The organism is Hanamia caeni, assembly GCF_003721595.1.
GTDB classification, from domain to species: Bacteria; Bacteroidota; Bacteroidia; order Chitinophagales; family Chitinophagaceae; genus Ginsengibacter; species Ginsengibacter caeni.
Genome location: NZ_RJJR01000009.1, coordinates 230,687 through 275,585 on the forward strand (window position 1 = coordinate 230,687; position 44,899 = coordinate 275,585).

Genomic DNA, 44,899 nt, shown 5'->3' on the forward strand with positions numbered 1-44,899 from the left:
TGCTAACTTGTACTGGGCCAGCACTTCAAGCGATTGGTTTAATTGTTCGAATGATAAGCTGTCTTTCATCAGCACAATAATATCCCTCATTATTTGTGGAATACCAATTTCATTAAACCACCAGTTTTTACTTTTATAACGATTGCTATTCCAGTGGTCAAGTGCAAGTGAAATAGTTCTTTTAATTTTTTCAGAATGATAAGCCGTAGAATTTTCTTTTGACCAGGCCATTGCCAAAGAACGTATTCTTCGCAGGTGATCAGCTACCTGCCAGTAGCCAGGCTGATTATTTTCGTAATTAATATCACTCCACATTCCTTCTTCATTTACAGGAGGAATATTTTCAAAATGCGTCAGCGATGTATCTGTTAAGAGTAAATAGATTTTATACCGGTTCAACATAGAATCAATATCCTGCTGGCTTTGAGCATAACCAATTATTGATATGAAAGCTAAGCTAATGCAGCATGCTAATTTTTTCATAGATTTTCCCGTTGATAAGAAATTATAAGTTTTTAATTTCGTCTATTCATTACCGTTAGCATGCAATATTTTGAGCATCACTACACCATGAGGGGCAACCTTAGCAGTAAAAGATTTTTTTAATAACCCCTGGTTGGCATGTCGCCACAGGTCTCTCATTTTTAGTTTTCCCTGCATATCCAAATCATTTTTCTTCAATTGAATTTTCAGAGATGAATTTGTTTTATTAAAAAGAATTACCGCTTTTGCTTCATCGCTCAATGGTTTCACCCAAATCTCATAATTCTTTTCTGAAACTATCCTGGTACCCTGCTTTCCTTCTTTATCCTGATTTATGGCAATCACTTCTTTATTGGTAATAATCTTTTTTATTTCCGGGGGCATATTGCGTACGTCATTTCCTAAAAATAAAGGAGCTGCCAGCAATGACCAAAAGCTAAACTGTGCCTGCTGCTCGGCTAATGTTTGTTTATTATTTCTGGCATAACCCACTATCAGGTTATCCGGGTCGTTCCAGTGTCCGGGGCCAGCATATTTTTCTTTTCCTAAAACCTGTGTTTCTAATGTTGAATACCAATTTTGATATGTTACTTCCGGATTTTTTTCAATAAACTTCACAATGTCGCCGCCGGTTCGCCATGTATTGCCGAGAGCAGCTCCCCAAAGATGTGTAGTATCACTATAAAAAATACAAAGATTAAAAATGACAGGCCTTCCTGTTGCCTTCAATGCATTGCCCATGCGGGTAAATAATTCTTTATCGGAATGTCCTTCTTTGTTGCCACAGGCGTCATATTTTAAATAATCAATACCCCATGAGGCGTAGGTTTTTGCATCAAGTTCTTCGTGGCCATAACTTCCGGGGTAGCCTGCGCAGGTGGTGGCGCCGGCAGAAGAATAGATACCTAATTTCAACCCGCGGGCGTGCAGGTAATCGGCAAGAAATTTCAGGCCATGCGGAAATCTTTTTTTATCTGCAAACTGCCTTCCGTTTTCATCACGCGTTTTGGCCATCCATCCATCATCCAATTGTAAAATAGTGTAGCCTAAATCGCGCAAGCCCGTGCTAACCATTGCATCAGCCGTCTCCATTATCTTTTTTTCATTGATGGTATCTACAAAAGGATACCAGCTTGACCACCCCATCGGCGGTGTTAATGCAAGGCCATTTTGCTGCGCTTTTATTGAGCTTGGGCTTAAAAAGAATACCAGCAATAAAAGATATTGTGCGAAATATTTTTTGTTCATGTTCAGGTTGCTTTTTTTATTTATTGGCATTTATTCTTTCAACAGGCAGTTTGCCTAAATAACGCATGGAAGCTTCAACGAAATAATAATCGGCATAACTTAAAGGAACATCTATTTCAGATTTAGCAGGAAGATTACCTACACTATGTTTTAACAGAAATCCGCCAACTTCATCGCCTTTGGATTTATAAGGTGGGGAAGATAAATTTTTCAAAATGGTAGCCGCTACATTTTTATATTCATTCTTTTCATTGCCGGATGTATAGCCTGCCAATTCTATTAACGCGCTGCTTATAATTGCTGCAGCCGAAGCATCGCGGTAAGCATTCGGAATGCCTGGTGCATTGAAATCCCAAAAAGGAATTTTATCGGACGGAAGATTAGGATGATGTAAAATAAAATCCGCTATATGCTTAGCCTGCTCAAGATATTTTTTATCCCCCGTTGTTCTGTACATCATTGTATAACCGTACAATCCCCATGCCTGTCCTCTGGCCCATGCCGATTCATCAGCGGCGCCCTGGTTGGTTATTTTTCGCTGCACCGCCCCTGTAGCTGGATTATAATCCACCACGTGATAAGAACTGTAATCAGGGCGAAAATGATTTTTCATAGTAGTATTGGCATGGGTAACAGCAATATGATAAAATGAAGAATCATGTGTTTTTTCAAAGGCATACATCAGCAATTCAAGATTCATCATGTTATCTATAATTACCAAAAAATGTGAAGGTGCTGAATTCCATGAACGAATACATCCAACTTTTGGATTGAATCGCGTGCTTAATGAACGGGCACTGTTTATCAAAATTGAATCGTATCCGGCATCTGGTGTAATGCGGACAGCATTCCCAAAACTGCAATACATCATAAATCCAAGGTCATGGGTAGTTTTGTTGAATTGTTCTTTCTCCAATAATTTCATTCGCGCAAATGCTGCATTCAATAAGGTTTTATCATTCGTGCACTGGTACAAATACAATAAGGTACCTGGAAAGAACCCGCTTACCCATCCATCGGGACTAGTGGTTTTTATTTCACCATTTTCAAAAGTCCGGGGCAAATATTCTAAAGGCGTTGCAGCCTGTAGTAATTTATACTGACGGGCCGACTGGGCCAAAACATCCTGAAGCTTTTTTACGAGCAGGGCCTTTTGGGAGGCGGCTATTTTTTTTTGTGAAGAACACCCATTTAATAAACAACAGGAAAAAATCAGGAATGCAAATACTTTTACCATAAATAATCTATTAAATTCCTTTAAACGAATTAGTCACAAATATTCATGTTTCACCCCAAACATGCTTGTATTTTTTGATGTAAAGAATGGATTATACAACTATATTTCATTTTATTATTCGAAATATTGGACTTTCAAAAATTTATTGTCAACGCTTTCTGCATTAGTGCAAACGGCAAGCACATTGTTAACGGCGCCTTTTGTAATCATGATTTGCCTGTTATTTTCTTTGATAACAATGCTTAAACGCTTGCGTTGAAAATCGTAAGGCACTTCATCAATTTTCTTAAAAGCATTTATATCTCTGTCCGAAGCTGCTTTGATGGCCTCGTCAATCGGATTATAGAATCCTGTTTGGAACGTTGCATTCAACAAGGCATACAATATAACTTTGTCGCTTTGTTTCCCGTTGCAATCAATAGCGTCTTTAAGCTTTACAATGCCTTCGGTAAGTGTGCCGGTTTTATCGCTGCATAAAATATCAATCTCACCAAGATTTTGAATAGCACTTAATTTTTTTACAATTACTTTTTTCCCTGCCATTCGTTTGGCGCCGGCGGCGAGGGTGATTGTAATGATAGCCGGCAACAACTCAGGTGCCAGTCCAACAGCCAGCGCCAGTGCGAATAAAATCGAATCAAATAAGGGTTTATGAAGCGATAGGTTAATAATTAAGATAGCTACTGAAATGACGATGGTCAAATACATGAGCAGGTAGCCAAACCTGTTTATGCCTTTCTCAAAAGCGGTGGGCGCCTGTTCTTTTTGAAGCGAATATCCAATCTTGCCGAGAATGGTTTTGTTGCCTGTGGTTACGGCAAGCACAGTTGCTGTGCCGTTGATAACACTTGTGCCTTTAAATACGGCATTGGTAACTTTTGATAAAGGCGCTCTTACAGTACAATCACCTGAAAACTTTTCTGAGGGAAAAGATTCGCCTGTAAGTACCGATTCGTTTACATGCAAATCATTTGATTGAATGATGTAACAATCCGCAGGAATAATATCACCGGCATTTAACAAGACAATATCTCCCGGAACTACTTCCTCAACCGGAATCTCCTTCTCAACATTATCTCTTTTTACAGCAGCCACGTTATGCACTAACCGGCGAAGCTTTTCAATAGCGTGGCCTGCACTTCTTTCCTGTATAAAGCCTAAAATGCCTGTTAGTAACAGTACAACAAGAATAATGATGCTCTCTGAGTATTCACCCAAAAAAGTTGAAAGAATAACAGCAAAGACGAGCAATAATATTAATGGATTTTTATATTGCGATATGAGCAGCAGTAAATCTTTTATCCATGGCTTTTTGATATTGGTTTTATCAATCCGCTGCTGTTGTTGCTGATAAGCTGCAGTTTCGGTTAAGCCTTCCATGGAAGTATTTAGCTGCTGGTATAATTCAGCTATCGTATGCGTCCAGAAAAATTCCAACGGAATGAGTATTTAGGTGAATGATAAAGGCGTTTTTATTTAGTGCACTATCCATTACTGTTTTGAACTAAAAAAAATAATAGCCCGTCATCTTCTATTCGTCATTTTCTCTTTCCACAGCAATCGTGCATTCGCCTATCAGGGCTGCCAGCGCGCCCACAGCAGCAAGTACGGGTGCGAGGATAGCGCCCACAACTCCAACAGTCAGAGGAAAGCTCATTAATTCCCTTCCTGATTTTTCCGTTACGGTTATTCGTCTTACATTCCCTTCATCAATTAATTCCTTCACTTTTTTAAGTAAATTTTCCCCGGTGGTCTTAAAAAATTCTGTTGTACCCATATCCTGTTTTTATTTTGAAAGATAAATTTAATGAAATTGCCGGTTGCTTTTTCCAAAAATACCGGCAACAGTCTATTACTGGAAAAGTGAGAGGCACCGGCTAAAATCTGATTGTCATTAATCTTTTCAATTCATCATTTCCAGGATGAAATATTGTGCGACTGATTAAAGAATATGCGCAATTTGTAAATTTTTCATTTTTTCTTTTTCCGCTTTTCTTATATTTTCAATTCCTTTTAAAATAGCATCGGGGTTAAAAGAAATACTGGTTATTTGTTCGTTTACTAAGAATTGGGCAAATTCCGGGAAGTCGCTTGGGGCCTGGCCGCACAAGCCTATTTTTCTTCCGGCTTTATGAGCTTTGGCAATCATCGTTGCAATCATTTCTTTAGGCGCTTCATTCTGTTCGCTGAACAAATCACTTATAATCGCGGAATCCCTGTCTATACCAAGAGTGAGTTGCGTAAGGTCATTTGAACCAATAGAAAAGCCATCAAATATTTTTGCAAACTTTTCTACCAGTATCACGTTGGAAGGTATTTCCGCCATCACATAAATTTCAAGACCATTCACATGCTGTTGCAGTCCGAAATTTTTCATGACTGCAATCACTTTGTTGCCTTCATCAATAGTCCGGCAAAAAGGAATCATCACTTTTACATTGGTGAATCCCATATCTTCTCTCACTTTTTTTATTGCCTCACATTCCAGCCGGAAACCTTCTCTATATCGTTCATTATAATACCTTGAAGCTCCACGGAAGCCGAGCGTCGGGTTTTCTTCCTTCGGCTCAAAGTCCTTTCCACCAATAAGGTTGGCATATTCATTGGTTTTAAAATCACTCATTCTTACAATGACGCCCTTGGGATAAAAAGCCGCAGCAATTGTTCCAATTCCCTGCGAAAGCTTATCAACAAAATATTTTCCTTTATCAGGATAATGATGCGTCAGTTCTTCAATTTGCTGCTTGGTTGCCGCATCATTCAGCTCATTAAACCTGACCAATGCCATCGGGTGAATCTTTATGGAATGCGTAATGAAAAATTCCATGCGCATCAATCCTACGCCGTCATTGGGGTAAAATGATAATTCAAATGCCTTGTCGGGATCGCCAACGATAAGCATTACTTCAGTGGTTTCAGGCTTTTTTATGGATGAAAAATCCAGGTCGGTAATTGTAAAATTTAATTTCCCTTTATACACAAAACCGGTTTTTCCTTCACTGCATGAAACCGTTATCAGTTCGCCATCCTTGATTTTATCAGTCGCATCGCCACTACCCACGATTGCAGGCACACCCATTTCCCTTGCAACAATAGATGCATGACTGGTTCTTCCACCTTTATTGGTGATGATGGCCGAGGCCTTCTGCAGCAGCGGATCCCAGTCGGGGCTGGTGGTGTCAGTAACGATGATTTCGCCCGCCTGTAATTTGCCGGCTTCATTTGGTGAATGTAGTATCCGCGCTATTCCACTGGTTATTTTGGAACCAATGGCTTCGCCCTGCACCAGCACAGTTCCTTTGTCCAGTAGTTTATATTCTTTTATCAGCAATGGATTTTTCCGGGAATGAACCGTTTCCGGCCTTGCCTGTATGATGAAGATTTCATTGGTGATGCCATCTTTTGCCCATTCAATATCCATTGGTTTTTGATAATGATTTTCTATAATCAATGCCCAGTGGGCCAGCCGGGTTATTTCTTCATTGCTCAGTACAAAAACTTCTTGCTTTTCTTTCGGCGTATCGGTATTAATAACCGATTCATTTTTATCGGAACTGTAGATCATAGTTTTCGCCTTGGTACCTAACTTCTTTTGCGTAATGACATTTTTTCCCTGGAGCAATGTCGGTTTAAAAACTAAAAATTCATCAGGCGTAACAGTGCCCTGCACAATGTTTTCGCCCAGCCCCCATACGCCGCTAATATGTACAATATCGCGGAAGCCCGATTCAGGTTCCAGCGTAAAGATGACGCCGGACGAAGCTTTATCCGAACGCACCATTTTCTGAACACCCACAGACAATGCTACTTTCTGATGCGCAAAACCATTTTCTTCCCTGTATTTGATAGCCCTGTCCGTATAAAGCGAAGCGAAGCATTTTTTTACTGCAATGAGTAAAGCTGCACAGCCACTAATATTCAGGTAACTTTCATGTTGACCGGCAAAGCTCGCCTGCGGCAAATCTTCTGCGGTAGCGCTGCTTCTCACGGCCACTTCGCAATCACCCGCACCGCATAATTCTTTATACGCCTGCAGGATGAAAGATTGAAGCTTTGGGGGAAGTTCACCAGCAAGCATCAGTTCTCTTGCTTTTGCACCGGTTTCATTAAGGTTAGCATAATTGTTTCTATCTAATTGATGCATCAGGTTATCCAACTTTGAATGTAAAGCGTTTTGCGTAAGAAATTCTTCAAAGGCATAGGCAGTCGTCGCAAACCCGTCAGGCACTGCAATGCCTTTTGAGGAAAGGTTTGAAAACATTTCGCCTAATGAAGAATTTTTACCGCCCACCTGCGCGGTATCCTGGATGCCGGTCTCGCTAAATTTTTTTATGTATTCATTCATATTCATAACATTAATTGCTTGCCGGATGCATCGTCATAACAGGCACATCGCTATGAAGAACGAGTTGTTTTGAAATGCTTCTATGAGCCAGCATTTCCAGTAATCCGCGCCTCTTTGGCAATGTGACCAATAAATCGATATTATTATCTTCAACAAAGGAAATAATGCCTTCATTCACATTTTCACCGGTTATCAAATGATATTGTGGCTTAAGAGGTGCCAGTATTTCCTGAAGCATACCGGATTCAAAAACCGTATCAGGTTGATAAGTTTCATCTTTGCCTGAATTAATTACGTGTAGCTCTGCCTGTAAATCCTCTACAAGTCGTTTTATTTCCTCAACAGGTGTGGAATTTATCACTTTAGTAAAATCGCAGGCAAGACCGATTTTTTTTATTTGTGAAAATCCGGCATGAGGTGGCACTGTGATTAACGGCCACATCAGGTGCTTCATCGCGTAAACCGTATGTCCGCCGAAAAGTAAACGTTGCGCAGCCGTGGTTCCCTGGCTGCCCATAATTACGACGTAGGGCTTTATTTCTTCACAAATATTTTTCAATTCAGGAAAGAAAACCCCGACAACGAATCTGCTTCGTATATTAAGATTGCCACCTGTCCTTACTATTAGTTGTTCTTTCAACTGCGACAAAGATTCTTCGGCATCAATCCTTGCTTGATCTGCCTCTGTAGCTACGGGGATCTCCAGATAAGCTACGGGGATTTGGTAAATATGTAACAGCAATAAATCAGCATTGGTCACCAACGCCATGTCTGCGGCATAATTAGCCGCATTGATGGATGCATCCGAAAAATCTACGGCTGTAATAATTGTTTTCATAAAAAAAATTATTCGTTAAAAATTTTTGATAAATGCTGTTTGGTCTATTCCTGTAAAAGTCTTCTTTTGCCAATTCCACATCTTCTAAAACTTTTCCATACACGTTTGTTATGAAACGATACTTTATTTTTTTAGAACATCTTTGCTTCTTACGCTTCCAATATCACTTTAAGCGCTTTTTCTTTGGCGGCGTCGCCAAAAGTTTTATAAGCCTCAATGATTTGTTCCAGCTTAAAATGATGCGTAATCAGTTTTTTGGCATCCAGCTTTCCCGACTGCACATTTTTAAAAAGCATCGGCGTAGTAACGGTATCCACAAGGCGCGTGGTAATGGAAATATTTCTTGACCATAAGGTTTCCAGGTGCAACTCAACACTTTTACCATGCACACCAATATTGGCAATGCAGCCTCCGGGTGCAATCACAAACTGGCACAACTCAAAAGTTGCCGGGATGCCTACCGCTTCAATCGCTGTATCCACGCCTTTTTCGCCTGTAAGCGCCATCACTTTTTCAATGGCATTTTCTTTACTGCTGTTGACGATACTGGTAGCGCCAAATGTTTTCGCAACCTGTAGCCTGTTGTCATCCACATCTATCATTATAATCTGGGCGGGTGTATAAAATTGTGCGGTAAGCAAGGCCGCCAGTCCAATTGGTCCGGCGCCTACTATCGCTACCGAATCACCGGGTTGTATCTTTCCGTTCAGTACACCGCATTCAAAACCGGTAGGCAGAATATCGCTTAACATTACCAGCGCTTCTTCATCGGCGCCTGCAGGTATCGGATACAGGCTGTTATCTGCATAAGGTATTCTTACATATTCAGCTTGTGTGCCATCAATCATATTGCCCAGTATCCATCCGCCCTTTTCGCAATGCGAATACATGCCCTTTTTGCAATACTCACATTTGCCGCACGAAGTGATGCAGGATATCAGCACATGATCGCCCTTTTTAAAATTGGCGACGCCGCTTCCTTTTTCTTCAATAATTCCTACACCTTCGTGGCCTAAGATTCTTCCATCAGTAACTGTTGGCACATCGCCCTTCATAATATGAAGATCTGTACCGCATATCGTGGTTTTAGTGATTTTGACGATAGCGTCTGTGGATTCCTGGATAGCAGGTAGGGGCTTTTCTTCCCATGATTGTTTGGCGGGGCCATGATAAACGAGAGCTTTCATACAACTTATTTTAATAGTAAAGAATATTGTAAAGTTGGTTTAAAGCCAACTCATAAAAGATGACAGCAGTCAGTATTAAAGATGATGCTGGTTTTGCAGACAAATTAACATGCAGATTATAAAAGAATAATTCCGGAAATTAAAATGATTATATATCCATAAATAATATAATCGAATCGTCGTAAGGCGATTTCACAATATTTGTTAGTTTACTGTAATAAAAAAAGTTGCAGAAGGGACTAGCTGGAAGGCCTTTATTGTCAAATTTTTGTTTTAATAAATTGAACCATCAAAAAGGGAAAGCATTATTGTTTGTTGGCCATAAATTGTCCCGGTTAGTATTTGCTAAAACAATCAACTTTTTGTCAATAAAAAAACTGTTCTTTGGCCAATTTCAAAGGGACAAACTGGAATCGGAGGTCAATTAAAATTGTGACAGGAGATCACTTAAGAAAGAAAGGAAATCAAATAAATCTTCAGAAACAGCTGCTTTTTTACTTTTGTTTTTGATTGTTTTTTCATCTATTTAATGGAGAGAGATACCAATATTCTGACAACAGTAACATAAGTACTTTTATTCCTCACTTTTTTTATTTTTCGGTTTGTGTTTCAACACTTTTGCCTCTGAATAAAAGATAATTTCTTCCGCCATATTTTTTGCCTGATCTCCCACTCTTTCCAGCTTTCTGATGGTTGATAAAATGTATAAAGCTGATTCAATCTTTGACGGATTGTCTTTGATAAAATCTGCAATAATACCGGCCGCATTTTTATTGATCTCGTCCAGCAGGTCATCTTTCTTAAAAACTTTTCTCGCAAGGTTTGTCTCTTCTTCTTCAAACGCGTTCATTACATCGATGACCATTTCATTGCCTTGGCGATACATTTCCAGAACACGGGTAATTTCAAATAAGCGAACATCAAAATCCTGCGGAATATCCATTACAAATTTGCCAATTCCTTCCGCGATATCACCGGTTCGTTCGAGGTTCATATTTATCTTTAAAACCGCCAGCACAAAGCGCAGATCAATAGCCACAGGCGCAAACAATGCAATGATGTCTTCACAATCACGATCAATTTTTAATTCAAATGCGTTCACTCTTTTTTCTGTAAGGACCACCTCACGTGCAAGATCGCGATCCATATTTTTTAACGCCTCCTCTGCTTTTTGCAATTGCGACAAAACCATTTCCCACATAGAAATCACTTGCCGTTTTAACTGTTGAATTTCATTATCGAGTGGGGTAAGTTTTTGATTCCATTTTAATAATGCCATAATTTATATTTTTAAATATTCTATCCAAAATGACCCCGGATATAATCCTGTGTCTTTTCATGTTTTGGATTGGTGAAAATCGTTTTCGTATTATTTGCTTCAATTAATTCACCCAGATAAAAAAAACCAGTTTTATCACTCACTCTTGCTGCCTGCTGCATATTATGTGTTACCATCAAAATCGTGTATTGCGCTTTCAATTCATGAATTAACTCTTCAATTTTGGCAGTGGAAACCGGGTCAAGCGCGGAAGTTGCTTCATCCAATAATAACATTTCCGGGTTCATCGATAATGCCCGTGCAATGCACAATCTTTGTTGCTGTCCGCCTGATAAAAAGGTTCCTCTTTTGTGAAGTGTGCTTCTCACTTCCATCCAAAGCGCAGCTCTTTTCAAAGAAGTTTCAACAATCTCATCCTTTTGTTGCTTGTTCAGTTTAATGCCATTTAAAATGTATCCGGCAATAACATTGTCATAGATACTCATCGTTGGAAATGGATTGGGACGTTGAAAAACCATACCTACTTTTCTTCTCAATAAAACGGGATTCATTTCATAAACTTCTTCACCGTTCAATTGCATGGAGCCTTCTGCTGTGGCGTTTGGCGCCAGTTCATGCATGCGATTGATACAGCGGATAAAAGTTGTTTTTCCGCAACCGGAAGGTCCCATAATTGCCCACACACTATTTTTATCAATGTCCAGGTTGATATTTTTAAGAATATGGTTTTCTCCAAAAAAAGCATCGAAATTCCTCACTTTTAAAACTGCACTTTCCATTTACGTTGAATAATTTTAGAAATAATATTTAAAATCAAAATCATCAGTATCAGCAACATCGAAGCGCCCCACGCAAGTTGATGCCAGTCTTCATAAGGACTTGTCGCATAATTGAAAATGATGAGCGGCAAGCTACTCATCGGTTTAAAAATATCAGTTGTCATAAACGGACTGCCAAAAGCAGTAAACAGCAAAGGCGCTGTTTCACCGACCACTCTTGAAATACTTAGAATAACACCGGTAAGGATTCCGCCCAAACCTGTTGGTACAATGACTTTCAACATGGTTTTATAATAAGGAACTCCAAGTGCAAGAGAAGCTTCTTTCAAAGATTCCGGTAAAAGCTTCAGCGTTTCTTCTGTCGATTTTATAATCGAAGGAAGCATCATCAAAGCAAGCGCAACACTTCCTGACAATGCTGAAAATCCGCCCATAGGCCTTACGATCCATTCGTAAATAATGATACCAATAACGATGGAAGGAATTCCCTGCAAAACATCAACAGCGAGGCGGCAATAATAAGCGAGCCTGGAATTTGTTTCTTCATTCAGATAAATCCCAATCACAATTCCAACAGGAATGGCGATGATGCAGGAAACTAATAAGATCAAAATGCTGCCAACCAATGCATTTGCAACACCGCCGCCAGTTTCACCTACAGGCTTTGGAAGATGTGTCAGAAATTGCCAGTTGATCGCAGAAATTCCCTGCCTGAAGATATAAAACAAAATAAATAATAACGGTAAAGTTGAAATGATCGTAGCCGCGATGATCACTCCTTTGAACCGTTTATTTTTCCGGTTTCTGTGAGCGATTTGTTTTTCGATTTCGCGCTTTGAATCACCCACATTTACCAAATCTGCTTTTCGCATTTCCATAAATTATTTATTCATCCACTAAAGAGTAAAGCGTTTAATAATTTGTTTACCAATAATGTTGATCACCGTGGCCACTACAAATAAAAACAAGCCCATTTCTATCAACGCTGATGTGTATAATTTTCCCGTTGCTTCAGAAAATTCATTGGCGATCACGCTTGCCATGGTGTTTCCCGGGCTAAAGATTCCTGTTGGAATTGAATGCGTATTTCCAATCAACATGGTCACTGCCATGGTTTCTCCGAGAGCTCTTCCCAAAGCCAGCAGTAAACCAGCAAATAAACCGGATTTTGTATATGGGATAATGATCTTTGTAATGACTTCAAATCTTGTTGCACCAAGTGAATAAGCTGCTTCTTTCAAATGATCAGGCACCATTGAAATTACCTGTCTTGACAATGAAACAGAAAAGGGAAGAATCATGATTGCAAGGATAATTGAAGAAGTAAAAATGCCAACTCCATAAGGCGGAACATTCAATTTCATTTCAATGATCCGGACAATTGGAACCAAAACAAACAAGCCCCAAAAGCCATAAATCACGGAAGGAATTCCTGCAAGTAGATCGATCACATTTTTAAACGTTTCTGCAACAATTCCTTTCTTGTAATATTCACCCAAAAAAATGGAAACAGCAATCGAAAAAGGCGTAGAAATTAGCAGCGCCAAAAAAGATGTTAACAGCGTTCCAACAAGAAAAGGCAAAGCACCATATTCATCCGCAACAGGGTCCCAGGCTTTATCATAAAAAAATCCCGCGCCTAATGCTTTTATCGAGGGAAACGAATTGACCAGCAGGGTAAAAAAAATGGCTATTAAAATAATGACTGCCACGATTGCCGAAATCGTCAGCGTTTTTTTAAATGCCTTTTCTTTAAAATTAATTCCGTTGTTTTTAAATGTAATTGCGGGTATCATTCTGTTTTAATTATTAACGGTATTGCGAACTTCATAAAAATGAGTTTACAATACCTTTTCTGACATTATTTAATGCTATTATTGCAAGGGTTTATTACCATAAGTCACTGATTTTAAAATCTCTTCCGCCTTCTTCACCGCTGCATCAGGCAAAGGAGCGTAACCCAGGGATTCGGCATATTTCTGTCCATCATGAATTACATAATTTACCAAATCAACCGTTGCTTTTGCAGATGCTTCGGTTCTGTTATCATACTTCTGATCTTTATACAATAACAGATAAGTAAAACTGCAAATCGGATAGCCATTCGGAGCGTCTGTGTTTGTTAAGGAAACTCTCATGTCTGCAGGAAGATCAATATTTGCTGCTGCGCTTGTGGATTGTAAACTTGCGTCTACAAAATTCCCGGCTTTGTTTTTTAATTGTGCGGCCGGCATTTTATTTTGAAGCGCATAGACCAGTTCCACATAGCCAACGCTTCCGGGCGTTTGTTTTACCAATCCGCTAACGCCTTCGTTTCCTTTGGCGCCTAATCCCACAGGCCAATCCAACGACTTTCCTTTACCTGGTTTTGTATTCCATTCCGGACTTACTTTTGATAAGTAATCAGAGAAAATATAAGTAGTGCCGCTTCCGTCAGAACGATGAACAACAGAAATAGGCAGATCAGGAAGTTTTACGCCGGGATTAATAGCAACGATATTCGGATCGTTCCATTTTTTGACTTTTCCTAAAAAAATGTTTGCCAACAATTCAGGAGTAAATTTCAAAACCGGATCGCCGGGTAAATTATACGTGATGATCACCGCGCCCAAACAAGTTGGAATATGAACGATGGGTGCAGGAGATTTGCTCAATTCTTCATCGCTCATCGGTGCATCAGAAGCTCCGAAATCAACTGTTTTATTTTGCATTTGTTTGATGCCACCGCCTGAGCCAATGGATTGATAATTGACTTTAATTCCTTTTTCCTTATTGTAAACATCAAATACTTTTGAATAAAAAGGATAAGGAAATGTAGCGCCGGCCCCGAGTATTCCATTAGTGCTTACATCTGACGTCTTATTGCCATCTTCTTTTTGAGAATTATTACCGCCGCAAGAGGCTAAAGCTAAAGCGACGATTAATAGTGGTAAAATAAGTTTTCTAAAGTTCATAATTTTAGTTTGAGTTGTTTTAATTTATTTATTGAATAAGAAATAAAGTGTGATCCTGCCTTCGAGGTCGTAGTCATTTTTTAATTTTCCTGTTGCATCCGGCATTTTGCTGTGAAACTGATCATACCACAGGTTTGGCATAATGTGAACATTTTTGTAAGGGATAAAATCGAGGCCAATAGTTGCAAAAGATTCTTTATTACTGTTGTACGAACCGAGATATTTATTATCGGAATTGAACTTCGAATCAGGATTATACATATCAAAACGGGCGAAGAAGTTCAGTTTATCTTTTGTCAATTGTTGGGTCAGAAAGAATGAAATTCCGGAAGGCTTCACATCAGAAAAAGCTGTATCAATACCGGTTAGGTAAGTAGAGTTGTTAGTTTGTACCTGCCGGAAAGCTTCTACTCCAACCGTGGTTGCAGACGACTTGTAAGCAGCAAATACTTTTATTGTAGATATATTTTTTTGAATCGGAGAAAGCGCTGCTCTGCCAACTTCATAATTTCCCTGGATCACCAGTTTTTTATCGAGAAAATAAGCATAGAGCGAAGTGTATAGCTTTTTAAAATTATTGTTTTCAACCCTGGCGCCATTATTATTTCCAACCATCAGGTCATAACCAATGTTTTCATTTTTCCCGATCTTTCCGGAGATGGCAATACCCAAATCAGTTGAACTGGAAATTCCTCTCATATCAGCAATTGTTTTTTCAATTGAACGGTATCCCCATATTCCTTCTGATAAAGTAGAAAACGTAGGCGTGGCCTGCTGTCCGGCAATGATCGTTGCACGGGGGATAACATTTTTAAATCGGATGTTCATTGCTTTAACATACACCGCACGATTGTTGTCTGTCAGCACATCAGGATTATTTGTATTCGCTTCAAAAGTAGATTCATGCGCTAATAAAAACTGTGAAGAAACATTTGGAGAAAATTGGTAGTCATATCCCAGGTAGATACGCCGAAAATTAAAAGAGTTATAATCCTGCGGCAGCTTTGAATATTGAACGTTTCCGCGCTTTTCCGCATCTGCATGAAGTTTATAAGCATAATCTCCAAACGCATAACCCCATATCTTTCCGGAAGGTTTGAATTCGGTTTTTGTTTTTATAGAATCTTGTGCCGCTGCATTGATCGAGACAATCAATAAAATAATACCGATTAAAGAGGAGGAAGATATAGTTTTTAAAAGCGCGCTCCTTTTTTGCATAAAATTTTTTTAGATGCAAAATTCACACCGCAATGTTAACCCATTGTTACGGCAAGATTAAATTAATATTAACAAACGCAGTAATCTCCCGGCTGATCATTAAATCTTATTTCCACGCTTAGGGAATCTCTTTGCCAAATTTGATGCTTTTTATTTGCTGCATTTACTTCATAAAGCCTCCAACTGGCGCAGGTCTCCAGAGCTGTGATAGTTCGTTACTAATCTGAATAAGTGATTTGCTGGCACAGGTCTGGAGACCTGCGAGCAAAGGCAATGATTAGTTCTTTATTTTCTTTAACTGCCAGCAAAGGCAGCCATTGATGGATAGTTGCGGTAAAAAAATAAGTTCTGTTGATTTCAGAATAAGATTTTCTTTGAATTTGCATAGCACAATCTGTTATCTGGATTTAAAAATTAAAAAATACCGTTTCGTGTGTCACGAACCAAGGAAGGGGTTACAATCGCCGGCTTAGATCAATTGTTGTTGAGAATAGACTCTTGAGCTATTCAATTAGGTTCCCTTAGCTTCCTTAATTAAATTAATAACCGTCTGTACATCTACCCAGATATAATGAAGAACTGGATTGTTACCAAGATTTAGAAACCCATAATAATTACCCAAAATGGTTTTCTCAGGTGTTAATGATTTATCCAATGTAAAGCAATTTAGTGTGAAAATCCAAACGACTGTTTTCTGGTTTACGTATATCTTTAAATAACTTAGGATAAAATGTTTTATTAATAAAACTTTCTTCATTCTCGTCAGGAACATGTCTATTAAACTCAATATCAGTAAATATAAGTGAGCAAAAGCTGATGATGATGCGCCCATAGTGAATTCTTTATTTAAAAAAGCCAATCCCTTCTTTCAAAAAACCAATAATTATTTTTTATAGTGAATTCCTTCTTTCAAAAAGTGAATAATTATTTTTTAAAGCGAATCTTTAATCAAAAAAAGTGAATTCCTTCTTTCAAAAAACGAATATTTATTTTTTATGGTGAATTCTGTCTTTAAAAATGAAATTTTTGAGTTTTTATTGGTAACATTTTGTCTGAAAAGCGGATTTTTTCGTCAAAAAAACCAATAATTATTTTTTATAGTGAATTCCTTCGTCAAAAAAGTGAATAATTATTTTTTAAAGTGAATCCCTTGATAAAAAAAGTGAATCCCTTCGTCAAAAAAATGAATAATTATTTTTTATAGCGAATTCCTTCGTCAAAAAAATGAATAATTATTTTTTATGGCGAATTTTTTCTCTTAAAAAATGCGGATGTTTTCGAAGAACCGGGGCTGTTTGATGAAGGAGGTAAAAATTAAAAAATCAAAAATTGAGGGTTTTTGCAGGCCGGCCATGTAAAATTTACAGTTGATGGCTGGGTTGCCCACCTTCTATCAATTAAAAATGGACGATATTTAAAAACAAATACAATAGATAAATTAGTACGATAAACTCCTAAATCCTATTTTGCAGAACCTGGAAACAACTTGTGCACAGGCGCACGCAATAAAACTACAGATCAAAAATTTATACTTATGAAATTTCATATTATTTGCTGCCTTCTCCTTTTTTCTTTCACTGCAAAGGCGCAGCCCGTAAAGGTTCACGGGCAACTGCATGTAGAAGGTACGCAATTGAAAGATGAAAAAAATAAAGAGGTTGTATTGAGGGGCATGAGTTTTGGCTGGCACAACTGGTGGCCGCAGTTTTATAATGCAGATGCGGTAAAATGGCTCGCTAAAGATTGGAATTGTTCTGTAGTGCGCGCTGCCATGGGGGTTGAACCAAAGGATGGCTACCTTGATAAACCCGAATGGTCAAAAGAAAAGATTGAAGCGGTGGTGGATGCTGCCATCAAACAGGGAATTTATGTAATTATTGACTGGCATTCGCATCATATCAAAACCGAAGAAGCAAAAGCGTTCTTTACAGAGATGGCGAATAAATACGGCAAGTATCCTAATATCATTTATGAAATTTATAATGAGCCGGAATACGATACCTGGCCGCAGGTGAAGGAATATTCTGTTGCGGTGATATCCGCTATCAGAGCTATAGATAAAAACAATATTATCATCGTGGGAAGCCCTCACTGGGACCAGGATGTGGATGTAGCTGCTGCTGATCCCATCACCGGCTTCAACAATCTCATGTATTCATTGCATTATTATGCGGCTACTCATAAACAGGAATTACGCGATAAGGCTGATGCCGCTTTGAAAAGAGGATTGCCACTTTTTATTTCTGAATCCGCCGGCATGGAAGCTTCTGGCGATGGCAAAATCAATAAGGAAGAATGGCAAAAATGGATCAATTGGTCAGAACAACGAAAGATTAGCTGGATAACCTGGTCAGTGGCAGACAAGAATGAAAGCTGCTCTGTGCTTAAGGCCGGCGCCCCTGCCAATGGAAACTGGCAATTGAATGACCTGAAAGAATCAGGCATTATGGCCAGGGAATACTTAAGGCAACTGAACAAGAAAAAAATCCTGAACCTGATTAATTCAAATTAATTTGATGAATCCTTTTTTATAATTGAACCACCTTTTGGGCCTTACTGCTTTCAAAAGCAGCTTCAATAACCCGGATTACATTCATCCCTTCATCTGCAGTTACCGGCACGGGTTTGTTATTGCGAATAGCTTCATAAATGCCGGAATAATAATCGTCGTAATTTCCTTGTTCACTGTCAATATATTTTCTTTCTTCCACTCCGTTAATCTCCGTATGCAATAAGCCTTTCTCTGTTTCAGGCTCCGTGCCCCAATCCGGGCCACCGGGAATATTTCCGGCCTGCAGCAACGCTTCCTGCACGTCCGTTTTTGGTTTGATAAAAGAACCTTTTAATCCATGAATAATATAGCCGGGCAAGGCTTCCCTTACAGAATAACTGGCTTTTAGCCTGACTCTTAAATTGGGATAATACAATAACACTTCAAAATAATCATCCACTTTGGAAACCGGCCGTATAATGCGGATGTCAGCGAAAAGCTTTGCAGGCCATCCAAACAATTGCAAAGCCTGGTCGATGAGGTGCGCGCCCAAATCGTATAACACACCTGTGCCGGGACCTGGAATTTCCTTATGTTGTTTTGGACTCAGATCTTCGCGATAGCGGTCAAAATGAAATTCAGCCTCCACTACTGCTCCCAATAATTTTTTATCCAAAACTTTTTTAATCGTTTTATAATCGCTGTCGTAGCGCCTGTTTTGATACACTGAAAGTATTTTGTTTTTCTTTTTTGCAAGTTCAATCAGTTGTTGCGCTTCCTTTACTGTTACGGTAAAAGGCTTTTCAACAATTACATGTTTGCCTGCCTGCAAAGCTTTTTGCGCATATTCAAAATGGGTATAGTTCGGTGTGTTTACAATTACCAACTCCACCAATTCATCGCTGAGCATTTCATCGAGGCTGCGATACGTGATAACGTTGGGAAATTTTTTTTGAGCCTCATTTTTAGTTCTTTCCCAAACGGCATAAAAATTAAAGCCGGGGTTAATGCTTAAGAATGGAGAATGAAAAACCAGCCCGCTCATGCCGAACGAACACAAGGCTGTTTTAATTGGAGTAGTCATGATTACATTTTAAATATTAGTAAAAGCTATTTCAGATATTTCCAAAAGTAAAAAAGTAAAATTTATTTGGATAAAAACAATAAATAAAAAAGAATCCCGTTTTTGTCTGAAATAAATTAAAGGTTGCATTGCATCCTTACATCTTCTAATTAAAATTGAAACGTACAAACTAACAAAATGAAAAAGATTATTTTCTCTGCAGCCATTTTATTGTGCTCAACAGCCATTTTTGCTCAAACCGACAATGTACAACCCAATGTTATTAAACTCAATCCTTTGGGAGCGTTTTTTGGCAGCGCCAATCTTGGCTTTGAACACGCCTTCAATGAAAAATCTTCAGTGGTAATTCTGCCTTCGTTCGGAATGCTTAAATCTTCCGGGTTTAAATATACCACTTACGGGATTGGAGCAGAATATCGTTTATATTTTACCGGCACGGCTCCAAGAGGAACTTACGTTGCGCCGGGCCTATCCGCTCAATTCGGAACTGCAAAAGTTGAAGATTCAGAAGGCGCCGGTCAAAAAACCAATATTTCCGGTTTTTCAGCAAAGGCGGTAATCGGCCACCAGTGGATTTGGAACAGCGGATTTACTTTGGATTTGAATGGTGGAATTCAATATGTTGATTTCAGCTTCAAAGACAAAACAGGTGACTTCGCCGGTCAGAACGCATTAAGCGGAATTTTACCAGCGCTCAATTTTTCCATCGGCTATAATTTTTAAGTATTAAAATTTAGAAAAAAAGCCGTTGCTGAGAAGTGACGGTTTTTTTATTTCAAAAACCAATAACAGAAAATAAATTTAAATTATTTATTAGTTTACTGCAAATGAATTACTCTCCCCCACCCTTATCGCCTACAAACCAATTCTCTTTGTTTTTAAACAATACATTAAAAGTGGTAAGTGTACCGTAAATGCGGGTGATGTATTGCTGAAGATTTACTTTGTCTTCGTCACTCAATATTTTATGCGCATTGATTTGCTGCTCCATCACGCGAAGCCTGTCGCGAAGCATTACAATCTTGTGGAAGAAAACATCAATTGGAATTTCTTTTGCTTTCTGCGTTTTATCTGCCGGCTGCAAAACCATGGTGCCTCCTTGCCACCTGTCGCCAAGCGGCACTATTTCAGAGGCATCGCTCCAAAGCCGCAGGATTTTTAATAATGATTTTTCTACCTCGCTGGTGGTTTCCAATTCGAGCGTTACATTCTCCGGAATAATTTCTTCCAGCCTGTCGTCATTCTTATCAATTTCTTTAATGCCGTCGCTGATAAAAGAAACAAGGTACGTTGCCAGGCGCACACCCACTATTACTCCGGGGCCATACTGAGGATGCTGAAGCCTGGTACCGACTCCAAGGGTTAATTGCTCCATAAAAGATTTTCTTTTTGATATTTTTTTTGAAAAAGATAAGTTACATAATTTTTATTCCTTCGCCTTCCAGGTATTTTGATACGGCCGCATAGGCTTCGCTCCTTGTCTTGTCGCGAACTGTCACATCATCGCACCAAAAATAGATTTTTAATTGGGTAGATTGAGAAGTGACCGTGCTTATTAAAATCTCCGGCTCTTTTTTTATTACCACATCATCAAGTGATTTTAGAATTCCGGCAATTGCTTCGCGGATATCTTTAGGAATTTTATCAACAGTAAAATTCAGTTCTACGCGGATATAATTTTCATTCAGGCTCCAGTTGATAAAATTATTAGAAAGGATGGATCCATTCGGAATGATAACTTCGGCTCCGTCGGCGGTCAGCAGCCGGCTGGAACGCATGCTGATTTGCCTCACTCTTCCTTTTTTATCTCCAATCTCTACCGTATCGCCGATGTTTAATGTTTTATCAAAAATGAGGATGATGCCCGAAACAAAATTGTTGACAATACTTTGAAGGCCAAGCCCGATGCCCACACTTAATGCGCCCAGGATAACGGTAATCTTATCAACGGCCAGTCCGCTCGCGGCAACGGCCAGTAAAAACCCACCTACAAGCAGGATGAGTTTCACAATCATCAGCCTGGAGCGCTGGCCTTTATTGTCGAAAATGGCTTCATCGCCAATATTGCCAAAGAAATAACCAATATATTTTTGGAGCAGGTGGGCAACATATAAAATAAGAACAAAAAGAATAATTCCCCCATAAGTGAATGTGAAGCTACCCAACGATCTTACCCTGTTGAGCAAACCCGAAATATGGCTCGAAATAAAATGGAAAATATTCAGGTTAGTGGCAAAAACAATAAGCCAGATGATGATAGAAATGAAGATGACAAAACGCATGATACCCGATGCAATTGCATGGTGATCGAAGCCGGAAGTGTAATCCTTTCGCATTCTACTTGCCTGAATCTGTAACAAAAATGCTTCTGTCACCGATTCAATAAAAACCAAAAGCCCAACAGTTTGAATCACGGCATAGGTGCCGGTAGAACCAAGTATCTGTGACAATGTTGTCCTGCCAAATATATTACTGACGATGGCGAGGAAATTAAAAAACGTGTATAGTGCAGCCGTTAAAAAAAGAAACCGGTGTTCTTTATATTGTTTATTAAATTGTTTCAGCAGATAAAGCCCGAGGAGCACACATAATCCGTTTAATATAAGTAGCAGCCAGCGGTTAATATATTCAGGCAGATTAAGGTATCTTGAATAAGATTGTATCAGAAAAAGAATGATAAAGGAAAGCCACGCAGAGAATAATTTTTTCTTTAACCTTCGCCAGAATGAATAAGTAAGCGTAAGCATCAGCAAAAATTCAACCGTGGCAATATAAATGAACGGCGCATCCAAATCGAACAGTGGCGCCAGGTTGAGCATTACGATAAGCGATGCAAAAACCGGTGCGGCATTCATGTAGCGAAAATGAAATGATTCCAGCGTGTCTGATTTATTAAGCTTTTCAAGACTTCTATAATTATAAAACACCCAAAAAAAGAACACCACGCCGCACAACAACAGAAGCAACAATTGATTATTGCTATTCGCAAAATAATACCGCGTAATCTTCCTTTCAGACTGAATGGATTTTTGAAACTCTGATGAGTATGCCGGCCCGATTCCGGCATTTTTAAATTCCCATAAGTAATCGCTTTCCTTTCCAAATATTCGCGGGCCTGTTGACGCCATCATGCTTTGTGTTTGCAACTGCAATTCATTGCTGGCGATTATATTGCCGGAGTTGCGCGCCTGTGTTTTACTGATAAGAAGGTAAGCAACTTTCATAAGACTGTCAGCCTTTTTCCATTTTCCCCTCAGCTGCAAAAGTTGCGGCCTGAAGGTTGCCCGAAGCGAGGAATCCCTGGCGAGCCTTCGAAACAACGTATCATTTCTAAGGCCTGTAAATTCAGATTTAATGGAATTGAAGATGCTGTCATAGTCATTCAATTCACCTGCATACACTGAGGCATTGCGGTTTACCTGTTTTAATATGATTGAAAACATCTGAAGGTTACGGATATTCAGCGTTCTCGTATCTGAATTTATCCTGTTAGAAATAATCGCAAGCACAGTATCGTCTTCAATTAAACGCCGGTTAATTTCCTGGATAGATTGAATCGGTTGCGATAGTATAGGTACTTTGTTCAACACCTGGAAAACCTTCTCAATACTCAGCAAGTAATCATTTGTGGTGGTAGTATCCTCATTGCTGAATAGCGAAAATCCGCGCCCTCCTGATGTGGCCGGAATTGAATCTGCTTTTTGTGCCGAAAGATGGAGAAAAGGAAAGATAAATACTAAAACGAGGGCAAGTCTATTCATATTTTAAATGCGTAAATTTACAAATATCAATATTTGTTCCATTATTAAGGCATGATGTGCCTGCTTCCGCCAAAATAAGAATATCAAATTCTGATGAATCACTCTATTTTTTAGAGGGTTGGCAATAAACAGAATTCAGACGATATTAACTATGTAATTGCCTGAATTTAAAAAGGAAGATGTTACTAAATTGCAAATATTAATTGAATTAAATTATTAATTTTTTATTTTGTACTACGAAACTCTGAAAACTAAATAAATGAAAAAAATAGCCCTGCAAAGTATTGCCATTGTTCTTGTATCTGGCATTTTTGTTTTTCTGGTTCCTTCCTGTAAAAAGGACCATGCTAACCCTTCTACTCCGCCCCCCGTGGATACCAGCACAGTTCCACATGGCCTGAGTGATGCAGATTCTTTAAAATACCTGATGTATAATTATATGCAGGTTACTCTTGTTGACGGAGGTCGGGATACCACTTATGATTTGCCAACTTATTATTGGTATAAAAGTGTTCCGAAATTGAATCCGTTAAGTTCGGAGTATGATTCTGCGGAAGTACTACTAAATAAAATTAAAACCTATCCTGTAAACCCTGCTACACAAAAGCTTTTCGACAAGTATAGCTTTATTGACAAAGGCGAAGTGGCGGGCGAAATTCAGCAGGGTGTTGCAGGCGATTTGGGAATGCAGGTTTCTTACGCGCGGGATAAGAGTGGTAAAACCTATCTTTTCGTTTTATTTGCTGATAAAAATTCTCCTGCGGGGCTCGCCGGCGTAAAAAGAGGCGACGAAATAACTGCGATAAACGGTAGTACGAACGTATCCTATGACGGCAGCAACGGCCCTAATGTAGCTAATGTAATGAAAGCAGTTTATGACGATGCCTCAGCTTCATTCACATTTAAACAACCCGACGGGAAATCTTTTACTACTACCCTTGCAAAGGCCGTTTATAATATCAATCCCGTTTTATTTGACACTATTTATTCAATTGGCGCCAAAAAAGTAGGCTACTTTGTTTTTAATTCTTTTGCTGCAGTTGAAAACGAAACCGGTGCTACTTTAACGAAACAGGAAATATCAAGGGTATTCAATAAATTCCAGACTTCAGGAATCTCTGACCTAATTGTAGACCTGAGATACAATGGGGGTGGTTCTGTAGGAACTGCAGAATTTTTGGATAGCCTTATCGCTCCGGCGTCAGTGAAGGGACAAGAAATGTACCACTATATTTATAATGACAAATTAACTGCAATTGCCAGCCAGGCGGGCCTTGAAGACAAAGTATTATTCAGAGGCGGAGGAAGTCTAAATCTTACTAACGTATTTTTTATTGGCGGCCAGTATACAGCTTCTGCAAGCGAGCTGACAATTAATAACCTGAAACCGTATATGAATGTAAAACTCGTTGGAGATACTACTTATGGAAAACCTGTTGGCTTTTTTAGCTTTCGGATAACTGATTATCCTAACGGAGGCACAACACAAAAATTTCTTGCTGATTTATACGCTATTAATTTTGAAACAAGAAATGCTAAAGACAAAGGCGGTTATTTTGATGGTTTGATTCCGGATAAGGTGGCTACGGATTTTATAGATGTGCCGTGGGGCGATCCCAAAGATGATAATCTCGCCAATGTTTTTAACTATATTTCCACCGGAAGCTTTAAACGGGTAACTACGGCCGAAAGAATGGCTCAAGACCAATCATTAAGATTGATAATGCCATCAACAACGGTTCCTTTACGTTTTAATGGAATGGTAGATTATCACCAGGGCAGCCGTATTAATGCAGCACTGAAGAAGTTGAGAAAAGCGAAATAATATAGCTTGCATTTTAAATTAAAATCCTTTACTAATGTTGGAAGGATTTTTTTTGGAAGATTTTTATACTGATCATTTTAGAAATACGTCTTCACAAAAAGGAGGATTCAATATCAAAATAAAAATCTTTTGTATTTGTTGCTTTACTATAAATCGTCACAAAACCGCATGCGGAAAAATATTCCGGGAACCAAAAGAATATTCGTAAATTGAATTTTATTTTCAATACACAAAATACAATGTACCGCCGCCAGTTTATACAAAACTCATTGCTTTCATTGGGAGTTGTTACATTTCGAAAGGCCGAAATTTTGAAAGTGATGCAGACTAATCCCTGGAAAATAACAATGCTCACCGATGATATAGGAATTTTTACGGAAAAGGGCGGAACTATTGCTTTTCATTACAACAAAGATGGCACCACCGTAGTAGATGCCCAATTCCCCGATTCCGCTGCTCATCTTATCAGTGAATTAAAAAAAGTTAAAGGTTATCCTTTTCGCTTATTAATCAATACACACCATCATGGCGATCATACTTCAGGAAACGTTTCTTTTAAGGGAGTGGCTGGTCGCGTTTTAGCCCATAAAAACTCGTTGGCGAATCAACAGCGGGTAGCCAAACAAAATAATAAAGAAGAACAGCAATATTATCCTACCCAGACTTTTGAAAAAGAATATAGCGAAGATATCGGTAACGAAAAAGTCAGATTGTATTACTACGGAGCAGGCCATACTGATGGAGATGCGTTCGTTCATTTTACAAAAGCAAATATTGTACATGTTGGCGATTTGGTTTTTAACCGCAGGCATCCCTTTGTTGACAGAAGCGCAGGCGCCAGCATTAAGAGCTGGATAAAAGTTTTGAATAGTGCCGTAAAAAAATTTGACAACAAAACACTTTATGTGTGTGGCCATTCAGGAGAAAATTATGATGTGAAGGGATCAAAAGACATGCTCCTTTCCTTTAGAGATTACCTTGGCAACGTGCTTCAACTTGTAGATGGCGAAATCAAGAAAGGAAAATCAAAAGAAGAAATTTTAAAAAATACTGAAATACCCGGCTCACCTGAATGGAAAGGCGAAGGAATCGAAAGGCCTCTCACTGCAGCTTATGAAGAATTAACGAATTCCTGAAATTAAAATTTAACCCTCAAAAACTTTTTATTGTTGGCAAAATGCCGATGATTTAAAAAATTACCTTAACCCATGCCAACAAAAACAACCTACACCACTTTTGATTATTTTGAATCGCTCTACAAAAAAACCAAAGAAAATACGGTAATATTAATTGAACCCGATGGCACCATTGGGGCCGTAAACTCTGCTTTCACTGAATGTTTCGGCTACGAGGAAGAGGATATCGTTGGAAAATATTCGGGAATACTTTTTACAGAAGAAGACCGAAGGCAGGGATGCCCGGAAAAAGAAATCAGGCAAACGCTGGAAACCGGCCAGTCTAATGACAATAATTTCCTGGTCAACAAGCAGGGAGAAAAAATATGGGTTTCGGGTGAATCGGTGCTGGTGACCAATGATGTGGGTAACAAAATGATACTTAAAATAGTACAGAATATTCACAAACAAAAAACCTCAGAAAACTCAGTGCTGGAGCTGCACAAGTTTAATGAAAACATCCTCGAATCTATCTCAGATATCGTTATAGTGCTGGATGAGAAATTGAATATCATAAAGGCCAATAAAGCTTATATGGATTTTTGCGAACAGAACGTGGAAGCAAAAGAAAATATTTCCTGCCTGCTCAAAGCAGCGGAAGCTAGCCAGGACTTTTATAATTTCGTATTGCAATCAGCAGAAACCCAAACAAGTTTTTCGCATAAACAAACCGAATTACAAACTACCAACGGAAAGAAAAAAACCTTTGAGGTAAGTTGTACACCACTTGATGGCCCCGGAAATAAGAAAGTGTTGGTGGTAATGCACGATGTTTCGGTTTATAAGGAACTGGAAAAAGAAAGGGAAGATATTATAGGATTTATCACGCATGAGCTAAGAAATCCTTTGGCAAATCTGATGCTGTCTAACGACCTGATGAAAGAAGCCGCAAACGGAAATGAAATTCAGTTTTTGAAGGACATGCTGGAACGGTCGGAAAAGAATGTTCAGCGGATGAATGTAATGATATCAGGGCTTTATGAATCTTCCAAAGTGCATTCAGGCTATTTTCCCCTGGATCTTTCTGAATTTATTTTTGAAGAAATGGTGGACGAAGCCATTGATACCATCCAGAGGCTTCACCCCTCTTTCAATATTTCGAAGGAAGGCGATGGCAAATTTAATGTAGTTGCTGACCGCTATCGAATCATACAGGTAATTACCAACTTCCTCAGCAACGCCATAAAATATTCGAACGGCAATAAAGATGTAAAGCTTATTATTAATCACGATAGTAAATCTGTAACAGTTTATGTAAAGGACTATGGACTGGGCATTCCACAGGATCATATTCCTTATGTTTTTGAGCGGTTCTTCAGGATGGAAACAACAAGGAAAATTGAAGGCATTGGGTTGGGGCTTTACTTGTGTAAACAAATCATCCGGGCACACAAAGGTGCTATTGGTGCTGACAGTGAAGAAGGAAAAGGCTCAGTTTTTTATTTTACTATTCCGCTGGTGGCTGCAAAAAATCAATAATTTTTTACCGTCGCTAATTTTCAAGGGTAAGGTCATATTCTTCGGAAGATTTGCTTATAGCTTTTCTTCCAACCAGTAAAAAAGAAAAGCTTGAAACAGCACATGCGCACATGATAGCCGACATAGGCATCGCGGTGCTATTATTAAATAGGCTAACCAATGCAGTAGATATTGCACCAAATCCCAATTGAATAGCGCCCATCAAGGCTGAGGCTGTGCCTGCATTGCCGGTGAAAGGCGCCAGCGAAAGCGCGGAAGAATTTGGAAACGCAAACCCCTGCGTGCTGAGAAAAATCCAGATTAAAAATATGGTGGAATACAAGCCGAGAATATGAAAATAACTGCCCGCTACCAGCGCTATTCCGGCAAGAACCTGGAAAAACAAGGTTACTCGTATAATTTGTTCGCTGCTGTATTTCCTGAGAAGAATAGTATTTACCTGGCTTGCAGATATTAATCCCATCGCGATGAATGCAAAAATCCAACCATAGTGTTTTTCAGAAACTTTATAAATTTCCATAAACACAAAAGGAGAACCTGCCACGTAAGCATACAATCCTGATGAAGCAAGAGCGCCAGCCACCGCATACGTATAAAATTGCGGAACTTTCGCCACGCTCAGAAAATCATTTGTAACCTGGCGCGGAAGTAATGAAAGGGTGTGGTTTGGTTCGCGGCCGCCTGGCAAAGTAAAATAAACCAGTGCGATAGTGACCGCGCTTATAGTAGCGAGAATAAAAAAGATAGATTGCCATCCGAACGCGGCTGTAACATATCCTCCCAAAGTTGGAGCGATTATCGGCGAAATTGCCAGCACAAGCATCAATAGAGAAAATATTTTGGCGTTTTCGTTTACCGGAAAAATGTCCCTTACCAAAGCGCGCGAAGCCACCATGCCCGCGCATGAACCCAACGCCTGCAAAAACCGTATGCCAATAAGCGCATCAGCAGAGGGCGCATAAGCACAGGCAATGGACGTTACCAGGTACACGACGAGGCCTATATATAAAGGTTTTTTTCTTCCATACTTATCCAGCAAGGGGCCATAAATCAATTGCCCTACAGAAATGCCAATAAAAAAACTTGTAATTGAAAGTGTAATATGGGCGATGGTAGTATGAAGGTCTTTAGCAATATCAGGGAATCCCGGCAGGTACATATCAATGGAAAATGCACCCATTGCCGACAGGACGCCTAATGTAAAAATAGTAAAAAACCTTTCTCTTCTTTTCATAATAACGCGCGAAGATAATTCTATGTAATATTTCCATAAAATTTTTAAACCCGGTTATTTTGGTAATTACCGGCTTGAGTTTACCTACATCGGTATCCCCAAAATGATACTGGTATGGTTGAGTTACCTTTACAAATGGTATGTTGCACAAAAAAATACAGGGGGTTTATTTGATAATGGTGCTTTTCGGTTTTATGTCCTGTGCACAACATTCCAATTCAAATATCGAAAACAAAAAATTTATGTATACGAATGAACTGATTCATGAATCAAGCCCTTACCTCTTACAACATGCGCACAACCCGGTTGATTGGTATCCATGGGGGCCGGATGCCCTTGAAAAAGCTAAGAAAGAAAATAAGATGTTGCTGATAAGTGTCGGATATGCGGCCTGCCATTGGTGCCATGTGATGGAACACGAAAGCTATGAAGACACGGCAGTGGCAAATCTTATGAATAAAAATTTTGTTTGTATAAAAGTAGACAGAGAAGAAAGGCCTGATGTGGACCAGGTATATATGAACGCCGCTTACCTGGTTAACGGTAGTGGCGGCTGGCCTTTGAACGCTTTGGCGATGCCTGATGGCAAACCTTTTTTCGCAGGTACTTATTATCCGAAAGTAACATGGATGCAGTTACTTGAGCATTTTTCAAACCTGTACAAAACTGATCCGCAAAAGTTGCAGCAACAGGCAGATTACCTGGCAAAAGGGATAAGAGATATTGAAGAAGTGCCACTAAATACAACCAGCGTTTCGTTTACAATGAAAACACTGGACGCTATATATGATCAGCTTAATAAAGTGATCGACTTACAAAAGGGCGGCACTAAAGGCGCTATGAAATTTCCGATGCCGGCAATATGGGAATATCTTTTACAATACAATCACTTAAGCGGGAACAAACCGGCAATTCATGCCGTTGAAACAACACTCACCAACATGGCTAAAGGGGGAATAAATGATCAGTTAGGCGGAGGATTTTCAAGATATGCAACTGACCCCTCATGGCACGCCCCGCACTTTGAAAAAATGCTTTATGATAATGCCCAGTTGGTAAGCCTTTACAGCCATGCATACCAGGTAACCAAAAATCCTCTTTATAAAAAAATCGTTTATGAAACCATTGGATTTATTCAACGTGAACTTACATCGCCGTCAGGCGGCTTTTATTCATCGCTTGACGCAGATAGCGAGGGCATGGAAGGGAAATATTATGTTTGGAAAAAATCAGAAATCAACGCTATTTTAGGCAAAGACGCTGGCTTGTTCAATGATTATTTTGGAATTACTGACCAGGGCAACTGGGAAAATGGTGAAAATATTTTAGATATCAATTCCGGGAGCGCAGAGGTGCAAAATAAATATGAGCTTACAGATGAACAATTATTAAAAAAAATAAACTCGTTAAATCAGATTCTGTTTCAAAAAAGAAATGAACGCGTGCGGCCGGCAACCGATGATAAAATCCTCACCTCCTGGAACGCTTTGATGGTAAAGGGGCTGACGGACGCTTACCGCGTATTTGGCGATGAGAATTTTTTTAAAATGGCAAAAACAAATATTGATTTTCTTCTAAAGAATATAGTTTTAAAAAACGGCGGCATTTATCGTAATTATAAAAATGGCAAAGCTTCCATCAATGCTTTCCTGGATGATTATGCATTCCTGATTAATGCGCTTATTAATTTTTACCAAATCAGTTTCGACGAATCTTATTTGGAAAAAGCTAATGAACTCACGCAATGTGTTCAAACGCATTTTTTTAACGAGACTACGGGAATGTATTTTTACACCGATAGCCGGCACAGCGATTTAATTGCGCGCAAAATGGAAATTGCTGATAACGTAATCCCCTCGTCTAACAGTGAAATGGCGAAAAATCTTTTACTTCTTAGTCTTTACTTCGACGATAGCAACTATGAATCTCAATCCATTCAAATGGTGAAAAATGTTTCAGACGATATTCAAAAAAATCCGGCTTATTACAGTAACTGGGCGCAGGTGATGGCTTTACAAATAAAGCCTCCGTATGAAGTGGCCATTGTTGGTAAGAAATGGAAAGAAAAACTTGCGGCATTTCAAAACTACTATTTGCCAAACGCCGTGTATCTTGGTGGAGAAAGCGAGGGAAAACTGCCGCTACTCGAAAATAAATTACTGGAAGGCAAAACCATGATTTATGTGTGCGAAAATAAAACCTGCCAGCGGCCTGTAGAACACGTCAGTGAGGCTCTGCAGCAGGTTGCCGCTAACTGATAATAAAAAATCTTCTAAAATAAAAGTTGCCATATTTGTTCATTTACTATACATGAAAAAGAAAAGCTATTCCCACGAAACTATCCTAAGCAATTTGAAAATCAATTCTCTCAATGAGATGCAATTAGCTACGCTTGATGCCATTAAAAATGAAGGAGACATTGTCCTTCTTTCTGCCACAGGCTCGGGCAAAACACTTGCTTATCTTTTGCCTATTCTTGAAAAGTTGGCGCCGTCAAATAACAACACGCAGGCGTTGATAGTAGTTCCCTCCAGGGAATTGGCTATGCAAATAGAAAATGTTTTTAAGACGATGGGTACCGGATTTAAAATCACTGCTGCCTATGGCGGCCACAAAAGAGAAATTGAAGAAAATAACCTTACACAACCCCCTGCGCTGATTGTGGGCACTCCCGGCCGGTTATGCGATCACATCCGGCGGGGAAACATCACGACAGACGATATAAAAATCCTGGTTTTAGATGAGTTTGATAAATCGCTTGAATTAGGATTTTTGGAGGAAATGGAATTTATCATCAATTCAGTAAAAAATGTTGAGAAGAAATTGCTCACTTCGGCAACGCCGGCACTGGAAATACCAGGTTTCATCGGACTGAAAAATCCATTACAGATTAATTTTTTAAAAGAGGGAGAAGAAACGGAAAGATTGGAAATAAAATCAGTATTTTCTCCCCAAAAAGATAAATCTGAGACCCTTTTTAAACTACTTTGCTATCTTGGCAATCGCTCGGCAATCTTGTTTTGCAATCATCGCGAAGCGGTGGAACGCACCAGTAAGATACTGTCTGAAAAAGGCATTCATAATGAGTTTTATCATGGTGGTATGGAGCAGCAACAAAGAGACAGCGCGCTGGCAAAATTCAGAAACGGAACTACCAACGTTTTGGTGACAACGGACCTTGCTTCGCGCGGCCTCGACATTGCAAATGTCCGTTTCATTATTCATTATCATTTGCCGCATTCTGAAGATACCTTCATCCACAGAAATGGCCGTACAGCCAGGATGGAAGCAAGCGGCACCGCTATTTTAATTATAGGCGAAGATGAAAATTTACCTTCTTATATTAATGAAAGCGTAAAAAGTATTGAGCTGCCGGAAACAGATAACCTGCCTGAAAAGCCGAAGTGGGCAACACTTTTCATTGCGGCCGGAAAAAAAGACAAGGTAAATAAGATTGACATTGTGGGCTTTTTAACCAACAAAGGAAAATTAAAAAAGGATGATATCGGTTTGATTGAAGTGAAAGACTTTTTCTCATTTGCCGGCATCAGAAAATCAAAAATGAATGCTTTAGTCAACTTAATCCAGGGTGAAAAAATTAAAAACAAAAAAGTAAAAATGCAGGTGGCGAAATAAATTTTGCACAAAAAAAAACGCATTTTTATGCCGTACGTATGGATAGCTTTTCGCCACTTAAGTATCCGGCAGGTTTCCAGTTTTTTTCTAAAAAATTTCTTCGGCAATTTCATCTTTTTAAGACACTTTGCAGAGGTTTGATTGAAATTTAAAATTTGAACTTCCATTTTTGAGGCAATTAACTAGCTTATAATTTGCTTATTATCAGTACGTTATTATCAATTAACAAAATAGTTATCCACAGAAAATATTTAATGGCATTGAAATTGCCTTTATAGGGGTAGAATTTAATCTAATTATAAAACCCTAAAAATCTACCCACAAATGAAGACAAAAACAATAGCCTTCTCGTTCATGCTCTCTTTAATAGGTTCTGCTGTTTTCGCGCAGACTGATTCAATCCCTAAAACCGATTCAATCCCTACAAAAGACTCAATTCCAAAAACGGATACGGCAAAGGTTGTAAACGCAACAGTTTTTACCACGCAGAATTCTGATCAAATAAATTTCAGATTAGGTAGCCATGCAACCGCAGCAATAGCCGATACAACTGTGCCGGATAAGACAGATACGACAAAAAAAGATAGCACGCTGGTTTCAGCTTTAAGAAATAACAGTAACCTGGTGGCTTACACTTTTGCAGCAAAGGATACAACCGTACCCACTGACTCTTCTGATACCACAAAAAAAGATAGCACCCTGGCTTCTTTGGTAAGAAGTAATGGTAACCTTGTAGCATTTGGATACGCAGTAAAAGACACTACAGAACCAACTGATACAACGGCTCCTAAAAAAGATAGTACGTTGGCCAATGTAAGGAACAACAGCAACCTGGTAGCGTTTACTTACGTAGCAAAGGACACTACTGACCCAACTGATACAAGCGCTGCACCTAAAAAGGATAGCACGCTGGCTTCCACTCTAAGAAACAACAATAGTTTGGTAGCATTCACTTATGCAGTAAGAGATACGGTTCCGACAGGTACAGATTCAACCAATGCGCCCAAGAAGGATAGTACATTGGCTTCAGGCGTAAGGAACAACAGTAATCTTGTTGCTTTTAACCTTGCAGTGAGAGACACGGTACCTACTGATTCCTCCGACACTACAAAAAAGGACAGCACTTTAGCTGTTAGTTCTCAGCAGCAATTATTTCGGCACGGCAGTGAATTGAACGCAGGTTTGAACAGCCTATTTTTCAAAAATGAATCAGAGGCAGAAATAGCTAAGAAAAATTTGGGCTAATTTATATTTTTATAAATTGCTTTAAAGGCAGCCATCCAACAACGGATGGCTGTTTTTTTTATTGGAAATAATCAACAACTTTTACTTTTTCGAACCTGCCGCGATTGTTTTTTTTGAAACTATTGCCGGCCACTTGTATTTATCAGATCTAATTACTACTTTTACTTCCACTTACCTCAGCATCCCTGCTAAAACCTCCTATTCGTACTCCAATTCCATAATTCTCCAAGCCATGAAATTTGGTTGAATTAATTTTTTATAGTTTTGTAAGCCATGAAATAATGATGAATTGCGTATGAAAATATTTTTTACTTTATTTTTTTTACTTGCTTTTCAATTTTCATCAAGCGCCCAGGCTATTCCAAATTATTTTGAATATAGCTCAATGTCGCCTCAGCAGCTTCGCGCATACAGGCAAAACCTGTGGGACACTTTACCGGCAGCAATTGGATGGGTGAACGATTTTGGCGGCCTGTTTACGGAAGATCAGGAACGGGAATTAGAAAAGACGCTGGCTCATTTTGAAAAGTCAACGAGCGTTGAAATAGCAATCGTTACTTTGGATTCCAATATGGTAGCATCAGATAAATTTAATGATTATAGTTACCGGTTAATGAAAATCTGGGGCATTGGCAAAATTTCAAAAAGCAATGGCATGTTGATTTGCATTTGTAAAGATTACAAAAAGATTTGTGTTACTACAGATTTCGGCATCGACAGGTTCATTTCTGAAAATGAAAAAAACAAGATGATCAAAAAGGATTTCATCCCCTATTTTACCAAAAACGATTATTACGAAGGCACTTCTTTCGGGCTAAATGCATTGGTGTCTAAAATCGAAAAAGGCTGGAATAAAACAAACTGACAGATTAGATTTCTTTCGCTAAATAAAAATCTTGCCTATTTATTGCTTTACTTCTTTGCGTCAAGGCGAAAAGTCTTTTTTATTGCGGTGAAAACACCTTGTGTGCTCCATTGAGTGGGCACAATCATCCTTCTGACTGTATATAGCGGTTGGGTAGAATCTCTTTTGCCGGATAAGCTGAAAGCCATTTTATATCCTGCTTTTTCCAATTCAGGAAAGGCCTGGCGATTCCATAAACCAAAAGGATACGCAAAATAAGTGGCAGGCTTTCCCGTAATCTCTTCAATTTTCTTTTTTGGCTTTATCAGTTGTTTTTCCCAATCTTCACCCTGATATTTTGTTACCATGTGATGGTCCCAGGTATGCGATTCAACCGCATTTCCATTATCAGATAGCTCTTTCAACTGGGCGGTTGTCATGTACCGCGGCCGGTTGATGGAAACCGTCATTACAAAAAACACACCTTTAAAACCATACTTTTTCATTTCCTGCCAGGCAACGGAAAATTGCTCCTCATCCGTATCGTCAAAAGTCAGCATAATTGGCTTTGCAGGGAGCGGTCCGTTGTGTGCCAGATAATTATATAATTGATCAGGTAAAATAGTTTGATAGCCGCTGTCCTTTAGCGCTTTCATGAATAGCGCGAATTGGGCCGGCGAAACTGAGTAGCTTTTAAAAGTTTCGCTTTGTCCGGGCCTGGCTTCCCGTATATGGTGATAGCACAATACCGGCACTTCCCTTTTTGCAAGAATAGTAGCCGCATTAGCTATAGTGGTTACGGAATCCTGCACGCTTACTGCTTCCGGAAGATTATTGTCTTTTTGTTTTACAAATGAATTATCAGTTTTGGAACTGGCTGATGAGCATGCATTTAAAACAAATGCGCAAAGCATAATAAAAACAAAATTTGTTTTCATATTGAACAATAAAAGTTATTGGTACTGAATGTATATAGGTTTAGGAGTAAATCTCAACAGTTCCTGTGGAGTATAAAGCTGGTCAGCGCCTTTTTTTGTATCGTTCTTATAAAACAATTTAAAGCCGGTAAATTCCACGGGCTCTGCATAGATGTATCTCAGATAAGTAGACCGCTTGAGGATTTTATCGCCCCATCCATCCATGTCCATCACTATCTGCACCTCGGGCACCTTTTTGATTTGTTTATAATTGGTAAGCATGCCTTGGGTAAATCTGTGAACAATTAAGATTTTAGGGGGAAGATTATATTTTTTAACATAGGACGCTAGGTCATCAATTACGGCATTTATATCCCTGGCGTCAAAAGTTCCAATTTTCTTTCCGGGGACTGCACCGGTTTTCATTGAAAACTCAGGATCAATTCCCAGGTGCACCTGGGGATATTGAAGGTATTTTTCCAGTTGCGGCACTTCACTTTCTACAGAGCTCATACCTACCTGGATATCTAAAAATACCAGCGCATCTATTTCCTTAGCCCAATTCATAATCGTGTCTATTTGGCTAAAAGGCATCCTCATTCTGTGTTTACCGTCTTTCCCGGGTGAGCCCTGGGCTGTGACGGCAATGTAATGCAATGCAGGAATAACCGGTATGGAAGAATCAGCGCTTTGCCAATATTTTACTTCATGCTTTAGCTTACTCAACATTTCATTTTTGGGTAGCTCGCCGAGTATTCCCATTTTTTTTGAATAAAGATTGCCATAAAAAGCCACTATCCGATGAAACGGCAAAACAGCTCCAGCCAGGGGATAAGGCATTTTTACCGGCCATTTGCCGGTGGTGTCATTATTGGCCAGGTTGAGCTGCAGTTTGTTGAACAAAGCGGTATCTAATGCTTTCTTTTCAGGAACTTTTTCCGGTGTAGCTGCCTGGCTTTTTGAGACAGAATCTTTTAAAGCTGCATCCGGAGCAGATTGACTGCTGTAACAACCAGTACTACAAATAAAAAATACAGAAATAAACAGTAAAATAACCGTAGAAAGTTTGGGGTGCCTCATAGGGTGCGAAGATATTTCAAATTTCAGATCAGGTGAATGTAATTATATAAAATAATTATAAAAAACGTAAGCAGCTATTATTTATTTCATTCAACCTGAACTTTATCTCAGGAGTGTATATAATCATGCAGGTGATTAATGGTTTGTTGCTGAAAACGGATAGTCTCAGTCACCACATCACTTATTGAAATAATACCGGCAAGATCAGCTTCTTTAAAAACGGGAAGATAACGGATGTTGTTTTTGGTAAGCAGTTCCATGCAATATTCAACAGTGTCGCCCGGCTCTAAGAGCGGAAAATCGGTCATCATAATTTCTCTGACCTTTGTATCGGTAGAATTCTTTCCTTTCAGAACCACCTTTCTTGAGTAATCTCTTTCTGTAATAATCCCTACAAATTTTCCATTCTCTTTTACTACTACTGATCCGATATTGTTTTCAGCCATTACCCGCAATGCATCGATTACGGAAGTTTCGGGTGCCACTGAAATGGCTTTGCTTCCCTTGCGGGCAAGGATGTCGCTTATCTTACTCATGTTACAAAAATTTAGAAAAAGGAAATTACGAAAAAAAATAACAAAAAAATCAAAATATGAAAATCTGTGCCTTTTTCATTTTTATTAAGCTCTTTGTAACCCTTTAAAAACAGGCATTTTGTTATATTTGCAGATGAATTTTACCGATAAACCAACCATTCGGATAGCCATATTAGATCTGTATGATGGATTTGAAAATCAGGGCATGCGTGGATTAAGAGAAATTTTAAATAGCTTTTCCAAATCGAATAATCTTCATCTTGATATACGCGAATTTGATGTAAGGCAAAAAAAAGAATTACCCGATACATCCTGGGATATTTATCTAAGCAGCGGCGGCCCGGGAAGCCCGTTGGAAAGCGAGGGCCAGCAATGGGATACATTATATTTCCGGTGGCTTCATGAAATAGAAAAATGGAACAATAATCCCGCAACGGTTTCTAAAAAATATGTTTTTTTTATTTGCCATTCTTTCCAGCTTGCCTGCAGGTATTTCAGGGTAGCAAAAATTACAAAAAGAAAATCCACTTCCTTTGGCGTGCTGCCGGTTCATTTGCTGGAGGATGGAAAAACGGAGCCCGTATTTGAAAATATGCCTGATCCGTTTTATGCCGTTGACAGCCGCGACTACCAGGTAATTCAGCCTGATCAAAAAAGAATTAAAGAATCCGGCGCTAAAATATTGTGCATCGAAAAAGAAAGAAAGCATGTTCCGTTTGAAAGAGCAGTGATGGGCATACGGTTTAATGAATATTTTATTGGCACGCAATTTCATCCCGAGGCAGATGCCCTGGGTATGCAAAAACATTTGCAAACCGGGGAAAAAAAGAAAACCGTAATCGAAAATCACGGCGAGGCCAAATGGCTGTCCATGATGGAAAGGCTAAATGATCCGGATAAAATTGTGTGGACTCACGATCATGTCATTCCCAACTTTTTGAAATTAGCGGCAGGCCAGGTAATTATGAATAGCAGGCCTGTAGCGGTTTAGAAAAGATTTTCCAGCGACCGAAAGATTAATAAGAAAATAATGATTGCCGACATACGAAATCAATTCAACAAAAATTTTACCGGAGAAAAATATAAAGCTTTCCTGGATGATTTAAATAGCAAACATCCCTGCGCCATCGATTTCCGCGTGGCTGAGACGCCCGTCTTTATCCCAAAAGAATTTACGGGCAAAATGCTGGATGCCTGCGAAGCAATTGTTGATGTAATTCTTGACCCCGGTTTTAAAGAAAAAACCCAACGTGCCGTTCCCGGAGATCAAAACGTATCTCATGAAGACGCACACACCAACTTTATTGCGTTCGATTTTGGTATTTGTGAAAGTGAAAATGGAGACCTGGAACCGCAGCTCATTGAAATGCAAGGCTTCCCTACCCTTTTCGGTTTCCAGCCGTATTATGAAGAAACCATTCTAAAACATTTTGATATCCCCGCTAATTTTACTCCTTATTTAAGGGGCTATGATAAAGATTCCTATCTGCAGCTTTTTAAAGAAATAGTAGTAAATGGATACGCAGCCGAAAATGTAATTCTTTTGGAAATAAAGCCCCATCAGCAAAAGACACGGATTGATTTTTATTGCACACAGGATTATCTTGGCATTCCGATAGTTTGCCTCACCGAATTAAGACAGGAAGGCAAAAAATTATTTTATGAAAAAAACGGTAAAAAAATTGACGTAAAGAGAATTTACAACCGGGTAATATTTGATGAATTATCGCAGGTGAAACACTCATTAGGCGATGTAGTGGATATCACGCAGGAACTTGATGTAGAGTGGGCACCGCATCCAAACTGGTTTTACCGCATCAGCAAATTTACCTTGCCCATGATACAACATCCCTATGTGCCGCCCACATTTTATTTGAATGAATTAGAAAAAATTCCCGGCGACCTGGAAAATTATGTATTGAAGCCACTGTTCTCTTTTGCGGGACAGGGAGTGGTAATAGATTTATCAAAAGATGATCTGTCAAAAATTGAAGATCGTTCAAATTGGATTTTACAAAAAAAAGTAAAATATGCAGAGGTCATCAAAACTCCCGGCACTCCTTCAAAGGCAGAAATCAGAATTTTTTATTTTTGGAAAAATGGCGATGAGCGGCCTGTTGCTGTTAACAACCTGGCAAGGTTAAGTAAAGGAAAAATGATTGGCGTAAGATACAACAAGGATAAAGACTGGGTAGGCGGCAGCGTGGCTTTTTTTGAAAAATAAAATTATCAGTTATTTATTTGTTTACTGATTTTTATCGCATTTTGATAACAATCTTTGCCTGGCTAAAAATTTTCAGATACATGTTTAATGGAAAAAAAATTGTAGTAGTACTTCCGGCGTACAACGCTGCATTAACGATGGAGAAAACGATTGCTGAAATACCTATGGATATCGTGGATGAGTTGGTTTTTGTTGATGACAACAGCACTGATAATTCTATAGAAGTGGCTGAGAAGCTTGGTATCAAAAATATTGTGAAGCATACCCAAAACAGGGGTTACGGTGGCAATCAAAAAAGCTGCTATGATAAAGCAATGGAATTGAACGCAGACATTATTATAATGCTTCATCCCGATTATCAATATACGCCAAAGCTGCTACTACCAATGATTTCAGTGATTGGCAACGATGTGTATAAAGTTGTGTTTGGTAGCCGCATTTTGGGAAAAGGAGCGCTTAAAGGTGGAATGCCTTTTTATAAATATGTGGCAAACCGCGCGCTCACTTTTTTTCAAAATACATTGATGAATCAAAAACTGTCCGAATATCATACAGGATACAGGGCCTATCACAGGGAGGTGCTTGAGAAAATTAATTATCATCAAAATTCTGATGATTTTATTTTTGATAATGAAATGGTAGCGCAGATTTTTTACAATGGGTTTGAAATTGCCGAAATCACCTGCCCTACCAAATATTTTGAAGAAGCTTCCTCAATAAATTTAAGCAGAAGCATCACTTATGGATTAGGCGTAATAAAAGTTTCATTTCTTTACTTTTTAACTAAACTCAGGATTTATAAATGGAAATTGCTAACTCGATAAACAGGAAGCAAAGCAATCTTTACCTTGGTATTATCATTTTATCAGGAATTTTATTTTTCATTCCTTTTCTGGGCAGAGTCCATCTTTTTGATTGGGACGAAATTAATTTTGCTGAGTCTGCAAGGGAGATGATCGTAACCGGCAATTACCACCGTGTTCAAATCAATTTTCAACCCTTCTGGGAAAAGCCGCCCTTCTTTTTCTGGCTGCAGGCAGGCGCAATGAAAGTGTTTGGTGTGAATGAATTCGCAGCCAGGTTTCCTAATGCCATTTTTGGAATTATAACGCTGGTCACATTTTTTCTGATTGGGAAAAAATATAAATCGCCACGCTTTGGCTTCATCTGGGCCATAAGTTATCTCGGCACTTTTCTTCCGCATTTGTATTTTAAATCAGGCATTATTGATCCGGTGTTTAATTATTTCATTTTCCTGGGCGTCTATTTTATGTACCTGGATTTGTCCGGAAAATATTATGTCAATAAATACCTGTATGTTGCGCTGGCAGGGCTTTTTATCGGCCTGGCCACCTTAACAAAAGGGCCGGTGGGCTTATTGGTTTTTTTGATTTCTTTTTTCATCTATTTTCTTTTCACCAGGTTTAAAAATTTTCCCAACATCAAAAAAATTATCGTCTTCATTTTCTTTTTTACGCTTATTTGCCTGCTCTGGTTTGGCGAAGAAATCATGGAGCATGGCTTTTGGTTTTTGAAAGAATTTCTTGCCTACCAGGTCGATCTTTTCCTGCACCCCGTTGCCAGCCATGGCGAGCCTTTTTATTATCATTTTGTGGTAGTATTTATTGGATGCTTTCCTATTTCGATTATTGCATTGCCTGTTATGTTTGGAAAAAAGGTGGATGTTACAAAAGAATTTTCCAGGTTAATGAAAATTCTTTTCTGGACAGTGATGATTTTATTTTCCATCACCACAACAAAGATTGTTCATTATTCTTCGCTCACTTACATGCCACTTTCGTTTATGGCTACCTGTTATCTTGACTGGCTGATAGTAAACCGGCAAAAAATGAAGATTTCTCTTTTGGTTTTAATTGGGCTGATGGGATTTGTATTTTCATTTTTGCTCGCAGCGCTTCCTTACGTGGCAAATCATCACGAATTAATTTTACCTTATTTAAAAGATCCTTTTGCCAGAGCGAGCCTCGATGTAAATGTACACTGGAGCGGCTTTGAGAGCTATATCGGCATTCTTTATTTCATAATTGTTTTGTTAGCTGTATTTCTTTTTACAAAAAAGCAAAATTGGAAAGCGCTTCTTTTTCTCTTTTATTCCACGGCGGTTTGCCTGTTTATTTATCTGCTAGCAGTGGTTCCAAAAATTGAAAAATATTCCCAGGGTCCCGCCATTGAATTTTATAAAACCTTGCAGGGAAAAGATGTGTATGTATGGCCAATTGGGTTTAAAAGTTACGCTCAATATTTTTATGCAAAAAAACCGGCATCACCTGTATATGGCGAAAAGGATGAAAAATTTTTATTGCAGGGCAACATCCAAAAGCCGGCTTATTTTGTGGTGAAAATCACTAACACCGGTTTTGATTCTACGTGCAATAATTGTACATTAATAAAGCAGGAAGGCGGTTTTAAATTTTATGAAAGAGCCCCGGCTGATATTGACAAAAAATAAAATCGGCAAGTTAAAACTGCAATTAAAAATTTTACCTTACGAATTCGGGAAAAAGGTGCCGGAAAAGGAACCCGTTTAGCAACTCCATGACAATTCTATGATAATTCTTAGCAGATTCCATAGCACATTTGCAGCAATACAAAAATGGGTAAAAAATCACTACATATTATTCTTTTGCTTTTCTTTTTTCCTACGGTAATTTTTGCTCAAAAACACAGCAAAGATTCGGTGCCCAAAGTATTGGATGAAGTAATAGTCACGGCCACGAGAACCGAAAATAAAGTATCAAATATTCCTTTGCCGGTTGAAGTGATCTCAGCTAAAAATATTCTGCGTTCGGGTTCTCAAAAATTGTTGGATATCCTGCAGATGCAAACGGGCCTCGTGGTGGCCAATAATCCTTTGGGAACTTCACTGCAGGGATATCCGAATCCCTTTGGCGAAGGAATCCAGATGCAGGGATTAGACCCTGCTTATACCTTAATCCTTGTAGATGGAGAGCCGCTCGTTGGCCGCAATGCCGGTATACTCAACCTTGGAAGAATTGCGATTGGAAATATCAAACAAATAGAAATCATTAAAGGGCCTGCTACCTGCCTTTATGGATCTGACGCCCTGGCCGGGGTGATAAATATTATTACCGAATCGCCTTTGGAAAACTCGGTACGGTTTCAAACTCACTACGGAACTAACAATACATTAGGACTGACAGGCGCCGTATCCATCCTGCACAACAAAACTTCAGTAGAGCTTTTCGCCAACCGGTATAGCAGTGATGGCTATGACCTTGACAAAAATATTTATGGCAAAACGATTGACCCTTTCAGGGATTATTCCGGCAATGCCAAAGTAAAATTTCAATTGAATGAAAAGTCAGATTTGACCGTTTCAGCAAGATATTTTTCCGAAACACAATTCAATAATTACCTTATTTACCCGCAAGACCATCCTGAAGTGGTGAAGGGGACTACCAGGGAAACGGATGGAAGTTTATTTGTAAAATTCAATCATAAGGTCAACAATAAAGTTGCTTATTACGCATCGGTATATTCAACTTACTATCATAACAATGCTGCGGTTTTTTTAGAAAAAAATGATTCATTTTATGAACGGATAGAACTCACCGATTTTCTATTACGCCCAGAAATCCAGGTGAGCATCGGCAAAAATCCTTCTTCCTTATTTACTACCGGCGCAGGATACAATATTGAGAAATTAACTTCAACAAGGTATAGTTCGGTGAACAAATTAAATTCAGGATATGTGTTTGTTCAAAAACAATTGTTGCTAAACAGTAAAACCAATATCATCGCGGGCGCCCGGTACGATAAAAATTCTTTGTATCCGGCACAACTGAGTCCTAAGATAGCAATGGCTTACAAACCTGTGCCAAATTTTATTTTTAAAGGCAGCATCGGTGCGGGATTTAAGGCGCCTGACTTCAGGCAGCAATTTTTAAATTTTTCAAATTCATTGATTGGCTATACTATTTTGGGTGCAAAAGAACTGGCGCACGGATTACAAGTGATGCAAAATGCCGGTGAAATTGCACCATCTGTTGATATCAAGCCGTATCTGCATCCAAACGATCTTGACCCCGAAAAATCGATTGGCATCAACCTGGGATTTGATTATACCCTTCATGATAATACCGTTTTCAAGCTCAACGTTTTCAGAAATGATATCAGCAACCTGATTGAAAGCTACAATTTGCCCTTTAACAAAACCAATAACCAATCCATCTATTCTTATAAAAACCTCAACAGGGTTTTCACGGAAGGATTGGAGGCCGGTCTTACCAATAATTTCAATTCCAATTTTTCAATTTTTGCCGGATACCAGTTTCTTATCGCAAAGGATAAGGATGTTATAAAGAACATTAAAGAAGGCAAATTGTACAAGCGCGATCCGGTAACCTATGAAACCAACCTTGTGAGTCTTTCTGAATACAAAGGCTTATACAACCGGAGCCGCCACAATGCCAATCTCCGTTTTCAGTACAACAATGTATCGCACAGGGCAAGTGCATTTATCACCGCAAAATATCATGGCGACTATGGATACAGCGGTCTTAACGGATTTCAAAACGGAAGCGGCGTGTATGACGACGACCGCGAAACGGTAAAAGGATTTGTTCTTTTAAATACCACGCTTTCAAAAAAGATAGGGAAAGATTGGGAAGTGCAGGGCGGCGTTGAAAACATATTGAATTACAGAAACAAAACATTAATGCCGAATATTTACGGCAGAACTTTTTTTATCAACTTAATTTTTAAACCCGAAAAAATAAAACAACAATGAAAATAACCAATGTAAAGTTAGCCTTATTGACCTCTGCAATTGTAGTGACGGGAACGATGTCATGTACAAAAGATAACGGCAACGATTCCAAACCCACCATTTCATCATTTGCGCCCACAACGGTTTTTTCAGGAGATAGTGTCACTATTACCGGAACCAATTTTACAGGAGCCACTGCTGTAAGCTTTGGCGGCGAAGACGCTTCCTGGTTTGAAGTGGCTAATGCTACTACAATTAAAGCGGTAGTTGGCTCAGGAGCAAGCGGAGAGGTAAAGGTGACAACACCTATGGGGTCTGCGAAATTGGGAGGATTTACGCTTACGCCTTCAGCTCCTGCTATTAACGTAGTAGATTCAATTGAGATTCCGTTTACTTCCGATTCTTATACGCTCTACAGCTTTAAAGACAGTACAGTAATTGCTAACACCGATTCCGCTACCAGCAAATGGGATTTCGGAATCCGGTTTGTAAACATCATTACAAACAGCCACGCCAGTGGGCCTGGAAATGGGGGTTCTATTACACAGCAAGGCGTATATGCTAATTACACAATGGCGCCTGCAAGCGGATATGCCTATGATACAACAAAATCGACGCTGGGTATAGATGCTGGCTTAACTTCCGGATGGTATACATATAATCCCACTACTCATGCATTTAGTCCGAAGGCCGGTCAGTTCTTTGTTTTCCGCACTGCGGATGGTCATTATGTAAAAATGGAAATTATTTCTGTAAATTATGCGGGTTATAACCCACCAAATCCGACTCCAACCACATTAATATACAAGTTCCGCTATAGCTACCAGGCTGATGGCTCAAGGAACTTTTAAAGAAATTAACTAAAATATAAAAGGTGACACTTTTCAAAAAGGTTTCACCTTTTATATTTTCTAGCAAAAAAATGTATGTTATTTGCCCGTTTACTGGTAGTGTATTTAGTTAATCCTTAATAACCCAAGTAATCCACAAATAGGAAAGGTTTGGGGATAAAAAGGCCAGATAAATTTTGCAGAAGAAATGAAATTTGTA

The 44,899-nt window shown here is 39.0% G+C and carries 37 protein-coding genes (1 of these 37 only partly in view); 15 read left to right on the forward strand and 22 right to left on the reverse strand.

Going from position 1 to position 44,899, the window contains the following annotated elements; genetic code table 11:
• The 15 genes from EFY79_RS12650 to EFY79_RS21435 form a co-directional block, all read right to left on the reverse strand.
• Positions 1 to 483: the beginning of a polysaccharide lyase family 8 super-sandwich domain-containing protein gene (locus tag EFY79_RS12650; protein ID WP_123121076.1), read on the reverse strand. 1,518 nt of this gene lie to the left of the window's left edge; 483 of the gene's 2,001 nt are visible here — the first part of the coding sequence; it begins with the start codon at positions 481 to 483; the stop codon falls past the left edge of the window.
• A 42-nt stretch (positions 484 to 525) separates the two neighbouring features.
• Positions 526 to 1,731, reverse strand: a complete 1,206-nt coding sequence (locus EFY79_RS12655; protein ID WP_158605209.1) for a glycoside hydrolase family 27 protein — start codon at positions 1,729 to 1,731, stop codon at positions 526 to 528.
• A gap of 16 nt (positions 1,732 to 1,747) precedes the next feature.
• Positions 1,748 to 2,968 carry a glycoside hydrolase family 88 protein gene (locus tag EFY79_RS12660; protein ID WP_123121078.1) on the reverse strand — a complete coding sequence of 407 codons (1,221 nt, stop codon included), beginning with the start codon at positions 2,966 to 2,968 and terminating at the stop codon, positions 1,748 to 1,750.
• 114 nt (positions 2,969 to 3,082) lie between these two features.
• The gene (locus tag EFY79_RS12665) at positions 3,083 to 4,405 is read right to left on the reverse strand and encodes a cation-translocating P-type ATPase (RefSeq protein WP_233577996.1); all 1,323 of its coding nucleotides are present in this window, start codon (positions 4,403 to 4,405) and stop codon (positions 3,083 to 3,085) included.
• 94 nt (positions 4,406 to 4,499) lie between these two features.
• A complete protein-coding gene (locus tag EFY79_RS12670; protein ID WP_123121079.1) occupies positions 4,500 to 4,745 on the reverse strand; it encodes a DUF4342 domain-containing protein in 246 nt (81 codons plus the stop codon).
• Positions 4,746 to 4,910: 165 nt separating this feature from the next.
• Complete coding sequence (gene ppsA, locus EFY79_RS12675; RefSeq protein WP_123121126.1) at positions 4,911 to 7,313, reverse strand: phosphoenolpyruvate synthase; 2,403 nt, start codon at positions 7,311 to 7,313, stop codon at positions 4,911 to 4,913.
• 10 nt (positions 7,314 to 7,323) lie between these two features.
• A complete protein-coding gene (locus EFY79_RS12680; protein ID WP_123121080.1) occupies positions 7,324 to 8,151 on the reverse strand; it encodes a universal stress protein in 828 nt (275 codons plus the stop codon).
• A 149-nt stretch (positions 8,152 to 8,300) separates the two neighbouring features.
• Positions 8,301 to 9,338 (reverse strand): zinc-dependent alcohol dehydrogenase family protein, encoded by a 1,038-nt coding sequence (locus EFY79_RS12685; protein WP_123121081.1) that lies wholly within the window; start codon positions 9,336 to 9,338, stop codon positions 8,301 to 8,303.
• Positions 9,339 to 9,912: 574 nt separating this feature from the next.
• Positions 9,913 to 10,617, reverse strand: coding sequence for a phosphate signaling complex protein PhoU (gene phoU, locus EFY79_RS12695; RefSeq protein WP_123121083.1), 705 nt, complete (start codon positions 10,615 to 10,617; stop codon positions 9,913 to 9,915).
• A 20-nt stretch (positions 10,618 to 10,637) separates the two neighbouring features.
• Positions 10,638 to 11,396 carry a phosphate ABC transporter ATP-binding protein PstB gene (gene pstB / locus EFY79_RS12700; protein WP_123121084.1) on the reverse strand — a complete coding sequence of 253 codons (759 nt, stop codon included), beginning with the start codon at positions 11,394 to 11,396 and terminating at the stop codon, positions 10,638 to 10,640.
• On the reverse strand, positions 11,378 to 12,268 hold the full coding sequence (gene pstA / locus EFY79_RS12705) for a phosphate ABC transporter permease PstA (RefSeq protein ID WP_123121127.1): 891 nt from the start codon (positions 12,266 to 12,268) through the stop codon (positions 11,378 to 11,380). Before pstA ends, pstB begins: the two co-directional genes overlap by 19 nt.
• Before the next feature lie 24 nt (positions 12,269 to 12,292).
• Positions 12,293 to 13,192 (reverse strand): phosphate ABC transporter permease subunit PstC, encoded by a 900-nt coding sequence (gene pstC, locus EFY79_RS12710; protein WP_123121085.1) that lies wholly within the window; start codon positions 13,190 to 13,192, stop codon positions 12,293 to 12,295.
• 78 nt (positions 13,193 to 13,270) lie between these two features.
• Positions 13,271 to 14,350, reverse strand: coding sequence for a phosphate ABC transporter substrate-binding protein PstS (gene pstS, locus EFY79_RS12715; protein ID WP_123121086.1), 1,080 nt, complete (start codon positions 14,348 to 14,350; stop codon positions 13,271 to 13,273).
• A gap of 24 nt (positions 14,351 to 14,374) precedes the next feature.
• On the reverse strand, positions 14,375 to 15,568 hold the full coding sequence (locus EFY79_RS12720) for a hypothetical protein (RefSeq protein WP_123121087.1): 1,194 nt from the start codon (positions 15,566 to 15,568) through the stop codon (positions 14,375 to 14,377).
• A gap of 218 nt (positions 15,569 to 15,786) precedes the next feature.
• Positions 15,787 to 15,954 (reverse strand): hypothetical protein, encoded by a 168-nt coding sequence (locus tag EFY79_RS21435; RefSeq protein ID WP_158605210.1) that lies wholly within the window; start codon positions 15,952 to 15,954, stop codon positions 15,787 to 15,789.
• Between the two features lie 1,148 nt (positions 15,955 to 17,102).
• Between EFY79_RS21435 and EFY79_RS12730 the strand changes: the two genes are divergently transcribed.
• Positions 17,103 to 18,080 carry a glycoside hydrolase family 5 protein gene (locus tag EFY79_RS12730; RefSeq protein WP_123121128.1) on the forward strand — a complete coding sequence of 326 codons (978 nt, stop codon included), beginning with the start codon at positions 17,103 to 17,105 and terminating at the stop codon, positions 18,078 to 18,080.
• Between the two features lie 16 nt (positions 18,081 to 18,096).
• Here EFY79_RS12730 and EFY79_RS12735 read toward each other — a convergent pair whose 3' ends face one another.
• On the reverse strand, positions 18,097 to 19,143 hold the full coding sequence (locus tag EFY79_RS12735) for a Gfo/Idh/MocA family oxidoreductase (RefSeq protein ID WP_123121089.1): 1,047 nt from the start codon (positions 19,141 to 19,143) through the stop codon (positions 18,097 to 18,099).
• 177 nt (positions 19,144 to 19,320) lie between these two features.
• On the opposite strand from EFY79_RS12735, the gene EFY79_RS12740 reads away from it, so the two are divergent.
• Entirely contained in the window at positions 19,321 to 19,866 is a 546-nt protein-coding gene (locus tag EFY79_RS12740; RefSeq protein ID WP_123121090.1) for a DUF3575 domain-containing protein, read from the forward strand.
• 109 nt (positions 19,867 to 19,975) lie between these two features.
• Here EFY79_RS12740 and EFY79_RS12745 read toward each other — a convergent pair whose 3' ends face one another.
• On the reverse strand, positions 19,976 to 20,518 hold the full coding sequence (locus EFY79_RS12745) for a hypothetical protein (protein ID WP_123121091.1): 543 nt from the start codon (positions 20,516 to 20,518) through the stop codon (positions 19,976 to 19,978).
• A gap of 40 nt (positions 20,519 to 20,558) precedes the next feature.
• Positions 20,559 to 22,904: a mechanosensitive ion channel family protein gene (locus EFY79_RS12750; protein WP_123121092.1), complete on the reverse strand. Its 2,346-nt coding sequence runs from the start codon at positions 22,902 to 22,904 to the stop codon at positions 20,559 to 20,561.
• Positions 22,905 to 23,163: 259 nt separating this feature from the next.
• Between EFY79_RS12750 and EFY79_RS12755 the strand changes: the two genes are divergently transcribed.
• From EFY79_RS12755 to EFY79_RS12765, 3 genes are all read left to right on the forward strand, one after another.
• Entirely contained in the window at positions 23,164 to 24,729 is a 1,566-nt protein-coding gene (locus EFY79_RS12755) for a S41 family peptidase (protein WP_123121093.1), read from the forward strand.
• 320 nt (positions 24,730 to 25,049) lie between these two features.
• Entirely contained in the window at positions 25,050 to 25,865 is an 816-nt protein-coding gene (locus EFY79_RS12760) for an MBL fold metallo-hydrolase (RefSeq protein WP_199727524.1), read from the forward strand.
• Positions 25,866 to 25,937: 72 nt separating this feature from the next.
• Complete coding sequence (locus tag EFY79_RS12765) at positions 25,938 to 27,383, forward strand: sensor histidine kinase (RefSeq protein WP_123121095.1); 1,446 nt, start codon at positions 25,938 to 25,940, stop codon at positions 27,381 to 27,383.
• Between the two features lie 13 nt (positions 27,384 to 27,396).
• Here EFY79_RS12765 and EFY79_RS12770 read toward each other — a convergent pair whose 3' ends face one another.
• Positions 27,397 to 28,617, reverse strand: coding sequence for a multidrug effflux MFS transporter (locus tag EFY79_RS12770; RefSeq protein WP_123121096.1), 1,221 nt, complete (start codon positions 28,615 to 28,617; stop codon positions 27,397 to 27,399).
• Positions 28,618 to 28,859: 242 nt separating this feature from the next.
• Between EFY79_RS12770 and EFY79_RS12775 the strand changes: the two genes are divergently transcribed.
• The 4 genes from EFY79_RS12775 (at position 28,860) to EFY79_RS12790 (ending at position 34,363) form a co-directional block, all read left to right on the forward strand.
• Complete coding sequence (locus EFY79_RS12775) at positions 28,860 to 30,875, forward strand: thioredoxin domain-containing protein (protein ID WP_123121129.1); 2,016 nt, start codon at positions 28,860 to 28,862, stop codon at positions 30,873 to 30,875.
• 52 nt (positions 30,876 to 30,927) lie between these two features.
• Positions 30,928 to 32,253: a DEAD/DEAH box helicase gene (locus tag EFY79_RS12780; protein WP_123121097.1), complete on the forward strand. Its 1,326-nt coding sequence runs from the start codon at positions 30,928 to 30,930 to the stop codon at positions 32,251 to 32,253.
• Positions 32,254 to 32,577: 324 nt separating this feature from the next.
• Positions 32,578 to 33,498, forward strand: coding sequence for a hypothetical protein (locus tag EFY79_RS12785; protein ID WP_148041917.1), 921 nt, complete (start codon positions 32,578 to 32,580; stop codon positions 33,496 to 33,498).
• Between the two features lie 295 nt (positions 33,499 to 33,793).
• Positions 33,794 to 34,363, forward strand: a complete 570-nt coding sequence (locus EFY79_RS12790; protein WP_123121099.1) for a TPM domain-containing protein — start codon at positions 33,794 to 33,796, stop codon at positions 34,361 to 34,363.
• A gap of 47 nt (positions 34,364 to 34,410) precedes the next feature.
• Here EFY79_RS12790 and EFY79_RS12795 read toward each other — a convergent pair whose 3' ends face one another.
• The 3 genes from EFY79_RS12795 to EFY79_RS12805 form a co-directional block, all read right to left on the reverse strand.
• Entirely contained in the window at positions 34,411 to 35,280 is an 870-nt protein-coding gene (locus tag EFY79_RS12795; RefSeq protein ID WP_123121100.1) for a polysaccharide deacetylase family protein, read from the reverse strand.
• 15 nt (positions 35,281 to 35,295) lie between these two features.
• Positions 35,296 to 36,339: a hypothetical protein gene (locus EFY79_RS12800; protein ID WP_123121101.1), complete on the reverse strand. Its 1,044-nt coding sequence runs from the start codon at positions 36,337 to 36,339 to the stop codon at positions 35,296 to 35,298.
• Positions 36,340 to 36,446: 107 nt separating this feature from the next.
• Complete coding sequence (locus tag EFY79_RS12805) at positions 36,447 to 36,875, reverse strand: CBS domain-containing protein (RefSeq protein ID WP_123121102.1); 429 nt, start codon at positions 36,873 to 36,875, stop codon at positions 36,447 to 36,449.
• 118 nt (positions 36,876 to 36,993) lie between these two features.
• On the opposite strand from EFY79_RS12805, the gene EFY79_RS12810 reads away from it, so the two are divergent.
• From EFY79_RS12810 to EFY79_RS12835, 6 genes are all read left to right on the forward strand, one after another.
• Complete coding sequence (locus EFY79_RS12810; RefSeq protein WP_233577997.1) at positions 36,994 to 37,866, forward strand: type 1 glutamine amidotransferase; 873 nt, start codon at positions 36,994 to 36,996, stop codon at positions 37,864 to 37,866.
• Between the two features lie 39 nt (positions 37,867 to 37,905).
• Positions 37,906 to 39,099: a hypothetical protein gene (locus EFY79_RS12815; RefSeq protein ID WP_123121104.1), complete on the forward strand. Its 1,194-nt coding sequence runs from the start codon at positions 37,906 to 37,908 to the stop codon at positions 39,097 to 39,099.
• An 80-nt stretch (positions 39,100 to 39,179) separates the two neighbouring features.
• On the forward strand, positions 39,180 to 39,923 hold the full coding sequence (locus EFY79_RS12820; protein ID WP_123121130.1) for a glycosyltransferase family 2 protein: 744 nt from the start codon (positions 39,180 to 39,182) through the stop codon (positions 39,921 to 39,923).
• Positions 39,902 to 41,569, forward strand: a complete 1,668-nt coding sequence (locus EFY79_RS12825; RefSeq protein WP_123121105.1) for an ArnT family glycosyltransferase — start codon at positions 39,902 to 39,904, stop codon at positions 41,567 to 41,569. Before EFY79_RS12820 ends, EFY79_RS12825 begins: the two co-directional genes overlap by 22 nt.
• A gap of 144 nt (positions 41,570 to 41,713) precedes the next feature.
• Entirely contained in the window at positions 41,714 to 43,870 is a 2,157-nt protein-coding gene (locus EFY79_RS12830; RefSeq protein ID WP_123121106.1) for a TonB-dependent receptor plug domain-containing protein, read from the forward strand.
• On the forward strand, positions 43,867 to 44,700 hold the full coding sequence (locus tag EFY79_RS12835; RefSeq protein ID WP_123121107.1) for an IPT/TIG domain-containing protein: 834 nt from the start codon (positions 43,867 to 43,869) through the stop codon (positions 44,698 to 44,700). Before EFY79_RS12830 ends, EFY79_RS12835 begins: the two co-directional genes overlap by 4 nt.
• Positions 44,701 to 44,899: the final 199 nt, after the last annotated feature.

Excerpts from the sequence above, each read along its gene's own strand:
- EFY79_RS12820 (WP_123121130.1), top strand. The coding sequence starts at position 39,180 with ATGTTTAATGGAAAAAAAATTGTAGTAGTACTTCCGGCGTACAACGCT.
- pstS (WP_123121086.1), bottom strand. The coding sequence starts at position 14,350 with ATGAACTTTAGAAAACTTATTTTACCACTATTAATCGTCGCTTTAGCT.
- EFY79_RS12680 (WP_123121080.1), bottom strand. The coding sequence starts at position 8,151 with ATGAAAACAATTATTACAGCCGTAGATTTTTCGGATGCATCCATCAAT.
- pstC (WP_123121085.1), bottom strand. The coding sequence starts at position 13,192 with ATGATACCCGCAATTACATTTAAAAACAACGGAATTAATTTTAAAGAA.
- EFY79_RS12765 (WP_123121095.1), top strand. The coding sequence starts at position 25,938 with ATGCCAACAAAAACAACCTACACCACTTTTGATTATTTTGAATCGCTC.
- EFY79_RS12730 (WP_123121128.1), top strand. The coding sequence starts at position 17,103 with ATGAAATTTCATATTATTTGCTGCCTTCTCCTTTTTTCTTTCACTGCA.
- EFY79_RS12775 (WP_123121129.1), top strand. The coding sequence starts at position 28,860 with ATGTATACGAATGAACTGATTCATGAATCAAGCCCTTACCTCTTACAA.
- EFY79_RS12770 (WP_123121096.1), bottom strand. The coding sequence starts at position 28,617 with ATGAAAAGAAGAGAAAGGTTTTTTACTATTTTTACATTAGGCGTCCTG.
- EFY79_RS12825 (WP_123121105.1), top strand. The coding sequence starts at position 39,902 with ATGGAAATTGCTAACTCGATAAACAGGAAGCAAAGCAATCTTTACCTT.
- EFY79_RS12790 (WP_123121099.1), top strand. The coding sequence starts at position 33,794 with ATGAAAATATTTTTTACTTTATTTTTTTTACTTGCTTTTCAATTTTCA.
- EFY79_RS12805 (WP_123121102.1), bottom strand. The coding sequence starts at position 36,875 with ATGAGTAAGATAAGCGACATCCTTGCCCGCAAGGGAAGCAAAGCCATT.
- EFY79_RS12685 (WP_123121081.1), bottom strand. The coding sequence starts at position 9,338 with ATGAAAGCTCTCGTTTATCATGGCCCCGCCAAACAATCATGGGAAGAA.
- EFY79_RS12745 (WP_123121091.1), bottom strand. The coding sequence starts at position 20,518 with ATGGAGCAATTAACCCTTGGAGTCGGTACCAGGCTTCAGCATCCTCAG.
- EFY79_RS12785 (WP_148041917.1), top strand. The coding sequence starts at position 32,578 with ATGAAGACAAAAACAATAGCCTTCTCGTTCATGCTCTCTTTAATAGGT.
- EFY79_RS12660 (WP_123121078.1), bottom strand. The coding sequence starts at position 2,968 with ATGGTAAAAGTATTTGCATTCCTGATTTTTTCCTGTTGTTTATTAAAT.
- EFY79_RS12795 (WP_123121100.1), bottom strand. The coding sequence starts at position 35,280 with ATGAAAACAAATTTTGTTTTTATTATGCTTTGCGCATTTGTTTTAAAT.
- EFY79_RS21435 (WP_158605210.1), bottom strand. The coding sequence starts at position 15,954 with ATGCAAATTCAAAGAAAATCTTATTCTGAAATCAACAGAACTTATTTT.
- EFY79_RS12720 (WP_123121087.1), bottom strand. The coding sequence starts at position 15,568 with ATGCAAAAAAGGAGCGCGCTTTTAAAAACTATATCTTCCTCCTCTTTA.
- EFY79_RS12780 (WP_123121097.1), top strand. The coding sequence starts at position 30,928 with ATGAAAAAGAAAAGCTATTCCCACGAAACTATCCTAAGCAATTTGAAA.
- EFY79_RS12670 (WP_123121079.1), bottom strand. The coding sequence starts at position 4,745 with ATGGGTACAACAGAATTTTTTAAGACCACCGGGGAAAATTTACTTAAA.
- EFY79_RS12830 (WP_123121106.1), top strand. The coding sequence starts at position 41,714 with ATGGGTAAAAAATCACTACATATTATTCTTTTGCTTTTCTTTTTTCCT.
- ppsA (WP_123121126.1), bottom strand. The coding sequence starts at position 7,313 with ATGAATGAATACATAAAAAAATTTAGCGAGACCGGCATCCAGGATACC.
- EFY79_RS12800 (WP_123121101.1), bottom strand. The coding sequence starts at position 36,339 with ATGAGGCACCCCAAACTTTCTACGGTTATTTTACTGTTTATTTCTGTA.
- EFY79_RS12655 (WP_158605209.1), bottom strand. The coding sequence starts at position 1,731 with ATGAACAAAAAATATTTCGCACAATATCTTTTATTGCTGGTATTCTTT.
- pstA (WP_123121127.1), bottom strand. The coding sequence starts at position 12,268 with ATGCGAAAAGCAGATTTGGTAAATGTGGGTGATTCAAAGCGCGAAATC.
- EFY79_RS12760 (WP_199727524.1), top strand. The coding sequence starts at position 25,050 with ATGCAGACTAATCCCTGGAAAATAACAATGCTCACCGATGATATAGGA.
- phoU (WP_123121083.1), bottom strand. The coding sequence starts at position 10,617 with ATGGCATTATTAAAATGGAATCAAAAACTTACCCCACTCGATAATGAA.
- EFY79_RS12750 (WP_123121092.1), bottom strand. The coding sequence starts at position 22,904 with ATGAATAGACTTGCCCTCGTTTTAGTATTTATCTTTCCTTTTCTCCAT.
- EFY79_RS12755 (WP_123121093.1), top strand. The coding sequence starts at position 23,164 with ATGAAAAAAATAGCCCTGCAAAGTATTGCCATTGTTCTTGTATCTGGC.
- EFY79_RS12735 (WP_123121089.1), bottom strand. The coding sequence starts at position 19,143 with ATGACTACTCCAATTAAAACAGCCTTGTGTTCGTTCGGCATGAGCGGG.
- EFY79_RS12835 (WP_123121107.1), top strand. The coding sequence starts at position 43,867 with ATGAAAATAACCAATGTAAAGTTAGCCTTATTGACCTCTGCAATTGTA.
- pstB (WP_123121084.1), bottom strand. The coding sequence starts at position 11,396 with ATGGAAAGTGCAGTTTTAAAAGTGAGGAATTTCGATGCTTTTTTTGGA.
- EFY79_RS12815 (WP_123121104.1), top strand. The coding sequence starts at position 37,906 with ATGATTGCCGACATACGAAATCAATTCAACAAAAATTTTACCGGAGAA.
- EFY79_RS12740 (WP_123121090.1), top strand. The coding sequence starts at position 19,321 with ATGAAAAAGATTATTTTCTCTGCAGCCATTTTATTGTGCTCAACAGCC.